At 71.6% G+C, this 57,174-nt stretch carries 50 protein-coding genes and 2 tRNA genes (2 of these 52 only partly in view); 41 read left to right on the top strand and 11 right to left on the bottom strand.

The window, feature by feature from the left end; translation table 11 throughout:
• The 3 genes from MDN94_RS01880 to MDN94_RS01870 form a co-directional block, all read left to right on the top strand.
• On the top strand, positions 1 to 582 hold the end of the coding sequence (locus MDN94_RS01880) for a glutamate-5-semialdehyde dehydrogenase (protein WP_482724253.1). It extends 711 nt beyond the left edge of the window; only the last 582 of its 1,293 coding nucleotides appear in the window; its start codon lies off the left edge, out of view; the stop codon is at positions 580 to 582.
• Between the two features lie 90 nt (positions 583 to 672).
• Positions 673 to 1,302, top strand: a complete 630-nt coding sequence (locus tag MDN94_RS01875) for an SCO2584 family spore wall biosynthesis protein (RefSeq protein ID WP_482724252.1) — start codon at positions 673 to 675, stop codon at positions 1,300 to 1,302.
• Between the two features lie 199 nt (positions 1,303 to 1,501).
• Positions 1,502 to 2,578: an SCO2583 family membrane protein gene (locus MDN94_RS01870; protein WP_482724251.1), complete on the top strand. Its 1,077-nt coding sequence runs from the start codon at positions 1,502 to 1,504 to the stop codon at positions 2,576 to 2,578.
• Here the strand turns inward: MDN94_RS01870 and MDN94_RS01865 are convergent.
• The gene (locus MDN94_RS01865; protein WP_482724250.1) at positions 2,563 to 3,657 is read right to left on the bottom strand and encodes a M48 family metallopeptidase; all 1,095 of its coding nucleotides are present in this window, start codon (positions 3,655 to 3,657) and stop codon (positions 2,563 to 2,565) included. The genes MDN94_RS01870 and MDN94_RS01865 overlap by 16 nt on opposite strands.
• Before the next feature lie 172 nt (positions 3,658 to 3,829).
• Here MDN94_RS01865 and MDN94_RS01860 point away from each other — a divergent pair, with 172 nt between their 5' ends.
• From MDN94_RS01860 to MDN94_RS01820, 9 genes are all read left to right on the top strand, one after another.
• Positions 3,830 to 4,042 carry a hypothetical protein gene (locus MDN94_RS01860; RefSeq protein ID WP_005317744.1) on the top strand — a complete coding sequence of 71 codons (213 nt, stop codon included), beginning with the start codon at positions 3,830 to 3,832 and terminating at the stop codon, positions 4,040 to 4,042.
• 38 nt (positions 4,043 to 4,080) lie between these two features.
• Complete coding sequence (nadD, locus tag MDN94_RS01855) at positions 4,081 to 4,716, top strand: nicotinate-nucleotide adenylyltransferase (RefSeq protein WP_482724249.1); 636 nt, start codon at positions 4,081 to 4,083, stop codon at positions 4,714 to 4,716.
• Between the two features lie 19 nt (positions 4,717 to 4,735).
• Positions 4,736 to 6,565 (top strand): LCP family protein, encoded by a 1,830-nt coding sequence (locus tag MDN94_RS01850; protein WP_482724248.1) that lies wholly within the window; start codon positions 4,736 to 4,738, stop codon positions 6,563 to 6,565.
• A 95-nt stretch (positions 6,566 to 6,660) separates the two neighbouring features.
• A complete protein-coding gene (gene rsfS, locus MDN94_RS01845) occupies positions 6,661 to 7,095 on the top strand; it encodes a ribosome silencing factor (protein ID WP_189467936.1) in 435 nt (144 codons plus the stop codon).
• Complete coding sequence (locus tag MDN94_RS01840; protein WP_482726972.1) at positions 7,092 to 7,772, top strand: histidine phosphatase family protein; 681 nt, start codon at positions 7,092 to 7,094, stop codon at positions 7,770 to 7,772. The genes rsfS and MDN94_RS01840 overlap by 4 nt, the downstream gene beginning before the upstream one ends.
• A 115-nt stretch (positions 7,773 to 7,887) precedes the next feature.
• A tRNA-Ala gene (locus tag MDN94_RS01835) sits at positions 7,888 to 7,960 on the top strand.
• A gap of 174 nt (positions 7,961 to 8,134) precedes the next feature.
• Positions 8,135 to 8,308 (top strand): hypothetical protein, encoded by a 174-nt coding sequence (locus MDN94_RS01830; protein WP_441262966.1) that lies wholly within the window; start codon positions 8,135 to 8,137, stop codon positions 8,306 to 8,308.
• Between the two features lie 3 nt (positions 8,309 to 8,311).
• Entirely contained in the window at positions 8,312 to 8,545 is a 234-nt protein-coding gene (locus MDN94_RS01825; RefSeq protein WP_005317760.1) for a hypothetical protein, read from the top strand.
• Between the two features lie 193 nt (positions 8,546 to 8,738).
• Positions 8,739 to 8,811, top strand: a tRNA-Ala gene (locus MDN94_RS01820).
• Between the two features lie 64 nt (positions 8,812 to 8,875).
• On the opposite strand, the gene MDN94_RS01815 is transcribed toward MDN94_RS01820, so the two are convergent.
• Both MDN94_RS01815 and MDN94_RS01810 read right to left on the bottom strand, forming a co-directional pair.
• Positions 8,876 to 10,471, bottom strand: coding sequence for an NADH-quinone oxidoreductase subunit NuoF family protein (locus MDN94_RS01815; RefSeq protein WP_189467938.1), 1,596 nt, complete (start codon positions 10,469 to 10,471; stop codon positions 8,876 to 8,878).
• Positions 10,468 to 12,069: a ferric reductase-like transmembrane domain-containing protein gene (locus tag MDN94_RS01810; protein WP_482724247.1), complete on the bottom strand. Its 1,602-nt coding sequence runs from the start codon at positions 12,067 to 12,069 to the stop codon at positions 10,468 to 10,470. The genes MDN94_RS01815 and MDN94_RS01810 overlap by 4 nt, the downstream gene beginning before the upstream one ends.
• Before the next feature lie 430 nt (positions 12,070 to 12,499).
• Between MDN94_RS01810 and leuS the strand changes: the two genes are divergently transcribed.
• The 5 genes from leuS to MDN94_RS01785 all read left to right on the top strand — a co-directional run bounded on the left by leuS (position 12,500) and on the right by MDN94_RS01785 (position 21,760).
• The gene (gene leuS, locus MDN94_RS01805) at positions 12,500 to 15,352 is read left to right on the top strand and encodes a leucine--tRNA ligase (RefSeq protein WP_482724246.1); all 2,853 of its coding nucleotides are present in this window, start codon (positions 12,500 to 12,502) and stop codon (positions 15,350 to 15,352) included.
• A 167-nt stretch (positions 15,353 to 15,519) separates the two neighbouring features.
• Complete coding sequence (locus MDN94_RS01800) at positions 15,520 to 16,281, top strand: hypothetical protein (RefSeq protein WP_482724245.1); 762 nt, start codon at positions 15,520 to 15,522, stop codon at positions 16,279 to 16,281.
• Between the two features lie 90 nt (positions 16,282 to 16,371).
• Positions 16,372 to 17,217 carry a DegV family protein gene (locus MDN94_RS01795; RefSeq protein WP_482724244.1) on the top strand — a complete coding sequence of 282 codons (846 nt, stop codon included), beginning with the start codon at positions 16,372 to 16,374 and terminating at the stop codon, positions 17,215 to 17,217.
• Positions 17,218 to 18,272: 1,055 nt separating this feature from the next.
• A complete protein-coding gene (locus MDN94_RS01790; protein ID WP_482724243.1) occupies positions 18,273 to 19,025 on the top strand; it encodes a ComEA family DNA-binding protein in 753 nt (250 codons plus the stop codon).
• On the top strand, positions 19,022 to 21,760 hold the full coding sequence (locus tag MDN94_RS01785; protein WP_482724242.1) for a ComEC/Rec2 family competence protein: 2,739 nt from the start codon (positions 19,022 to 19,024) through the stop codon (positions 21,758 to 21,760). Before MDN94_RS01790 ends, MDN94_RS01785 begins: the two co-directional genes overlap by 4 nt.
• Before the next feature lie 150 nt (positions 21,761 to 21,910).
• Here the strand turns inward: MDN94_RS01785 and MDN94_RS01780 are convergent, their stop codons facing one another.
• Positions 21,911 to 22,399 carry a pyridoxamine 5'-phosphate oxidase family protein gene (locus tag MDN94_RS01780; RefSeq protein WP_482724241.1) on the bottom strand — a complete coding sequence of 163 codons (489 nt, stop codon included), beginning with the start codon at positions 22,397 to 22,399 and terminating at the stop codon, positions 21,911 to 21,913.
• Positions 22,400 to 22,520: 121 nt separating this feature from the next.
• Here MDN94_RS01780 and MDN94_RS01775 point away from each other — a divergent pair, with 121 nt between their 5' ends.
• The 3 genes from MDN94_RS01775 (at position 22,521) to holA (ending at position 24,723) form a co-directional block, all read left to right on the top strand.
• Positions 22,521 to 23,369, top strand: a complete 849-nt coding sequence (locus tag MDN94_RS01775) for an arylamine N-acetyltransferase family protein (protein WP_482724240.1) — start codon at positions 22,521 to 22,523, stop codon at positions 23,367 to 23,369.
• Between the two features lie 79 nt (positions 23,370 to 23,448).
• Entirely contained in the window at positions 23,449 to 23,694 is a 246-nt protein-coding gene (locus MDN94_RS01770; protein WP_189467956.1) for a hypothetical protein, read from the top strand.
• Positions 23,695 to 23,739: 45 nt separating this feature from the next.
• Positions 23,740 to 24,723: a DNA polymerase III subunit delta gene (gene holA, locus MDN94_RS01765; protein WP_482724239.1), complete on the top strand. Its 984-nt coding sequence runs from the start codon at positions 23,740 to 23,742 to the stop codon at positions 24,721 to 24,723.
• A 321-nt stretch (positions 24,724 to 25,044) separates the two neighbouring features.
• On the opposite strand, the gene rpsT is transcribed toward holA, so the two are convergent.
• Complete coding sequence (gene rpsT, locus MDN94_RS01760; RefSeq protein ID WP_482724238.1) at positions 25,045 to 25,311, bottom strand: 30S ribosomal protein S20; 267 nt, start codon at positions 25,309 to 25,311, stop codon at positions 25,045 to 25,047.
• A gap of 253 nt (positions 25,312 to 25,564) precedes the next feature.
• Between rpsT and lepA the strand changes: the two genes are divergently transcribed.
• From lepA to MDN94_RS01735, 5 genes are all read left to right on the top strand, one after another.
• Positions 25,565 to 27,427 (top strand): translation elongation factor 4, encoded by a 1,863-nt coding sequence (gene lepA, locus MDN94_RS01755; protein WP_482724237.1) that lies wholly within the window; start codon positions 25,565 to 25,567, stop codon positions 27,425 to 27,427.
• 268 nt (positions 27,428 to 27,695) lie between these two features.
• On the top strand, positions 27,696 to 29,585 hold the full coding sequence (locus MDN94_RS01750) for an AMP-dependent synthetase/ligase (protein WP_482724236.1): 1,890 nt from the start codon (positions 27,696 to 27,698) through the stop codon (positions 29,583 to 29,585).
• 202 nt (positions 29,586 to 29,787) lie between these two features.
• Positions 29,788 to 31,875, top strand: coding sequence for a SpoIIE family protein phosphatase (locus MDN94_RS01745; protein WP_482726971.1), 2,088 nt, complete (start codon positions 29,788 to 29,790; stop codon positions 31,873 to 31,875).
• Between the two features lie 14 nt (positions 31,876 to 31,889).
• On the top strand, positions 31,890 to 33,122 hold the full coding sequence (gene hemW, locus MDN94_RS01740; protein ID WP_482724235.1) for a radical SAM family heme chaperone HemW: 1,233 nt from the start codon (positions 31,890 to 31,892) through the stop codon (positions 33,120 to 33,122).
• 100 nt (positions 33,123 to 33,222) lie between these two features.
• The gene (locus tag MDN94_RS01735; RefSeq protein ID WP_482724234.1) at positions 33,223 to 33,801 is read left to right on the top strand and encodes a Uma2 family endonuclease; all 579 of its coding nucleotides are present in this window, start codon (positions 33,223 to 33,225) and stop codon (positions 33,799 to 33,801) included.
• Here the strand turns inward: MDN94_RS01735 and MDN94_RS01730 are convergent.
• Entirely contained in the window at positions 33,798 to 34,604 is an 807-nt protein-coding gene (locus MDN94_RS01730) for a DUF3097 domain-containing protein (RefSeq protein WP_482724233.1), read from the bottom strand. The genes MDN94_RS01735 and MDN94_RS01730 overlap by 4 nt on opposite strands.
• 26 nt (positions 34,605 to 34,630) lie before the next feature.
• The gene (locus tag MDN94_RS01725) at positions 34,631 to 35,353 is read right to left on the bottom strand and encodes an MBL fold metallo-hydrolase (protein ID WP_482724232.1); all 723 of its coding nucleotides are present in this window, start codon (positions 35,351 to 35,353) and stop codon (positions 34,631 to 34,633) included.
• 186 nt (positions 35,354 to 35,539) lie between these two features.
• Here MDN94_RS01725 and hrcA point away from each other — a divergent pair, with 186 nt between their 5' ends.
• The 4 genes from hrcA to MDN94_RS01705 all read left to right on the top strand — a co-directional run bounded on the left by hrcA (position 35,540) and on the right by MDN94_RS01705 (position 39,989).
• Entirely contained in the window at positions 35,540 to 36,565 is a 1,026-nt protein-coding gene (gene hrcA, locus MDN94_RS01720) for a heat-inducible transcriptional repressor HrcA (RefSeq protein WP_482724231.1), read from the top strand.
• Positions 36,566 to 37,702 (top strand): molecular chaperone DnaJ, encoded by a 1,137-nt coding sequence (dnaJ, locus tag MDN94_RS01715; RefSeq protein ID WP_441262941.1) that lies wholly within the window; start codon positions 36,566 to 36,568, stop codon positions 37,700 to 37,702.
• 467 nt (positions 37,703 to 38,169) lie between these two features.
• Positions 38,170 to 39,246 (top strand): nitronate monooxygenase, encoded by a 1,077-nt coding sequence (locus MDN94_RS01710; RefSeq protein ID WP_482724230.1) that lies wholly within the window; start codon positions 38,170 to 38,172, stop codon positions 39,244 to 39,246.
• The gene (locus tag MDN94_RS01705; protein WP_482724229.1) at positions 39,246 to 39,989 is read left to right on the top strand and encodes a 16S rRNA (uracil(1498)-N(3))-methyltransferase; all 744 of its coding nucleotides are present in this window, start codon (positions 39,246 to 39,248) and stop codon (positions 39,987 to 39,989) included. Before MDN94_RS01710 ends, MDN94_RS01705 begins: the two co-directional genes overlap by 1 nt.
• Before the next feature lie 271 nt (positions 39,990 to 40,260).
• Here MDN94_RS01705 and MDN94_RS01700 read toward each other — a convergent pair whose 3' ends face one another.
• Complete coding sequence (locus MDN94_RS01700) at positions 40,261 to 40,653, bottom strand: hypothetical protein (protein ID WP_482724228.1); 393 nt, start codon at positions 40,651 to 40,653, stop codon at positions 40,261 to 40,263.
• Positions 40,654 to 40,727: 74 nt separating this feature from the next.
• Between MDN94_RS01700 and MDN94_RS01695 the strand changes: the two genes are divergently transcribed.
• The 4 genes from MDN94_RS01695 to MDN94_RS01680 all read left to right on the top strand — a co-directional run bounded on the left by MDN94_RS01695 (position 40,728) and on the right by MDN94_RS01680 (position 45,922).
• Positions 40,728 to 41,255 carry a hypothetical protein gene (locus tag MDN94_RS01695; RefSeq protein ID WP_482724227.1) on the top strand — a complete coding sequence of 176 codons (528 nt, stop codon included), beginning with the start codon at positions 40,728 to 40,730 and terminating at the stop codon, positions 41,253 to 41,255.
• Positions 41,256 to 41,301: 46 nt separating this feature from the next.
• Entirely contained in the window at positions 41,302 to 44,505 is a 3,204-nt protein-coding gene (locus MDN94_RS01690; protein WP_482724226.1) for a S41 family peptidase, read from the top strand.
• A 132-nt stretch (positions 44,506 to 44,637) separates the two neighbouring features.
• Positions 44,638 to 44,997 carry a histidine triad nucleotide-binding protein gene (locus MDN94_RS01685; protein WP_482724225.1) on the top strand — a complete coding sequence of 120 codons (360 nt, stop codon included), beginning with the start codon at positions 44,638 to 44,640 and terminating at the stop codon, positions 44,995 to 44,997.
• 16 nt (positions 44,998 to 45,013) lie between these two features.
• Positions 45,014 to 45,922 carry a ribonuclease Z gene (locus tag MDN94_RS01680; protein ID WP_482724224.1) on the top strand — a complete coding sequence of 303 codons (909 nt, stop codon included), beginning with the start codon at positions 45,014 to 45,016 and terminating at the stop codon, positions 45,920 to 45,922.
• 57 nt (positions 45,923 to 45,979) lie between these two features.
• Here the strand turns inward: MDN94_RS01680 and MDN94_RS01675 are convergent, their stop codons facing one another.
• Positions 45,980 to 47,278, bottom strand: coding sequence for a YncE family protein (locus MDN94_RS01675; protein WP_482724223.1), 1,299 nt, complete (start codon positions 47,276 to 47,278; stop codon positions 45,980 to 45,982).
• 153 nt (positions 47,279 to 47,431) lie between these two features.
• On the opposite strand from MDN94_RS01675, the gene MDN94_RS01670 reads away from it, so the two are divergent.
• Positions 47,432 to 48,097 (top strand): TetR/AcrR family transcriptional regulator, encoded by a 666-nt coding sequence (locus MDN94_RS01670; RefSeq protein WP_482724222.1) that lies wholly within the window; start codon positions 47,432 to 47,434, stop codon positions 48,095 to 48,097.
• Positions 48,098 to 48,215: 118 nt separating this feature from the next.
• Here MDN94_RS01670 and MDN94_RS01665 read toward each other — a convergent pair whose 3' ends face one another.
• Positions 48,216 to 49,514, bottom strand: coding sequence for a glucarate dehydratase family protein (locus MDN94_RS01665; RefSeq protein WP_482724221.1), 1,299 nt, complete (start codon positions 49,512 to 49,514; stop codon positions 48,216 to 48,218).
• Between the two features lie 202 nt (positions 49,515 to 49,716).
• Between MDN94_RS01665 and MDN94_RS01660 the strand changes: the two genes are divergently transcribed.
• From MDN94_RS01660 to MDN94_RS01640, 5 genes are all read left to right on the top strand, one after another.
• A complete protein-coding gene (locus tag MDN94_RS01660) occupies positions 49,717 to 50,850 on the top strand; it encodes a carbohydrate kinase family protein (protein WP_482724220.1) in 1,134 nt (377 codons plus the stop codon).
• Positions 50,851 to 51,040: 190 nt separating this feature from the next.
• The gene (locus MDN94_RS01655; RefSeq protein ID WP_441262930.1) at positions 51,041 to 52,057 is read left to right on the top strand and encodes a PhoH family protein; all 1,017 of its coding nucleotides are present in this window, start codon (positions 51,041 to 51,043) and stop codon (positions 52,055 to 52,057) included.
• Between the two features lie 12 nt (positions 52,058 to 52,069).
• The gene (gene ybeY / locus MDN94_RS01650) at positions 52,070 to 52,567 is read left to right on the top strand and encodes an rRNA maturation RNase YbeY (protein ID WP_360038459.1); all 498 of its coding nucleotides are present in this window, start codon (positions 52,070 to 52,072) and stop codon (positions 52,565 to 52,567) included.
• Positions 52,564 to 53,868 (top strand): hemolysin family protein, encoded by a 1,305-nt coding sequence (locus tag MDN94_RS01645; protein WP_482724219.1) that lies wholly within the window; start codon positions 52,564 to 52,566, stop codon positions 53,866 to 53,868. Before ybeY ends, MDN94_RS01645 begins: the two co-directional genes overlap by 4 nt.
• Positions 53,865 to 54,221: an MmcQ/YjbR family DNA-binding protein gene (locus tag MDN94_RS01640; protein ID WP_482724218.1), complete on the top strand. Its 357-nt coding sequence runs from the start codon at positions 53,865 to 53,867 to the stop codon at positions 54,219 to 54,221. The genes MDN94_RS01645 and MDN94_RS01640 overlap by 4 nt, the downstream gene beginning before the upstream one ends.
• 413 nt (positions 54,222 to 54,634) lie before the next feature.
• Here the strand turns inward: MDN94_RS01640 and MDN94_RS01635 are convergent, their stop codons facing one another.
• Positions 54,635 to 56,038, bottom strand: coding sequence for an MFS transporter (locus MDN94_RS01635; protein ID WP_482724217.1), 1,404 nt, complete (start codon positions 56,036 to 56,038; stop codon positions 54,635 to 54,637).
• A 90-nt stretch (positions 56,039 to 56,128) separates the two neighbouring features.
• Between MDN94_RS01635 and MDN94_RS01630 the strand changes: the two genes are divergently transcribed.
• Both MDN94_RS01630 and MDN94_RS01625 read left to right on the top strand, forming a co-directional pair.
• The gene (locus tag MDN94_RS01630; RefSeq protein WP_482724216.1) at positions 56,129 to 57,022 is read left to right on the top strand and encodes a helix-turn-helix transcriptional regulator; all 894 of its coding nucleotides are present in this window, start codon (positions 56,129 to 56,131) and stop codon (positions 57,020 to 57,022) included.
• A 59-nt stretch (positions 57,023 to 57,081) separates the two neighbouring features.
• Positions 57,082 to 57,174 carry the beginning of a cytidine deaminase gene (locus MDN94_RS01625; protein WP_441262926.1) on the top strand. The gene runs 261 nt beyond the window's last position, so only the first 93 of its 354 coding nucleotides appear in the window; the start codon lies at positions 57,082 to 57,084; the stop codon falls past the right edge of the window.

The raw sequence follows: 57,174 nt of genomic DNA, 5'->3' as shown, positions 1-57,174 counted from the left end.
AACTGCCACGTGTACGTGGACGCCGAGACCGACATCGACATGGCCGTCGAGATCCTGATCAACTCCAAGGCGCAGCGGCCGAGCGTCTGCAACGCCGCGGAGACCCTCCTCGTCCACAAGGACATCGCGGCCGCCTTCCTGCCGCGCGCCCTGAACGCGCTCGCGGAGGCGGGGGTGACCGTGCACGGCGACGAACGCGTCATCGAGTACGCGGACGCCACCAAGGCCACGATCGTGCCCGCGACGACGGAGGACTGGGAGACGGAGTACCTCTCCTACGACATCGCCGCCGCCGTCGTCGAGTCGCTGGAGTCGGCCGTCGCCCACATCCGTCTCTGGTCGTCCGGTCACACCGAGGCGATCGTCACCACCTCGCAGGCCGCGGCGCGGCGATTCACCCAGTTGGTGGACTCCACAACGGTCGCGGTGAACGCGTCCACCCGTTTCACCGACGGTGGTCAGTTCGGATTCGGCGCCGAGATCGGCATCTCGACGCAGAAGCTGCACGCGCGCGGTCCGATGGGGCTGCCCGAGCTGACCTCGACGAAGTACATCGTGACGGGCGACGGCCACACACGATGACCGTCAGCGGGGTGGCCCCTCGGGTCACCCGGGCGGGGAGAGTTTGCGCTCTCCCTGCCCAAACCGGGCCCCCCGGTCTACTCTGAGAACGTGCCGGACGACGTGGGGGGCAAGCCGTTTCAGGACGGCGATGACCCTGAGGGCTCTGTCGACCGCGGGGGCGCGGACGAGGACTTCGCCACCGTGGTGTTCGACGAGGACTTCGTACGGGCCGCCAAGATCCACGAACCGACCGCGGTGGAGCGGCTGCTGGCAGCCGCGGAGGCACGCGCAGAGGCGGACGCCGCCCGGTCCGGCCATCGAGGACACTCTTCCGACGACGACCTCTACGGCGGCACTCACGCCCCCGGTCACCGGCGCCGCGGTTACGACCACGACGACGAGGACGACGAGGACCTCGGCCCCGACGGTGACTGGGCCGGCCCCTACGGGCGGCACGGCGGTGCTCTGCGTCCCTATCGCGGTACCGCGCGCTGGCACCGGCCCGTGGCCTGGCTGCTGGCCCTGCTGATGGGCATCGGGATGGTCGCCCTCGCCTTCACCGCCGTGTATCGCGGAGCCTCGAACGGCAACCGGCAGGATCCGGTGCCGCAGCCCGTGCGGACGGGTGTGGACGCGCCCCCGACGGGAGCCACGGTCAGCGGGCGTGGCAACGGTCCCGTCGCGACGCCGCTCGAACGCTCCGGCCCGCGGGTCTCCACCGTGCCACCGGCCCACTGAGGTCCTCGCACTCCCTGAGGTTCTCGCGCTCCGGCGCGCGCGTTTCCTGAGGCCCGTGCGCTCCGTGAGGCTCTCGCGCCGGCCGGTGAAACGCCGCCGATACCCCCCGGGCACCCCGCGCGCAACTTGGTGAGAACGCGTCAGAACTTCTGGTGTACCAGGGCGTTTACCGTGTGCCCGCCAGACCTACCCTGAAAGTATGGCTGGGCGTGGAGACCCGCCCGAGGGGACTCCCGAGGGGCTCCCCGGCGGTGGAGATGACGAGTACGGATCGGTCGTCTTCGACGAATCGTTCATCCGTGCTGCCCGCGTCCAGGAATTCTCCGCGGTTGAGCGGATGGGCGGGGACGCGCCGGCCGTGCGCAGCCTCCCCACGTGGAACGCCGGACGGGCCCCAGGCCAGATCCTGCTGCTGCTCCTGCTCGTCGTCATCGCCTTCGGCACCGCGATCTACCTCGGTGTACGGCACCCCTACCAGCCTCCCCACGCCCGGCAGGCCGAGCCGTTGCGCGTCACCGTCGTCCCACTGGCCCCGCAGGGCCCGGTGCCGGGGGGCTCGCCCGCCGAGCTCTATGCGAGCAGCCAGGCCGATCAGTTCCGCACCGGAGCCGCGGGCATCACCATGCCGCCCATGCGCCGGACCGAGCACTTCTCGGAGACGCAGGTGATGACGGCGCTGGCGACCGTCAAGGATTACCTGGTGACGTCGTCGCTCGACCCCGACGTCCTCACCGGTGACGCCGTCCAGCCCGTGCGTACCCTGCTCCATCCGGATCAGATGGCGCAGTTCGACCGGAGCGTCGCCGCACCGGCCGCCGACGGCCGGCACGCCACCACCGGCTGGCTGGTCCGCTTCGACCCCGCGAAGGTCGCGCTGGCCGATCCGGCCGTCCGGGTGCGGGGCACGCTCACCGTCACGGAGGCGGGGAGCGGCGCCTTGGAGATCGTCTCCGACCACACCTTCGTCTACGCGCTGCGCCGGGCGGCCGTGAGCGGTCCGGGCATGGACGAGGCCTCGCTCTTCACGGTCCGCCGCGAGCTCCACTTCCACTTGGACCGGGACGACCTCGCACACCGTCGCCTGGAGGTGCGGGTCAGCAACCTCCAGGCCGGGCCGCAGGCCTGCTCGTCCGACGTGTCAGGAGCGCTTCATCCGCTGCTGTCCGGACAGCGGGCGGATTCCGACGGCCCGGCCGGCACCGACCCGTACGCGACGGGTCGGGCCACCGTGGCGCTCTGCGGGTCCCTCGCCCCGGAGGCTCAGCCCTCGCCCTGAGCGCTGCCGCCGCCCGCCCGACCGGTGCCGTTGCCGCCGGCACTCTCGCCGGCCGCGCCGCCGTTGCCCATGAACTTGTCCCGCAGCTTGCCGCCTATGTCGCCGGCCCCGCCCGCTATGTCGCCGACCAGCTTCATCAGCGGGTCCTTGCTGGTGCGCACGGTGTCGGCGTAGTGCGAGGCGGACTCGCGGAAGGAGTCGGTGACCGAGGCGTCCTTGTCCTCGGTGCGGCGGGGGTAGTGGCCGTCCATGATCCGCTGGTAGTCGCGGCTCTCCGCCCACTTCTTCAGCTCGGCGGCACGCACCGTGGTGAACGGGTGCGACCGGGGGAGCACATTGAGGATCTTGAGCACCGAGTCGCGCAGGTCGCCCGCGGACTCGTACTCCTCCGCCTGCTGCAAGAACGCGTCCACGTTCATCTCGTGCAGGTGGTTACCGCCGGCGATCTTCATCAGGCCGCGCATCGACGCCTGGAGGTCCTGGCCCACGAGCAGACCGGCGCGGTCGGCCGACAGCTCCGACTTGCGGAACCACTCGCGCAGCGCCGTGACGATCGCCATGATCGCCACATTGCCGAGCGGGATCCAGGCGACCTTCAGGGCCAGGCCGGTGAGGAAGAGGAGGACCGTGCGGTAGACGGAGTGCCCGGAGAGGGCGTGGCCGACCTCATGGCCGACGACCGCCCGCATCTCCTCCTCGTCCAGCAGCTCCACGAGCCCGGTGGTCAGGACGATGATCGGCTCGTCCAGGCCGATGCACATGGCGTTGGGACGCGGGTCCTGCGTCACGTACATCGAGGGGACCTTCTTCAGGTCCAGGATGTAGCAGGCGTCGCGCAGCATGTCGTTGAGATGCGCGAACTGGGCGTCGCTCACCCGCACCGAGTCGGAGAGGAAGAGCAGTCGCAGACTGCGCTCGGGAAGGAGCGCGCTGAGTGCCTTGAAAACGGTGTCGAAGCCGCTGAGCTTGCGCAGCGCGACGAGCGCCGAGCGGTCCGCGGGGTGTTCGTACGCCCGGGAGGAGATCTCCGGGAAGCGCTTGCGCTGCCTGCTCGGTACCTGCTCGTGGCTGTTGGTCATGGTGCCCCCTGTTGGTGCGAGTCCTCGCTCGTCCCCCTGACGGACCTCAGCCTAGGGGCTGGGGCCGCGGCACGGCGGGGCCTGTGGACAACTCCCGGGAACCCCTGTGACGGCGTCTGCGGTGGGCACAACGACTGAGTCGGCGTGAGCGTGCCCGGGAGGCCCGCATACGATGTCCGCGAAGTCTCCGACTCCCACTCCCGATCGATTGGTCCTGCTGAAGATGAGCCTCACCGGCACCGCCGCCAACCTGGTCACGCTCGCCGAGGGCGCCGAGCACGGCGGCAACCACGAAAGCCTCAGCCCGTACGTGACCGGCATCGGCGCCTTCGTCGCCCTGATGCTGCTGCTGTGGATCACCACCCGCTTCAACCGCGACCGCTGATCCCTGGCCGGCGGCCGGTGCCAGTAGGCTCTGCACGCATGGGAGAGCAGATAGTGGCCGCGGCCTCCGGCGCCGGCTCCGGTCCGGGCAGACGCCGACTCGGCGTGATGGGCGGGACGTTCGACCCGATCCACCACGGACACCTGGTGGCCGCCAGTGAGGTGGCCGCCCTCTTCCACCTCGACGAGGTGGTGTTCGTGCCGACCGGGCAGCCGTGGCAGAAGAGCCACAAGAACGTGTCGCCGGCCGAGGACCGCTATCTGATGACGGTCATCGCCACGGCGTCCAACCCGCAGTTCTCGGTGAGCCGTATCGACATCGACCGCGGCGGCACGACGTACACCATCGACACGCTGCGGGACCTGCGCTCCCTCAACGAGGACTCGGACCTGTTCTTCATCACGGGTGCCGACGCGCTCTCCCAGATCCTCGGCTGGCGGAATGCCGAGGAACTCTTCTCGCTCGCCCACTTCATCGGAGTGACCCGGCCGGGCCATGATCTGACGGACGACGGCCTGCCCGAGGGCGGAGTCTCCCTGGTGGAGGTTCCGGCGCTGGCCATCTCGTCGACCGACTGCAGGGAGAGAGTCGCCCAGGGGGACCCGGTCTGGTACCTGGTGCCGGACGGTGTGGTGCGCTACATCGACAAGCGCCAGTTGTACCGCGGCGAATGAGCCGCGGAGAGGGGCACCGTTGAACGACCAGCAGAATCCTTACGACCCGTACCACGAGCCGCAGATCATCGGCTACGACGAGTACGGGCAGCCGGTCTATCAGCAGCCCCAGCAGTACGACCCCTACGCACAGCAGCAGGGCGGCCACTCTGGGCAGCAGGACGGACGGAACCGCCAGGGCCCCGGGGCCTACGGTTCCACGCACGACTACGGCTCGGCGCAGGGCTACGCCCCCGAGCAGGGATACGGCGGCGCAGGCGCCGGCTACGGCGGCACCGGCCAGGACTACGGCCGGCCCGGGACGTCCCAAGGCTACGGATACGACCCGTACGCCCCGCAGGCGCAGGCGGGGCAGGACCAGGGCTACGACCCTTACGCGTCCGGCCAGGGCGGTTACGGGTACGACACCGGCACCCAGCCCGCCGTCGACACCACGGCGCAGTGGTTCCCGCAGCAGCAGACTCCACAGCGGCAGGTCCCACGGCAGCAGCCCCCTCAGCATCAGGAGCAGCAGCGTCCCGCTCCCGGGGCCCGGGAATCGGCCGGGTTGCCGGAGCAGCGCCGTCCGGCGGACGGGTCGGAGCGTCCGTACCAGACCGAGCAGTTCTCGTTCATCGAGGAGCCCGACGAGGACTCCGAAGACGTCATCGACTGGCTGAAGTTCACGGAGAGCCGCTCGGAGCGGCGCGAGGAGGCCAAACGCCGGGGCCGCAACCGCGTCGTCGCGCTCCTGGTCACGCTGGCCCTCGTGCTCGTCGGCGGCGTCGGCTACCTCTGGTACGCGGGCAAGCTCCCCGGCCTGTCCGGCTCCGACACGAAGAGCGAGGCGGCCGCCGGCCCGCAGAAGCGCGACGTCATCGTGGTGCACCTGCACAACACCAAGAAGAAGGGCACGTCCACCGCCCTCCTCGTCGACAACGCCACCACCGGTCAGGGCACCACCGTCCTGCTCCCGGACAACCTCTCCGTGGCGAACGACGACGGCACGGCCACCACCCTCGGCAAGTCCGTCGAGGACGACGGGTCCGCCGGTACCCGTGAGGCGATCGGCACCCTCCTGGGCGCCAAGGTCTCCGGCACCTGGCGCCTCGACACCCCGTACCTGGAGAACCTCGTCGAGCTGGTCGGCACGATCGACCTGACGACCGACACCGAGGTCCCCGGTGCGGCGAAGGGTGACGAGCCGCTGGTGAAGAAGGGCGAGAACCAGACGCTCAACGGGCGGGCGGCCGTGGCGTACGCCACCCACGTCGGGCCCGGGGAGGCCGAGGAGAAGCAGCTGCTGCGCTTCGGCCAGGTCATGCAGGCGGTGCTCAAGAAGCTCCCCGACGACCCGAAATCGGCCACGGTCATAGTGGAGACGCTGGCGCAGATCCTCGACCCGTCCCTCAATGAGCGGGACCTCGGGACGTCCCTCGCCAAGCTCGCCGAGCACGCGAAGGGCGGCGACTACAAGACCGCGCTGCTCCCCGTCCAGGAGGACGGCACGCTCAGCGACGAGGCCGCGAGCAGCGTCGTCAAGGACGTCCTCGGCGGCTCGGTCAGCGCTCCCGAGCCGGGCGACACCCTCCGTGTGGGGATCAAGAACGGCAGCGGGAAGGCCGATGCCACGGAGCAGGCCCGGGTCACCCTCATCAACGGCGGCTACAACGTCATCGACGGAGGCAAGGCGGACACGGTCGACGCGTCGCAGGTCACCTACGGCGACGACGCGCAGAAGGCGAAGGCGGAAGAGGTCGCCAAGACGCTCGGCCTGCCGGCCGGTGCGGTGAAGAAGGGCAAGACCGCCACCAACGCCGACGTCTCGGTGGTCCTCGGCCCCGATTTCTCGACCGAGGAGCCGGAGTGAGCGGGGCGAAGCGGGGGGCCTGAGCATCGCTGCGTGGGGTGTCGGCGGTCCGTGAGACCCTTGAAGGGTTCCTGACCGCCGACGAAAGCCTGCCTGTGACCGCCACGGATCGCTCCATCGAGCTCGTCAACGCCGCCGCCCAGGCGGCGGCCGACCGGCTCGCGCACGACATCATCGCGTACGACGTCAGCGATGTGCTCTCCATCACCGATGCCTTCCTCCTCGCCTCCGCGCCCAACGACCGCCAGGTCAAGTCGATCGTCGACGAGATCGAGGAGCGGCTGAACAAGCAGCTCGGCGCCAAGCCGGTGCGCCGCGAGGGCGACCGCGACGCCCGCTGGATTTTGCTCGACTACGTCGACATCGTGGTGCACGTCCAGCACACCGAGGAGCGGGTCTTCTACGCCCTCGAGCGGCTCTGGAAGGACTGCCCGGAGCTCACGCTCCCGGAGGACGCCAGGAAGACCCGCGGCAAGGCCAAGGAGCACGCCGAGCTCACCGGCGGTGACACGGAGGGGGAGCAGCGCTGAACGGCAACAGCAGCGGCGGTGGCACCGGGAGCACCCGGCGGGCGCGCGGCCGGCGCATCGTCCTGTGGCGCCACGGCCAGACCGCGTGGAACCTGGAGCGCCGTTTCCAAGGCTCCACGGACATCGAGCTGACCGAGGCCGGCGTCGCCCAGGCGCGCCGTGCCGCCCGGCTGCTCGCGTCGCTGAAGCCCGACGCGATCGTCGCCTCCGACCTGAAGCGGGCCGCGGCGACGGCGGGCGAGCTGGCCGGTGTCACCGGCATCGACATCTCCTACGACGCCGCCCTGCGCGAGACGTACGCCGGCGCCTGGCAGGGTCTGACCCACGAGGAGATCATCGAGCGCTACGGCGACCAGTACGCGGCCTGGAAGCGCGGCGAGCCCGTCCGGCGCGGCGGCGGGGAACTGGAGACCGAGGTGGCCGACCGGGCCGCTCCGGTGGTGCTCCACCACGCGGAGAAGCTCCCCGACGACGGCACGCTCGTCGTCGTCAGTCACGGCGGCACGATCCGCACGACCATCGGCCGGCTGCTCGGTCTCGAGTCCCAGCACTGGGAGAGCCTCGGCGGGCTCACGAACTGCTGCTGGTCGGTGCTGGGCGAAGGCGCGCGGGGCTGGCGCCTGCTCGAGCACAACGCCGGCACCCTGCCGGAGCCCGTCCTCGGCGACGACACCTGAGCGGGCCGGGTCCGGCGCGCACCGCCCGGCGGCGGTCCCGGACCCGGATTTCACTTTCCGGCAGGTCGCAGGCTAAAGTTCTTCTTGTTCGCAGCGCGGAGCGCGAAGAACACGCGGGGCTATAGCTCAGTTGGTAGAGCGCCTGCATGGCATGCAGGAGGTCAGGAGTTCAATTCTCCTTAGCTCCACAATCCGGATCCCGTCCCCTTCCGGGGGCGGGATTCTTCGTTCTTGTCCGGTCATGACCGCCCTCCCCGCGGTGCGTGGCCGATCTCGTACGCGAACGCCGCTGACCACCGTGCGCGGCCGTGGCAGAATCGGACGGCCGGAGGGGACACCGGCGGTACGGGAGGGAGCGCACGATGTCCGCCAGCGGCGAGGAAGCCGGGGAGGCTGCCGATGACCTGCTTGCCACGGCGGAGGCCGGTGCTCGCCTCAGCTGTCCTTCCTGTGGTTCTGTCCATGTCGCCCAGGTCCTCGGGGACAACGGCGGCGTTTCCTTCGTGTGCACGGCCTGCGGCCACAGCTGGAGCTGAGTGATGGGTGCCCACAGGCGTAAATGCGACTGGTGCGGCAGTGGTACGCCGATCGTCAGGGACATGGATCCGGTCAATCCCGAGTTCCAGTACTGGTGCGAGGAGTGCGCGCGGGCGCTGATCATAAAAGGCGACCCGATCGAGACCTACCGCGAGCTCGAAGGTGAACCGATCTACGGTCGGCTCCTGGACGAGCACTGCACCCTCAAACGCTTCTATTCGTTCGCGACGGCCTGATAGCCCCGACGCCCGACGCCCAACGTCTGACTGGATGTCGGATCCGCCCCCTTTGTCGCTCTGTCCGTGAACGGGGTGAACCAGGGCATCACGGGCGGGGCCGGAAACGATTTGGAGATGCGGCGACGAGGGCGTTAATGTTCTCTACGTCGCCGCCGCGGGGGAAACCCGGGAGCGGGGCGGCACACAGTAAGGGGCTATAGCTCAGTTGGTAGAGCGCCTGCATGGCATGCAGGAGGTCAGGAGTTCAATTCTCCTTAGCTCCACAATAGACAGTGAAGCGGGCCACCCGGATCGGGTGGCCCGCTTCACTGTTGTACGTGGCTGCCGTCAACTGCGGCCGCTGCCCAGGGCCTTGCGGTTGCTGCTGGGGAGCGCCGGACGCGCGGGCGGGGGCGTCGGGCCCGAGGAGGGCACCTGCTCGATCCGCATGGCGAGGGCGGGGCAGCGGCGGACGGCCCGCTGCGCGCGACCCCGCATGTGCATGGGTACCATCGCGTCGGCCACCGACGGGTATCCGTCGGGGTTGAGCCGGATCAGCTCCGGGATGATGTCGGCGCACAGTCCGTGGCCCTGACAGAGCGTCCAGTCGACGAAGATCTTTTCTCCGCTGGGGATCGACTCCTCGGCCTCCTCGTAACCCGGCAGCGGCAGGGGCAGCACACCCGTGGTGTCGCGCCCGCAGCCGCCGTGCAGGACGTGCGCCGCCAGGTCGTCCGTGAAGGCGGACAGCGTCGAGGCGAAGAACCGTGCCGAACCGTCGGGGTGCTTGCAGGCGCCGCGGCCCTTGACGGCCTGGGTGACCTCCCGCAGCGCCTCCAGCGCCGCCGGGCCACCGCCGTTCATCACATCGGCCAGACCGCCGGCAGCCGCGGGCAGCCCGAGCTTGCAGGGGCCGCACTGGCCGGCGGTCTCCGCGGCCAGCCAGTTGGCCACCCGCAGTGCCTCGCCCAGCGGGCAGGTCTCCGGACCGATCGGCAGGATCGCGCCCGCCCCGAGGGCGCCGCCCACGGACGCCAGCGACTCCTTGGACACGACAGCCTCGTGGACAGCGGCAGCGTCGATCCAGTTGCCGTGGTAGCCGCCCGTCAGCACGCCCTGCGGCTGCGGCGGGGCGCCCGCCAGCTGGAGCACGTACCGCAGCGGCACGCCCGTCGGCACCTCGACGACCATCGGCCGGGCGACGGCGCCGGAGATCGTGAGCATGACCGTGCCCGGTTCGGAGTCGAGGCCGGTGTGGCTGTAGCGGCGGGCGCCGATTCGCGCGGCGACGGCGAGCTGCGCGAACGTCTCCGCGTTGGACAGCAGCGTCGGAGCGCCGCCGACGCCCGTCTCCGCGGCGCGCACACGCCGGCCCGGCGGCAGTGCGGGGCCGCCGTTGACGGCCCGGATGACGGAGGACGCCTCACCGGAGACCATGCGCTCCGGGGTACGCACCACGCGGGCGCGCAGGGCCTGGCCGCGACGGTCGGAGAGGCCGCGCTCGGCGAGCGCGGCCCGCATGGAGATCTCGGTCGAGTTGCGGGTGACGGCGACGACGAGGGTCCGGGCGCCGAGCGCCTCCGCGGCGAGCAGCGCGCCGTCGAGGATGAGATGCGGCGCGCGGTTGAGCAGCACCGTGTCCTTGCGGCAGGCGGGCTCGCCCTCGCTGCCGTTGACGACCACCACCGGCCGTATGCCGCGCCGGATGGCGGACTTGGCGACGGCCCGCAGCTTCTTGCCGAAGGGGAAGCCCGCGCCGCCGCGACCGGTGAGTGATATGTCCTCCGCCAGCTGTGCGAGCCGCTCGCCGCTCACGGGCTCGAGCGGCCCGTGCACCTTCAGATGCATGGGGAGGTCGAGGCGGTCGACGAGGTCGAAACCCTGCGTCAGCTGGGGGAGGCCGACGACGCGGACCTCCGGGACGTCGGGGAGGGGCGCGTTCACGGTCGTTCTCCTGCTGGTGCGTGCCAGGGCTCTCCGGCCGGGGGCGGGAAGAGGGGGCCGGGCAGTGGCGCCGTCTCGTCGTACGCAGGGACGTTTCCGTTGTCGTACGCGGACCGGTCGCCGTACGGGGCTGCTGGTGCGGGATCGGTCAGGGCTGTGTCGTAGGAGGCCGGCGGCGGGTAGCCGCCGGTGGTGTCGTAAGCGGGCGCGTAACCGGCCGCGGCGTCCTGGGCGGGAAAGCCGCCGGTGTCGTACGAGGGGACGCTGCCCGTGTCGTACGAGGTGGGCGCGTCGAACGGGGCGGTGGCGACGTACGGCGTCTGCGGCGTGTCGTACGAGGGCGGGGCGTCGAAGAGCGGTGGGGGAGGGGTGTCGTAGAGGGGCAGGGCCGGGTCGGGGCGTACCGACTGCGCCGGGGGAGGCGGCGAGGGCGTCGGCCAGCTGCCCGTCCGCGGCTCCGTCTCCGACACCACGGGTATCTCCTCCGTCATCGGTATCCGCTCGGCGAGCGGGACCGACGGCTCGCCCGCAAGCGAGACCGCGCGGTAGGCGGCGGACATGCCGGTGCGGCGGCCGCCGGTCGGCCCGCCGCTGTCCGGCACGAACGCCGGTTCCTCCTCGGAAGGGCGCGGGGCCTCGTAGAGCTGCGGCGACGGGGCGGCGAGCCTTGGAGGCTGGGCGCGCGCCTGGCCGAGGGGCGGCTGGAAGTCCTGTTCGTACGGGCGCTGCGACGGCACGCCGTTCATTGCGCCGGTCATGCGGTCCACGCGGTCCATGCGGTCCATGCCTGCGGGTACGGTCGGGCGGCCCGTCCCGTTCATCCCGCTCACGCCCGGAAGCGGGGCCGTGGCGAGATCACGCTGCGCCTGCTCGTCCGCGGCGGCCGGCCCGCCGGCTCCGGCGGCACCGGTCAGAGACATGATCTTGGCGGCGATCCGGCGCTGGACCGGAGGCGGCAACATACGCACGGAGACCGCCGTAGCGACTCCCAGGAGGGCCAGGCAGTACATGGTCACGACCCACGTCGCGGCGGGCCGACCGGTATAGAGGCCGTGGACCAGGGCGAAGCACCAGGCCGGGTAGGCCAGCATGTGCAGCGGCCGCCAGCGGCCGGCGACCTTGATGTTGCCGGCCAGCGCACTGCGGAGCGCGCCGGTCGTACCGGCCACCACCATCAGGAACCCGGCCAGCGAACCGAAACCGATGAGCGCGTCCGTACCGGTGACGCCCAGACCGAACGGGATCATCGCGCCGAGCAGCGACACGTGTCCCAGCGACACCTTCACCGTTGCGTGAAGCAGCAGGAACCCGAGCGAGGCGATGGCGGTCGCCCGGTGGATGCCCTGCGCGAGCAGTCGGTGGCGGGGCGAGAGCAGCAGACGGTCGGTGGCGATGAGGCCCCAGGCGACGGAGGCGGTCAAGGACACCAGGGAGAGGACCCCGGTGGTGAAGTCGAGCGCGGCGCGGAAACTGTCGCTTCCTCCGACGGCGAGCAGGGGTAGGAGCACCAACGCGGCCGCGGAGATACCGCCTTGCACCTGGCGGCTGAGTCCGCGGCCCGGACCGGGCGACAAACGCATCTTGAGACGAGGGTTCATGGGGCGACTCCGAATGGTGCGGGAAAGCTGTCCCGTTGACGCACTCTAGGTCGACCCATACCAACCAGTACGAGGTTTCAAGGTTTATCGAGGTGAAGTGAGCACAACTGACTCGGGGGTTGCCCCGGATAGGGTCGATACGCGGAGTAACCTGGACGCCTTGATCGCCGGAGTCGGCCGGAATCCGTCGTTCACGGCTCCCGGGGGCCCGGAACGGACACTCATGCGGGCGGTTCCCCCGCTGCGGTACCCTGACGCCATGCGTGCCGTACGCCTTCTGCTTAGCGAGCCGCGCTGATCAGTCCCGACGGATGAGAAATCCGGTCGGAATCGGCGCGGCGTCCCCTCCTGTGCGAGGGGATTTTTCATTTCCCCTGGTACGTGAATCGGCTGGCAGTCGGCAGAGACGATCGATGGAGCTTCAAGGATCATGAGCGAGATGAACTCGGCTGCGGAGACAGCAGCCCCGCATCGTTATACGGCTGCCATGGCGGCCGACATCGAGGCACGCTGGCAGGACTTCTGGGACGCGGAGGGCACCTATCAGGCGCCCAACCCGAGCGGGGACCTGGCGGGCGACCCCGCACAGGTGGCCAGGCCCAAGAAGTTCGTCATGGACATGTTCCCGTACCCGTCTGGTGCCGGGCTGCACGTCGGCCACCCCCTGGGGTACATCGCCACCGACGTCTTCGCCCGCCACCAGCGCATGACCGGGCACAACGTCCTGCACACGCTGGGCTTCGACGCCTTCGGCCTGCCGGCGGAGCAGTACGCCGTGCAGACCGGCACGCACCCGCGCGTGTCGACCGAGGCGAACATGGAGAACATGAAGGCGCAGCTGCGCCGGCTGGGCCTGGGCCACGACAACCGCCGATCCTTCGCGACGATCGACCCGGACTACTACAAGTGGACCCAGTGGATCTTCGTTCAGATCTTCAACTCCTGGTACGACGAGAAGGCCGACAAGGCCCGCCCGATCGACGAGCTGGTGGCCCAGTTCGAGAGCGGCGCCCGTGAGGTGCCCGGAGGCCGGGCATGGAACGAGCTGAGCTCCCTGGAGCGCGCCGACGTCCTGGGCGGCTACCGCCTGGCCTACGCCTCGGACGCACCGGTCAACTGGTGCCCGGGTCTGGGCACCGTGCTGGCCAACGAGGAGGTCACCGCCGACGGCCGCTCCGAGCGCGGGAACTTCCCCGTCTTCAAGGCCAAGCTGCGTCAGTGGAACATGCGCATCACCGCCTACGCCGACCGGCTGCTGAACGACCTGGACGCGCTGGACTGGCCCGAGGCCATCAAGCTGCAGCAGCGCAACTGGATCGGCCGCTCCGAGGGTGCCCGCGTCGACTTCGCCGTCGACAGCCACGACGGCGCGCGGATCACGGTCTTCACCACCCGCCCCGACACCCTGTTCGGCGCCACCTACATGGTCCTGGCCCCCGAGCACGGCCTGATCGACTCCATCGTCCCGGCCGAGTGGCCGCAGGGCGTGAAGGAAGAGTGGACCGGCGGCGCCGCGACCCCTGCCGAGGCCGTCGCCGCCTACCGCAAGCAGGCCCAGACCAAGAGTGACGTCGAGCGCCAGACCGAGCACAAGGACAAGACCGGTGTGTTCACCGGCTCGTACGCCGTGAACCCGGTCACTGGAGAGCGGATCCCCGTCTTCGTCGCCGACTACGTCCTGATGGGCTACGGAACCGGCGCCATCATGGCCGTCCCCGGACAGGACGAGCGCGACTGGGAGTTCGCCGAGGCCTTCGGGCTGCCCATCGTCCGCACGGTGCAGCCGCCTGAGGGCTGGGAGGGTGAGGCGTTCACCGGAGCGGGCCCCGCCATCAACTCCGCCAACGACGAGATCTCCCTGAACGGCCTGGACGTCGCGGAGGCCAAGGCGAAGATCACGGCCTGGCTGACCGACAAGGGCATCGGCGAGGGCACGGTCAACTTCCGGCTGCGCGACTGGCTGTTCAGCAGGCAGCGCTACTGGGGCGAGCCCTTCCCCATCGTCTACGACGAGGACGGTGTCGCGCACGCGCTGCCCGAGTCGATGCTGCCCCTGGAACTGCCGGAGGTCGACGACTACTCGCCGCGCACCTTCGACCCCGACGACGCGGACACCCAGCCCGAGACGCCGCTGTCCCGCAACGAGGACTGGGTCGACGTCGAGCTGGATCTGGGCGACGGACCCAAGCGCTACCGTCGCGAGACCAACACCATGCCCAACTGGGCGGGTTCGTGCTGGTACGAGCTGCGCTACCTGGACCCGCACAACAGTGAGCAGCTGGTCGCGCCCGACATCGAGCAGTACTGGATGGGGCCCCGCGAGGGGCAGCCGCACGGTGGTGTCGACCTGTACGTCGGCGGCGCGGAGCACGCCGTGCTGCACCTGCTGTACGCGCGCTTCTGGTCCAAGGTGCTCTTCGACCTGGGGCACGTCTCCTCGGTCGAGCCGTTCCACAAGCTGTACAACCAAGGCATGATCCAGGCGTACGTCTACCGTGACGAGCGCGGCTTCCCGGTGACGGCCACCGAGGTCGAGGAGCGCGACGGGAAGTTCTTCCACGAGGGCCGGCCGGTCAAGCGCGAGCTGGGCAAGATGGGCAAGTCCCTGAAGAACGCCGTCACTCCGGACGAGATCTGCGCCGAGTACGGTGCCGACACGCTGCGCCTGTACGAGATGGCGATGGGCCCCCTGGACGTCTCCCGGCCGTGGGACACCCGCGCCGTCATCGGCCAGTACCGGCTGCTGCAACGGCTGTGGCGCAACGTCGTCGACGAGGCGACCGGCGAGGTCACCGTCGTCGAGGGCGAGCCGGACGAGGCCACGCTGCGCGCCCTGCACAAGGCCGTCGACGGAGTCTCCCAGGACATGTCGGCGATGCGTTTCAACACCGCCATCGCCAAGATCACCGAGCTGAACAACCACCTGACGAAGACGGGCGGCCCCGTGTCGCGCTCGGTGGCGGAGCGCCTGGTGCTGCTGATCGCCCCGCTGGCACCGCACATCGCGGAGGAGCTGTGGCGCAGGCTGGGCCACCCCGACTCGGTCGTCCACCAGGACTTCCCGGTCGCCGACCCGGCGTACGTCGTGGACGAGACGGTGACCTGCGTCGTGCAGATCAAGGGCAAGGTCAAGGCCCGACTGGAGGTCTCCCCGTCCATCACGGACGAGGAGCTGGAGGCACTGGCCCTGGGCGACGCGGCGGTCGTCGGCGCCCTGGGCGGCGCAGGAATCCGCAAGGTGATCGTGCGGGCGCCGAAGCTGGTCAACATCGTGCCCGCGTGACCAGGGGCGGGTTCGTGCCCGTGTAACAGGGGCCGGATCGCCCCTGGGCGACGGGTGACGGGCCGCCGGGGGTTTCCCCTACGGGCAGGTTGGGGGTTCCGAAGGAACCTACGGCCTGCCCGTTCCGTTTACCGTGGAAGGACCACAACCGACGCCGGAGGGCGCACATGGAAGCCGCGATCACGATCCTGGCGCTGCTCTTCTTCGCCTTCGTCGCACTTGGGGTGTACGTGGGTGTGAAAGCCGTGAAGGCCGCCAAGCGCGGCGTCGAGCGCACCGTCACCCAGGCACGGCGCACGGTCGAGGACACCGCGCTGCGCGCCAAGAGCTACGGGCAGACCGGCGTGACCGGCGAGCTGGCCCAGCTGCGGCTGAAGCTCCGCACGTCGATGAGGGCGACGCAGGAGGCGCTGAACGCCGGCGCGGCCGAGGACGCCTCCCTCTCCGAGTCGCTGGCCCTCTTCCGGCGGCTCAGCGCGCACGGGCACGAACTGGACGAGGAACTCAGGCGTCTCGAGCGCGAGCCCGACCGTGCCACGGTGGCCGCACTGATGCCGGGCCTGCGCGAGCGTACGGAGCGGATCACCCACTCCGCCGACTCGCTGCGCTGGGCGGCGCGTGACCGTGCCCAGAAGTTCGCCGAGGACGATCTCGACGTGCTGAGCTCGCAGATCGACATGGAGGCGGGCGCGCTGCGGCACTGGTCCGCGACCGACGTCGGTGGGACCACCGATCCCGCGGCATGGCCAGAGGCGCCGGAGTCCGGACGTCCGGCGTCGGCACGGCCGGAGCCGGGGGGCCGCACACGGCCCGAGCGGTCCGAGCAGGAGGACCAGACGCCCGGCAGGCCACAGGCGATCACCGCGCCGGACCCGCGTCAGACCACCTACCCGTGGCAGAAGACCGCCCGCCCGGAAACCACGAACTGACGCCTGCCGCGGCGGCCCGACCACTCCTGCACACGGCGTGTGGACAGGTCGGGCTGCCGTACGGCGCCGCCTGCGGGTAACCTCCCGCTCATGTCCCGCCATGTCGCGATCGTCACCGATTCAACGGCCTACCTGCCGCCACCGGCGATGGAACGGCACGGCATCACGGCGGTGCCGCTGACCGTCGTGCTCGGCGACCAGGCTCTGGAGGAAGGCACCGAGATCTCGGCCCGCTCGCTCGCCACCGCCCTGCAGAAACGGCGTTCGGTCACCACGTCCCGGCCCAGCCCCGAAACGTTCGCGCAGGCCTACCGCGAAGCCGCGGCCACCGGAGCCAGTGGAATCGTCTCGTTGCACCTCTCCTCCGAACTGTCCGGGACCCACGACGCGGCGGTACTGGCAGCCAAGGATGCACCGGTTCCGGTCAAGGTCGTCGACACCGGGATGATCGCCATGGCGCTCGGCTTCTGCGCTCTCGCTGCGGCCGAGGCGTCGGAGGCGGGCGGTTCGCTGGACGAAGTGGTGGCCGCGGCGGAGAAGCGGGCGGCGGACACCGCCGCGTATTTCTATGTCGACACACTCGACTACCTGCGCCGCGGTGGGCGGATCGGAGCGGCGCAGGCACTGCTCGGCTCGGCCCTTGCCGTGAAACCGCTGCTACAGCTGGTCGACGGCCGTATCGACATGCTGGAGCGGGTGCGGACCGCGTCGCGGGCGATCGCACGACTGGAGGAGATCGCCGCCGAGCGGGCCGGAACGGCCCCGGTCGACATCGCGGTGCACCACCTGGCGGCGCCGGAGCGGGCCGCCGCACTCGCGGACCGGCTGCGGAACCGGGTGCCGGGGCTGGCCGACCTGCATGTGAGCGAGGTCGGCGCGGTGATCGGGGCACACACCGGGCCGGGACTGCTGGGCGTGGTGGTCTCGCCGCGCTGAGGGGGCGGTGGTGGCGCAAGCGGGGTAGTGGGGTGGTGGCGCCCGGCGCGGGGGGCGGGTCGGTCGCCGTGCTGGGGATTGGTCGCCGTGCTGGAAAGTTGGTCGTCGGTCCAGGGTGGTCGGTCGGTGTGCCGGGGGTTGGTCGCCCGGGGACGTGGGTCGACGTGCCGGGTGGTGGGTTCCATCACTCGTGAGAGTGGCCGAGTTATCCACAATGAGACGCTTTTCCCCTGGAATTGGGCTTGGTCTGCGGGTTCGGGCGAATGTGCCTACCGTCCTGTGACATGGCTCTTCGATCACGTTCCGCAACCAGTGGCCCGGGCCGCGCCCCGGCCTCCGACCGCCGCGCACGCTCCCGTGGCCATGGCCGCGGTCGTGGCCTCGGCCGACCGCCCGTCCTGACCGGGCACGGGGTCCGGTCAGGGGTGGCGCAGGCCGGCAGCGGGGGTGTGCTTGCCGGTGCCGGTGCCGGGGGTGGTGGTGCCGGGGGCTTGGCGCCGGGTGGCTTACGGCCTTCTCGTCTGCGAGGCGGGCGCGCACCGACCGAAGAGGCCGCCGCCCTGCGGCAGCGTGCGGACGCCTTGTTCACGGCCACGGTGGTTCCGCCCGGCGTGGCCGGCGTGCTTCCTGGAGTTTCGCGCGGCATTTCGCCCACGCCTCCGGTAGCGCGCCCGCCCCGGCGTCGGATGACGTACCTCGCGTCGCACTCGCCGCCGCATTTGCCGGCGCCCGTGTCCTCGGGTCCGGTTACGCGTCCGCCCTCCCGCCCGGGGCCGGGGGGACGGCGGGTCGGCGCGGGGACGGGCCCCGGACGCGGCGGCCACAAGGGGCGGGTGCGGTCGACCCGGGCCGGGCAACCGGAGCCGGCCGCCTGGGAGACGGGGCCGCGGGCCGGCGGCCACGAAGGTGCAGAGGCCGAAAGAGCGGCCCCGGCAGGAGCCGCCCCTCCCGGAACCGACGGCGGCGCACCCGTCCGGGACATCCGGCGGGGTGACGCACGTGTGACGGGTGCCGACGCGGACGTACCCGTTACCCGCACCGACCGGGAAGCATCTGTGACTCGCACCGGCCGGCTCGTGGCTGAGGTCGGGGCAGGGCCGTCCCGTTTCGGGCTCGCGATCCGGGACCGGCTGCCCACCTGGGTGCAGGTGCGATGTGGGCTCGAGCCGAAGACCCTCGCGGCGCTCGCCGTGGTCCTGGTGGCGGCGGCCGTGTTCGCGGCGCAGCACTTCTGGGTGGGCCGGCCGCAGGCGGTACGGGCGCCGGAGCTGATCCAGCAGGGCTCGGCCCAGTCGCAGTCCGGGGCAGGGTCCGCCGCAGGACCGGCGGACGAGCCGTCACCTTCGCCGGGCCTGCCGCCTGTCGACCCGCAGCAGGCGGCCCCGATCGTGGTCGACGTGAGCGGCAAGGTGCGGCGGCCCGGAGTGCTCGAACTACCTGCGGGATCACGGGTGGCCGACGCGCTCGAGGCGGCAGGAGGCGTGAAGCCGGGCACCGATCTGACCGGGCTCAACCGGGCTCGGGTGCTGAGCGACGGCGAGCAGGTCGTCGTGGGCGCGCCCGCGCCGCCCGCCACGGGCAGTCCCGGTGCGGGCCCTGCCGCGGGAGTCGCCGCAGGCCCGATCAGCCTCAACTCTGCGACAACGGAGCAGCTGGAGACGCTGCCGGGGGTGGGCCCCGTGCTGGCGCAGCACATCATCGACCACCGGATGCAGAACGGCGGCTTCAGGTCGGTCGACGAGCTGCGTGACGTCAACGGGATCGGCGACCGCCGGTTCGAGGACCTGCGGAACCTGGTGCGGCCATGACCGCCGTCCCGGTCCACGCCGACACGGGCCATCGGCCGGCCGCGTCGTGTTCTCCTCCGGAAGGACCGACCGATTTGCGGCTCGTCCCACCCGCGCTGGCGGCCTGGGCGGCGTCGGCTCTCGCGCTGGGGGCTCCGGGCCGGTGGACGGCGGCCGGCGTGGCCGCCTGCCTCACCGCCGCGGCACTGCTGCCGTTGCGGGCTGCGGTGTCACGGTGGAGGGGCCGCGGGGACCCGGCGTGTGCGGCGGCGCCACGGCGCAGAGGCCGGCAGGACACGACCTGGTTCCCGGCGTCCCCGCCCGGGGGCAACCCGGTGGCGGCAGGGGTGGCCGTGCCACGGCGCGGGGCCGACGACGCGGCAGGGGTTGCGCACGGGCGCGGCGACACGGCAGGGGGTGCGGCGTCATGGGGCGGGGGCCGCCCGGACTCGGCGCCGGGCCCCGGCGGCAGGACGGCCGCACCAGCCCTCTCGGCCCGTTCGCCGCGGTGGCCAAGTGGCGCCACCGCCCTCGCCGGCGTGTTGCTGTGCGCGGCGGCGGGCGCTGCCTCAGCCGGGCTGCACGGCGCGGACCTCCGCCGTGGGCCGCTGCCCGCCCTGGCCGACCGGCAGGCGCGGGTCATGGTCGAGTTGACCGTCACCTCCGATCCGCGTCCCACCCGTTCCAAGGCCGCCGGCGACCCCGCGGCCCCGGCGGCGCTGCTGCTGAACGCCGAGGCGACGCGGGTGACCGTGCCCGGCGGAGCCGTCACGGAGACCCGTACCCCTGTGCTGCTGATCGCGTCCCCCGGCGAAGCGCACACGGCCTGGCAGCGCCTCTTGCCCTCCACCCGGCTGAGGGTGGGCGGACGACTGGTGAAACCGCTCCGCGATGACGATCCGTTCGCGGCCGTGTTACGGGCAGACGGCGGCCCTCCGCCGGTCATCCGCCCGCCGACCGGCCTGCAGCGCACAGCGGGTGGCCTGCGCGCCGGACTGCGCGAGGCCACGAACGGCTTGGCGCCGGACGCCCGCGCTCTGCTGCCGGGGTTGGTGGTCGGGGACACCTCCCGCATCCCCGCCGACCTCCATGACGCCTTCGAAGCGACGGACCTGACCCACTTGTTGGCCGTGTCGGGCAGCAACCTCACCATCGTGCTGATCCTGCTGATCGGTCCACCGGGTACGGCCCTGCTGGCCGAGCGGCGGGGCCTGGCACCCCGGTTGGGCATCACCCTGCGCGGCACGGCGCTGCTCGGAGGTGCGCTCACGCTCGCGTTCGTGGTCGTGTGCAGGCCGGAGCCGAGTGTGCTGCGGGCAGCGGCCTGCGGACTCGTCACCCTGCTCGCCATCGGGACCGGCAGGCGCAGGTCCCTCGTACCGGCGCTGGCCGCCGCCGCTCTACTGCTCGTGCTCTACGACCCATGGCTGGCGCGGAGTTACGGCTTCCTGCTCTCCGTACTCGCCACCGGCGCCCTCCTCACCATCGGCCCGCGCTGGAGCGAGGCTCTCCAACGGCGGCGGGTACCGGCCCGGCTCGCCGAGGCGCTCGCCGCGACGGCGGCGGCGCAGGCGGTGTGCGCACCGGTCGTGGCAGTGTTCGCGGCCAGAGTCAGCCTGGTCGCGATTCCCTGCAACCTCGTCGCCGAGCTCGCCGTCGCTCCCGCGACGATCCTGGGTTTCGCCGCACTGGCCACTGCACCCGTGGCCATACCGGTCGCCGAGTTGCTGGCGCGTGTGGCCGGCTGGCCGGCGGGCTGGATCGGGTCCGTGGCCCGCTCGGGAGCGGCTCTGCCCGGTGCTGGGGCCGACTGGCCGGGCGGCTGGTGCGGCGGCCTGCTGCTCGCCGGGCTGACCGTGGTGCTGATCCTCGTGGCCCGCCGGCTGACACGACACCCTTGGGCGGTGGCGCTGTGCGCGCTCCTGCTCGTGCTCGCCGTGGTCCGCCCGGCCCCGCTGAGCGCGAAACTGACCGGATGGCCCCCGCCAGGCTGGGTGTTGGTGATGTGCGACGTGGGGCAAGGGGATGCCATGGTGCTCGCGGCCGGTGACGGCGCCGCGGTGGTCGTGGACGCGGGACCCGACCCCGGTCTCACCGACCGCTGCCTGAGCGAGCTCGGCGTCACAGAGGTGCCGATGGTTCTGGTGACCCATTTTCACGCCGACCACGTGGCCGGTCTCGAGGGAGTGCTCCGCGGCAGGGCGGTGGGCGCCGTCCAGACGACGGCGTTCGAAGAACCGCGCTGGCAAGCGACGTTCGTCCGGCGTACGGCAGCGGCGGCCGGGGTGCCGGTGGTCCACGCGATACCGGGGGAGCGGCGCAGGGCGGGGCGGCTCAGCTGGCAGGTCCTGTGGCCCGACCTGTCCCGCGGCGCGGCACCGGAAGGCCCGAACGACGCCAGTGTCGCGCTGCTCGTCCGGGCCGCGGGCGGGCTTTCCATGCTGCTCCTCGGGGACCTCGAACCGCCGTCCCAGCAACGGTTGATACGAGCGCACCCGGCGCTTCCGGCTGTCGATGTACTCAAGGTCGCCCACCACGGCTCCGCGTACCAGGAGCCTGCTCTGCTGGCGGGAGCCCGGCCCCGACTGGCGCTCATTTCCTGCGGGAGGGACAACAAGTACGGACACCCCGCGCCCCGCACGGTCGCGGCGTTGCGGTCACGGGGTGCGCTGGTGATGCGTACGGACCAGGACGGTGCGATCGCGGTGACGGGGGCCGGCGCGGACCTGAGGGCGGTGGCACGGGGCGCCGGATGAACCTGTCCGCCGAGCGCCTGCGGGACGGCCCGGCCTGCCGGGACGGCCTGTGGGCCGAGCGCCTGCCGGGACGGCCCGTGGGCGGGTACCCGTCGGCCCCAGCCTGTCGGGCGAGGACCGGCCCGACAGGCCGGGCCGTCAGTCCCGTCGTCAGTCCGTCGGCCCGGCCGTCGGCAGGGCCCGTCGATCCAGCCAGCGACCGTCGTTCATGATCAGCCGGTCCTTCAGTTCGTTCACCTCGCGCCATGCCTTCACCACATGGGGGGTGATCCGCAGATACACCCAGGAGGGCCGGTCCCGCGGGTCCCAGAGCAGCTTCGCGGCGAAGGCGTCGGCCGACTCGGTCGCCAGTTGTGAGCCCTCGACGACCTCGGCGGTCCCCTCGATGTGCACGACGTCGCGGGTATGGCCGAGGGTCACGACGACCTCGCCCCGAGGCGCCAGGTTGCGGGCGGTGGGATTGGTGCGCCGGGTGCACATCAGCAGTGTGGTGCCGTCCCAGGCGAACGAGAGGGGCATCAGGCAAGGCTGCCCGTCCGGGGACGCCGTCGCGACCCACGAGTCCTTGTCGTCCGCCAGCCGGGCGAGGGTGTCCCGCCGGCGTTCCTCCCGGCTGCGTGCCTGCTCCTGGGTCGTCATGGCGGCAAGCTACGCGGTGTCCGGGCCGCGCCGCGTCGGACTGCGGGAGGAGCCGTCTCCGCCTTCCGGACCAGGACCAGCGGCCCTGGCGGCGCGGCGGAGCGCGCAGCAGACTGCGTTCATGAACACGCGCCCGCCGACCCCGCACGCCACGCCCCCGCCCGACCTCTCGCCACGGGACACCGACTCACGGGGCACCGGCGCCTACCTCGCTCGCATCGGATGCGCACGGCCGGAGCGGGCCGACGCCGCAGCGCTGCGGGAACTCCAGCTGCGGCACTTGCTGTCCGTGCCGTTCGAGAATCTGTCGATCCATCTCGGTGAGCCGCTGGTCCTGGCGGACGGCCCGCTCTTCGACAAGGTGGTCGGCGCTCGCCGCGGTGGTTTCTGCTACGAACTCAACGGCGCGTTCGCCGTGCTGCTGCGCAGCCTCGGCTTCGGCGTGACCCTTCTCCAGGCCCGGGTCTTCGGCGACGGTGGACGCCTCGGCATCCCCTACGACCACATGGCGCTGCGGGTGGAGACGGCGGACGGCAGCGGCCCCTGGCTGGCCGACGTCGGCTTCGGCGACCACAGCCATCACCCCCTGCTCCTCGCGGAGCGGGGTGAACAGGACGATCCGGCGGGGACGTTCCGTATCGCGGAAGCGGCCGACGGTGACCTCGATGTGATCCGGGACGGCAAGCGGCAGTTCCGTCTCGACACCAGGCCGCGTGAGCTGCCGGACTTCGAGGCGGGCGCCTGGTGGCACCGCACTTCACCGCTCTCCCACTTCACCAGATCGCTGGTGTGCTCCCTCCTCACGGAGGACGGCCGGATCACGCTGACCGGCCGCAAGCTCGTCACGACCGTGGCCGGTGAGCGGCACGAGCGGATGCTGGGCAGCGACGACGAGGTGCTCGGCGCCTACCGTGAACACTTCGGCTTGGAGCTCGACCGGGTTCCGGAGGTCCGGCCCGCGGCGTCCTGAGGCCGGGCGCCGAGGTGGTCGCCGAACCGGTCGCCGGGCATGGTGCCGACGTGGCCACGGGCCCCGGCACAATATGCCGGTGAGCGATGTGAGACATGTGCTGGTGCTGCCCGACCGCGACGCCGCGGAGGAGGTGGCGGAGACGATCGGCGAGAGCTTCCCCGTGACGGAGGAGCCCCAGCTCGTGCGGGACGCACTGGCGGGCGAGGACGACGCGGAGGACGCCCAGTGGCTGGTCGTCGTCGAGGACCCGGAGGGCGCGATGGACGCCGCCGCGCTCGACGCGTTCGTGGCCGCCTGGGACGGTTGGCGCGAGGCGCACTGACCGTTCGCCCGGGGCTGTCGGTGGGGCGTGGGATGCTGGAGCGCGATGGCCATCAAGAACTCGACCGACGATCCGCTCGCCCCCGTGACTCTCGCCGTGGGCCAGGAGGATCTGCTTCTCGACCGTGCCGTTCAACAGGTGGTGGCGGCGGCGCGGTCCGCCGACGCCGACACGGACGTACGGGACCTCACCGCCGATCAGCTCCTGCCCGGCACGCTCGCCGAGCTGACCAGCCCGTCGCTCTTCGCCGAGCGCAAGGTGGTGATCGTGCGCAACGCGCAGGATCTCTCCGCCGACACGGTTAAGGACGTCAAGGCGTATCTCGGCGCCCCCGCCGAGGAGATCACCCTGGTGCTGCTGCATCCCGGTGGGGCCAAGGGCAAGGGCCTGCTGGACGCGGCGCGTAAGGCCGGGGCGCGGGAGGTCGCCTGCCCCAGGACGACCAAGCCCGCCGAGCGGTTGAACTTCGTGCGGTCCGAGTTCCGTGCGCTGGGCAGGTCCGCGACCCCCGAGGCGTGCCAGGCCCTCGTCGACTCCATCGGGAGCGACCTGCGGGAGCTCGCCTCTGCGGTGTCGCAGCTGACGGCGGACGTCGAGGGCACCGTCGACGAGGCCGTCGTGGGCCGTTACTACACGGGCCGCGCCGAGGCGTCGAGCTTCAACGTCGCCGACCGGGCCGTGGAGGGCCGGGCGGCGGAGGCGCTGGAGGCGTTGCGCTGGTCGCTGTCGACGGGCGTCGCGCCCGTGCTGATCACGAGCGCGCTCGCGCAGGGCGTGCGGGCGATCGGCAAGCTGTCCTCCGCGCGCGGCGGCCGGCCGGCCGATCTGGCGCGTGAGCTGGGCATGCCGCCGTGGAAGATCGACCGTGTCCGCCAGCAGATGCGCGGCTGGACCCCCGACGGTGTGGCGATGGCCCTCCGCGCGGTGGCCGAGGCGGACGCCGGGGTCAAGGGCGGCGGCGACGACGCGGAGTACGCGTTGGAGAAGGCGGTCGTGACGATCGCGACGGCGGCGCGCTCACGCCGCTGAACCGGTCCCGACGTCCTGGCGTGACGCCCGCCAGGAAAGGCGCCCGTCCCTGTAGGAGCCCCTATGGGGCCAGGCCTCCCCCTTGGGGGAGGCGCTCCTGTCGGGTCAGGGGCCGAGCATGCCCGGATCACACCGGCCCGGATCACACCACGGCGAAGGCCCCGGTCCGCCGTCCTGGGGAAGGACAGCGGCCCGGGGCCTTCGTGTGAAGCTCGGTGCGCCGCACCCGCGTGGCGAACGCAGGCCGCGTGCGGCGCGGGGGTGCCGACCGGGAGCGGAGGAGAGGGCCCGCTTGATCCCTGCCGGCGATCACTCAGTAGCTCAGCCCTGGAGGGAGCCAACCTTGGCAGCCAGCGCCGACTTCTTGTTGGCGGCGGCGTTCTTGTGGATGACGCCCTTCGAGACGGCCTTGTCGAGCTGACGGGAGGCGGCACGGGTAGCCGCGGTCGCCGACTCGACGTCGCCGGTGGCGACAGCCTCACGGGCCTTGCGGATCGCGGTCTTGAGCGAGGACTTGACGGCCTTGTTGCGCAGGCGCGCCTTCTCGTTCGTCTTGTTCCGCTTGATCTGGGACTTGATGTTCGCCACGAAAGAGCCTTTTCAGGTTCGATGATCTCTGAGGTTGCGTCCCTCCCCCGTGACCCTGCGGGTACGGAAGGCGCCTCCGGAGAGGAAACGAGACACAGCTGCTCAGGCTACCAGTCGCCCCGCGCACGGCCCAAACCCGGCACAGTCGCCGACCCGTGGGACCATGGAGCCTACGTATCGATCCGACAAAGAGCCGAGCCGAGCCCGAGCCGAGCTCACCGACCCGGCGTCTGCCAAAGAATCAGGACCCTGCGTGCCCGCGACTCCTATCCACGTGCCCGAGCCGAGCCGTACCGACCCGGCTCTGATCCGCAACTTCTGCATCATCGCGCACATCGACCACGGCAAGTCGACCCTTGCCGACCGGATGCTCCAGCTGACGGGTGTGGTCGAGCAGCGGCAGATGCGCGCCCAGTACCTCGACCGGATGGACATCGAGCGCGAGCGCGGCATCACGATCAAGTCCCAGGCGGTCCGTCTGCCCTGGGCCCCCACTGAGGGAGAGGGGCAGGGGAAGACCCACATCCTCAACATGATCGACACCCCGGGGCACGTCGACTTCACGTACGAGGTGTCCCGGTCCCTGGCCGCGTGTGAGGGCACGATCCTGCTCGTCGACGCGGCCCAGGGCATCGAGGCGCAGACCCTGGCCAACCTGTACCTGGCGATGGAGAACGACCTCGCGATCGTTCCGGTGCTCAACAAGATCGACCTGCCGGCGGCCCAGCCCGAGAAGTTCGCCGAGGAGCTGGCGAACCTGGTCGGCTGCGACCCGACCGACGTGCTCAGGGTCTCCGCCAAGACGGGTCTCGGAGTCGAGGCGCTGCTCGACCGGGTGGTCCGGGAAGTGCCGCCCCCGGTCGGTGTCGCCGACGCGCCCGCCCGCGCGATGATCTTCGACTCGGTCTACGACTCCTACCGCGGTGTCGTCACGTACGTCCGTGTCATCGACGGCCAGCTCAACAAGCGTGAGCGGATCCGGATGATGTCGACCGGCGCCACGCACGAGCTGCTGGAGATCGGCACCAACTCGCCGGAGATGCTGGCGGCCGACGGCCTCGGTGTCGGTGAGGTGGGTTACCTCATCACCGGTGTGAAGGACGTCCGCCAGTCCAAGGTCGGTGACACGATCACCACCCTGCACAAGGGAGCCACGGAGGCCCTCGGCGGCTACAAGGACCCGAAGCCGATGGTGTTCTCCGGCCTGTATCCGCTGGACGGCTCCGACTATCCCGAGCTGCGTGACGCCCTCGACAAGCTCCAGCTCAACGACGCCGCGCTGGTCTACGAGCCGGAGACGTCGGCGGCGCTGGGCTTCGGCTTCCGTGTGGGCTTCCTCGGCCTGCTGCACCTGGACGTGATCCGTGAGCGCCTCGAGCGCGAGTTCGGGCTCGACCTGATCGCCACCGCACCGAACGTGGTCTACCGCGTGACGATGGAGGACGGCACCGAGCACACCGTCACCAACCCGAGCGAGTTCCCCGAGGGGAAGATCGCCGACGTCCACGAGCCGGTCGTGCGGGCGACGATCCTCGCGCCCAGCGAGTTCATCGGCTCGATCATGGAGCTGTGCCAGACCCGCCGCGGCACCCTCCTCGGCATGGACTACCTCTCCGAGGACCGGGTCGAGATCCGGTACACCCTGCCGCTCGCGGAGATCGTCTTCGACTTCTTCGACCAGCTGAAGTCCAAGACCCGCGGCTACGCCTCCCTGGACTACGAGCCCACCGGCGAGCAGGCCTCCAGCCTGGTCAAGGTCGACATCCTGCTGCACGGCGACAAGGTGGACGCCTTTTCGGCGATCACCCACAAGGACGCGGCCTACGCGTACGGCGTGCGGCTCGTCGCCAAGCTGCGGGAGCTGATCCCCAGGCAGGCGTTCGAGGTGCCGATCCAGGCGGCCATCGGCTCCCGGGTCATCGCCCGTGAAACCATCCGCGCCATCCGCAAGGACGTCCTCGCCAAGTGCTACGGCGGTGACATCTCCCGTAAGCGGAAGCTGCTCGAGAAGCAGAAGGAAGGCAAGAAGCGGATGAAGATGGTCGGTTCCGTGGAGGTCCCGCAGGAGGCCTTCATCGCGGTGCTGTCCAGCGACGAGGGTGGCAAGAAGAAGTAGCTGTCGCGCGTCGCCCCGGCCCGTGAAGCGCCCGTCCCGTTCGGGGACGGGCGCTTTCGGCCGTCCGGAACCGTCGCGGAATACAGGTGCCTTATGCATCGATCCGTTCCGCCAACCGGTGGACCTGCGCTCCGTTCGTTATCAAGCGGCAGCCCGCAGACACTTACGCGCCGGTCCTGCGGGCTTTACCCTGAGCACGGCTCGATGGTTACTCGCCAGTTAAACAACCAGCCAGTTGTGCAGTGTTGCCGCAGGCCCGGAGGACGTCGTGAGCGAAACCCAGACCCTGATCGAGAACCGGCCGCCTTCGGTGGCGACCCTCTTCACCGAGCGCGTGGCAGCCACGCCGGACGGCGAGGCATACCGGTATCCCGTGCCCCCCGCCTCGGGCTCGGGCCCCGACGACTGGAAGTCCCTGAGCTGGGGCCAGGCCGCCGAGCGGGTCTACGCCGTCGCGGCCGGACTGATCGACCTGGGCGTGAACGCGGAGGAGCGGGTCGCGCTCGCCTCCTCCACCCGGGTCGAGTGGATCCTCGCCGACCTCGGCGTGATGTGCGCGGGCGGCGCCACCACCACGATCTACCCCTCCACCAACGCCGAGGAGTCGGCGTACATCCTCGCCGACTCCTCGAGCCGGGTGCTGATCGCCGAGGACGCCGCCCAGCTGGCCAAGGCGCGGGAGAAGCGCACCGAGCTGCCCGAGCTGAAGCACGTCGTCGTCATCGACCCGGCCGGCGTCGAGCCGGACAGCTCCGAGCCGGAGGGCTGGGTCCTCACCCTGGCCGACCTCGAGGCGCGCGGCGGGAAGTACCTCGCCAAGAACCCGGACGCGGTCAAGGAGCGGGTCGCGGCGATCACCGCGGACCAGCTGGCGACGCTCATCTACACCTCGGGCACCACGGGCCGCCCCAAGGGTGTGCGCCTGCCGCACGACAACTGGTCCTACATGGCGAAGGCCATCGCCGCGACCGGCCTGGTCACCAAGGACGACGTGCAGTACCTCTGGCTGCCGCTCGCCCACGTCTTCGGCAAGGTGCTGACCTCGGGACAGATCGAGGTCGGCCATGTCACGGCGGTCGACGGCCGCGTCGACAAGATCATCGAGAACCTTCCGGTCGTCCAGCCGACCTACATGGCGGCCGTTCCCCGCATCTTCGAGAAGGTCTACAACGGGGTCGCGGCCAAGGCGCGCGCCGGCGGCGGCGCCAAGTACAAGATCTTCCAGTGGGCTGCGGGAGTCGCCCGCGAGTACGCGAAGGTCACGCAGGACAACTTCCGCCGCACCGGTAACGCGACAGCCCCCTTCGGCCTGAACGCCAAGCACAAGGTCGCCGACGCGCTCGTCTATTCCAAGCTGCGCGAGGCGTTCGGTGGACGGCTGCGCGCCGCCGTCTCCGGTTCCGCCGCGCTCGCCCCCGACATCGGCTACTTCTTCTCCGGCGCCGGCATCCACATCCTCGAGGGCTACGGTCTGACGGAGTCGAGCGCCGCCTCCTTCGTCAACCCGGGCGAGGCCTACCGCACCGGCACGGTCGGCAAGCCGCTGCCCGGCTGCGAGGTGCGCATCGCCGACGACGGCGAGATCCTGCTCCGCGGCCCCGGGATCATGGAGGGCTACCACAACCTGCCCGAGAAGACCGCCGAGGTCCTCGAGGCCGACGGCTGGTTCCACACCGGCGACATCGGCGAGCTGTCCGCCGACGGCTATCTGCGGATCACGGACCGCAAGAAGGACCTGATCAAGACGTCCGGCGGCAAGTACATCGCGCCCGCCGAGGTCGAGGGCCAGTTCAAGGCGGTGTGCCCGTTCGTGTCCAACATCCTGGTGCACGGCGCGGACCGTAACTTCTGCACCGCGCTGATCGCCCTGGACGAGCCGACGATCCTCGGCTGGGCCGAGGAGAACGGCCTGGGCGGCAAGAGCTACGCCGAGGTCGTCGCCTCCCCGCAGGCCGAGCAGCTCATCGAGGGCTATGTGAAGCGCCTCAACGAGGGGCTCCAGCGCTGGCAGACCATCAAGAAGTTCCGGCTGCTCCCGCGTGACCTGGACATCGAGCACGGCGAACTGACGCCCAGCCTGAAGCTGAAGCGTCCGGTCGTGGAGCGCGAGTACAAGGACCTGATCGAGGACATGTACGCCGGTTCCCGCGAGGCGTGACCCCGCACGCACAGCGGCGGAACGGAGCCGGACCGACGGCCGTTCCGCCGCATGCGTGTGTGCTCTTTACGCCTTCCTGCCGGTTTCCTTCCCCCTAGTTCGGTGACTCGGTGCTTATGAGCCCCCTCGGTCTGTCACTCTGTCGGTGTCATAAGCGGCGCACGCCAGCACCGACCAGGAGCCGCAGGTGGGGTCCATTCCGATGCAGCGCGAGACCGGCAACTCTTCGACTCCCGTGTGGCCGGCACGGTTCGACCCCAGGCTGGTCGCGCACACCAGCCTGCCCGGCAACCTCCTGGCCCCGGCCGCGGCACGCCGTTTCGTGCGCGACGCCGTCGACGGGTGGACGGGTCTCGGTCTCCTCGCCGGCGGCTCCTGCGCCGACCGGCTGGCCGACGACGCGGCTGTCGTCGTCAGCGAGCTCGTCACCAACGCCGTCGTGCACGCTGGCACCGCGGCGGAACTGCTCTGCCGGTTCGAGGACTCCACGCACGAGGAACCGGCCGCGCTGGTGGTCGAGGTCTCCGACCACCATCCCGCCAGCGCCGTCACCGGCGGGCCGTACAGCGCCGACGAGTCAGGGACCGCGGACTACGGCCGTGGCCTTCAGCTCGTCGCCTCGCTCGCGGAACGCTGGGGCATCACCTTCCATGCCGCGCTGAAGACCGTCTGGGCCCGCCTGCCGCTCGACGGCCGTGACGTCCGCCCGCCCGCCGCCGCGTACGCGGCACCGCCCGCCCGCCGGGGCACGGACGGGACGGAGACGTCCGTGCCGGGACGCGGGCGTGACGACCTGGAGTGGGTGAGCCGCGGTGCGCCCGCGTTCCTCGCCGAGGCGTCCGACCTGCTCGCCGGGCAACTGGACGAGGACATGGTCGCCGCGCTGGCGGGCCAGCTGCTGGTGCCGCGGCTCGCCGACCGGTGCGCGATCTGGCTGGACGGCGGAACGAAGGCGCACGGACACGGGGCCGGGGGAGGAGGGGCCCGGGCGAGGCTCGTCGGGGTGTGGCACAGCGACGAGGCACGTGTCGGGCCGCTGCGGGAGGCCCTGGGCGAGGAGCCGCCGCTGCTCCCTCTCGTCTCGGACGGCGGACCGGTCCCGGTGGCCTGGCCGGACGGGACCCGCGGCGAGCACCCCGCGTCCCCTTACGGCGGCGCGGTGACGCACGACGCCCCTCGCACGTGGGGGACCGCCGGGGCGCCGCACCCGCCCATGCCCGGCGCCGACACTCCCTTCCCGGGCGTGGCCGGGCCGCCCGCCGTCACCGGCACCCAGGAGCCGACGGGCCCCCTTCCCGCCGACGATGAACCGGCCACCGCCCTGGCGTACCGCCTCGGAGTCGGCGGCCACCGTCTCGGCGTGCTGCTCGTCGCGCAGAACGGCCCGGCGGGTGTCCCCGCCGAAGTGGCGGCCCTCATCGAGGACTTCGCCCGACGGGTCGCCCTGGCCGTCAGCGCCGCCCGCCGGTACACCCGGCAGGCCACCATCAGCCGCGTTCTCCAGCGCGGCCTGCTGCCCAGCAGGGTGGGACAGATCCCGGGCGTCGAAACGTTCCTGGTCTACGAGCCCAGTGACGACGGTGTCGCCGGCGGCGACTTCTACGACGTCTTCCCCGCCGGGTCCGGCGGCCGCTGGTGCTTCATGCTCGGCGACGTCCAGGGCAGCGGGCCGGAGGCCGCCGTCGTCACCGGTCTCGCCAGGCCCTGGCTGCGGCTCCTCGCCCGCGAGGGCTACGAGGTCGGCCAGGTCCTCGACCGGCTCAACGGCCTCCTCCTCGACGACGCCATGGAGGCGGCGGAGGCGGCGGCCCTGATCGTCACCGGCGGGCACGGGCCCGGCCTCCCGGACGGGCAGCACGCGCGCTTCCTGTCGCTGCTGTACGGCCAGGTCGTGCCGTCACCGTCCGGCGACGGCGGCGCCCGCTGCACTCTGGCGAGCGCCGGGCACCCGCTGCCCCTGCTGCTGCGGCCCGACGGCACCGTACGGGCCCTCGCCGAGCCGCAGGTGCTGCTCGGGGTCGTCGACGACGTCGCGTACCAGAGCCACACGTTCGACCTGGATCCCGGTGACACGCTGCTGTGCGTCACCGACGGGGTGACCGAGCGGCGCTCGGGATCGCGGATGTTCGACGACGAGGACGGTCTCGCGGCCGTGCTGTCCGGATGCGCCGGGCTCACGGCGCAGGGCGTCGCCGAACGGATCAGGGCCGCGGTGCACGCGTTCGCGCCGACGCCGCCCGGGGACGATCTCGCGCTGCTGGTGCTCCAGGCGGGGCGACCTGCCGGGTGACGGACAATGGGGGCATGCCTTCCGTACTGCCTGACGGCGAGCCCATGCCCGAGGACGGCGCGCTGCCCGCGTCCGCCCTCCACGGCGCCGAAGCCCGGCCGCTGGCCTTCTACCTGCACGTGCCGTACTGCGCGACGCGCTGCGGCTACTGCGACTTCAACACGTACACGGCCACCGAGCTGCGCGGCTCGGGAGGAGTGCTCGCCTCCCGCGACAACTACGCAGAGACCCTGGCGGACGAGGTCCGCCTGGCCCGCAAGGTCCTCGGCGACGACCCGCGGCCGGTGCGGACGGTGTTCGTCGGCGGGGGCACTCCGACACTGCTGGCCGCCGATGATCTCGTACGGATGCTGGACGTGGTGCGTCAGGAGTTCTCTCTCGCCGACGACGCGGAGATCACGACGGAGGCGAACCCGGAATCCGTCGACCCCGCCTATCTGGCGGCCCTGCGGGAGGGTGGCTTCAACCGCGTCTCCTTCGGTATGCAGAGCGCACGGCAGCACGTGCTCAAGGTGCTCGACCGCACGCACACCCCCGGCCGGCCGGAGGCGTGCGTCGCCGAGGCGCGGGCCGCGGGCTTCGACCATGTGAACCTGGACCTGATCTACGGCACCCCCGGCGAGAGCGACGACGACTGGCGGGCCTCGCTGGAGGCCGCTGTGGGCGCGGGACCGGACCATGTGTCGGCGTACGCGCTGATCGTGGAGGAGGGCACACAGCTCGCGCGCCGCATCCGCCGCGGTGAGGTGCCCATGACCGACGACGACGTCCACGCCGACCGCTATCTGATCGCGGACGAGATGCTCCGCGCGTCCGGCTACGACTGGTACGAGGTGTCCAACTGGGCAACCTCGGCAAAAGGCCGCTGTCTGCACAACGAGCTGTACTGGCGCGGTGCCGACTGGTGGGGCGCCGGCCCGGGGGCGCACAGCCACGTCGGCGGCGTGCGCTGGTGGAACGTAAAGCACCCGGGCGCGTACGCGGCAGCCCTGGCGGAGGGCCGTTCGCCCGGCGCGGGCCGCGAGCTCCTCCCCGAGGAGGACCGCCGCGTGGAGCGCATCCTGCTGGAGCTGCGGCTGCGTGAGGGCGTACCGCTGGACCTCCTGCGCGAGGCGGGCCTCGCGGCGGCCGCCCGTTCCCTGGCCGACGGGCTGCTGGAGCCCGGCCCGTACGAGGCCGGTCGCGCGGTGCTGACCCTGCGGGGACGGCTGCTGGCGGACGCGGTGGTGCGGGACCTGGTGGACTGATCACCCGCCGGAGCGAATCCCTGCAGAAGGACCGTTCGACTACCTACGGTGTCCCTAGCCTGCTGCTCGAAGAATGCGGCGGACGACGAGGGCCACGGAGATGACCGCTGTGGATGACCGGCCTGTTGCATCGATTGCCGACCTCTACGAGAACCTGCATGTTCCCGAGGGGTTCAAGGCGGAGCTCTTGCGGGGGGAGATCGTCATGATGGCAGGGCCCGACTGGGTCCACAACATGATCGTTCTGCAGGTACAGAAGCAGATTCTCCGCCTTGAGCGCTGGTATCCGCTCCAGACCCAGGACCTTGCCATCCCCGGCGAGTCGAGTGAGCCCCAGCCGGACCTCGTGGTGCATGAAGAGGGGGCTTTCGAAGGCCCCGGCCGCCTCGTTCCCGCGCCTGCCGTCACGTTGGTCATGGAGGTGGTCTCCAAGACCAGCGCCGACCGCGACTACCGGCTCAAGCCCTCGATGTACGCGGCCGGGCAGGTGGACGCCTACCTGATCGTCGACCCGTTCGCGGCCCGCTGCGTCCTTCTTACGGAACCCACAGGTTCGGGCGAGGCAGCCCGGTACCAGGTGGAGCGCACCGTCAAGTTCGGTGACCCGCTGCCTGTGGACGTGCTCGACCTGACGCTCGACACGTCCCGGTTCCGGACCCTGCCGGTCTCTCCCCGCTAGTCGGACACCGTCACGAAGTCGATCAGCTCCTCGACCCGCCCCAGCAGCGCAGGCTCCAGGTCCTTGTACGAGCGGACCTTGGAGAGGATGTGCTGCCAGGCCGCGCCCGTGTTCTCCGGCCAGCCGAGGGCGCGGCAGACGCCCGTCTTCCAGTCCTGTCCGCGCGGCACCGTGGGCCACGCCGGGATCCCCACGGAAGAGGGCTTCACCGCCTCCCACACGTCGATGTACGGGTGGCCCACCACCAGCACGTGCGGGTCCGTGACCGAGGCCGCGAGACGGGACTCCTTGGAGCCCTCGACCAAGTGGTCCACCAGGACGCCGAGACGGGCGTCAGGACCGGGGGAGAAGTCCGCCACGATCGACGGCAGGTCGTCGACGCCTTCCAGGTACTCGACCACCACGCCCTCGATGCGCAGGTCGTCGCCCCACACCCGCTCCACGAGTTCCGCGTCGTGGCGGCCCTCCACATAGATGCGGCCCGCGCGGGCGACCCGGGCCCGGGCACCGGGAACGGCGAGAGAGCCGGAGGCCGTTCGGGACGGACGGGACGGGCCCGCCGGGGTCGGACGGACCAGCGTGACGACCTTGCCCTCCAGCAGGAAGCCCCGCGGCTCGAGCGGGAACACGCGGTGCTTGCCGAAGCGGTCCTCCAGGGTGACCGTGCCCGCCTCGCAGCGGATCACCGCGCCGCAGAAGCCGGTCGACACCTCCTCCACCACCAGCTCGGGGTCGGCCGGGACCTCCGGCACGGGCTTCGACCGCTTCCACGGCGGCGTGAGATCAGGGCTGTAGCTGCGCATTCGCACGACGATACGGCCGCACGCCGCTACGACACGCCGAAACGCGCCGCCAGTTCGTCGCGCTGGGCCCGTACGAACGCCGCGTCGACCACCGCGCCGTGCCCGGGGACGTACAGGGCGTCCTCGCCGCCGAGCGCCAGCAGTCTGTCGAGGGCGGCGGGCCACCGCGGACCGACGGCGTCCGTGCCGGCCTGGGGCTCCCCGGACTCCTCCACCAGGTCTCCGCAGAACACCACCTCCCGTTCCGCGGGCACCAGCAGCGCCAGATCGTGGCCCGAGTGGCCGGGGCCCACGTTCGCCAGCAGCACCTGGCGCCCTCCCAGGTCGAGCGTCCACTCCCCGGACACCGCATGCTGCGGCGCCACCACCATGTCCGCGGCCTCCGCCGCGTCCTCGGGCGCGACCCCGTGCCGGATCGCGGTGTCGCGGATCTCGTCCCGCTCCCGGCGCAGCAGCGTGTCCATGCCCACAGCCCCGTACACCTCCGCCCCCGAGAAGGCGGCCGTGCCCAGCACATGGTCGAAATGGGGATGGCTGAGTGCGATGTGCGTCACGCGGCGCCCGCCCGTCAGCGCCTGCGCCTGGGCGCGCAGCTCGGCGCCCTCACGGAGCGTGGAGCCCGTGTCGTACAGCAGCACCCCGTCCTCGCCCGCGACCAGGCCGACGGTCGCGTCCCATCCCGGGAGGCGGCGGCGGCCGACTCCCTCGGCCAGCCGTTCCCAGCCGAAGTCTTCCCAACTGACGTCCATACGGCGACGCTATCCGCATCACATCCGCATCGACCTGCGCGGGCCGCACGAGCGCGTGTCCGACCGCACGGTCGGCCGCCCTTGCTACCTGTGTACCCCGCAGCCGTACACTGGCCGGGGGAATGCTGGCACTCGGGCGCACCGAGTGCCAGGACACACAGAGGAACCACAGCTGGAGGTGCGCGAATGCTCAGCGAACGCAGGCTCGAGGTGCTGCGCGCCATCGTCCAGGACTACGTCGGCACCGAGGAGCCTGTCGGCTCCAAGGCCCTCACCGAGCGTCACAACCTTGGCGTCTCCCCGGCCACCGTCCGCAACGACATGGCCGTGCTGGAGGAGGAGGGCTTCATCGCCCAGCCCCACACCAGCGCCGGACGGATCCCCACGGACAAGGGATACCGGCTGTTCGTCGACCGGCTGGCCGGCGTCAAGCCGCTGTCGTCGCCGGAGCGCCGCGCCATCCAGAACTTCCTGGACGGGGCGGTCGACCTCGACGACGTCGTGGGACGTACGGTGCGGCTGCTGGCGCAGCTGACCCGGCAGGTCGCCGTCGTGCAGTACCCGTCGCTGACCCGGTCCACGGTCCGGCACGTGGAGCTCCTCTCCCTCGCGCCCGCCCGCCTGATGCTCGTGCTGATCACGGACACGGGCCGGGTCGAGCAGCGCATGATCGACTGCCCCGCCCCGTTCGGCGACGCCTCACTCGCGGACCTGCGGGCCCGGCTCAACAGCCGGGTCGTGGGGCGCCGCTTCGCGGACGTCCCGCAGCTGGTGCAGGATCTTCCCGATTCCTTCGAGCACGAGGACCGCGGCACCGTCTCCACGGTGCTCTCCACACTGCTCGAGACCCTGGTCGAGGAGACCGAGGAGCGGCTCGTGATCGGCGGCACCGCCAATCTGACCCGCTTCGGACACGATTTCCCGCTGACCATCCGGCCCGTGCTGGAGGCGCTCGAGGAGCATGTGGTGCTCCTCAAGCTGCTCGGCGAGGCGAATGAGTCGGGCGGTATGGGCATGACCGTACGTATCGGTCACGAGAACGCCCATGAAGGCCTCAACTCCACGTCCGTGGTCTCGGTCGGCTACGGTTCGGGCGACGAGGCAGTAGCGAAACTCGGCGTGGTCGGACCGACCCGCATGGACTACCCCGGAACGATGGGAGCGGTACGCGCAGTGGCACGTTACGTCGGACAGATCCTGGCGGAGTCGTAAGTGGCCACGGACTATTACGCCGTACTCGGCGTACGCCGCGACGCATCGCAGGACGAGATCAAGAAGGCCTTCCGCCGCCTCGCGCGCGAACTCCACCCGGACGTGAATCCGGATCCGAAGACGCAGGAGCGCTTCAAGGAGATCAACGCCGCGTACGAGGTGCTCTCGGACCCGCAGAAGAAGCAGGTCTACGATCTCGGCGGCGACCCGCTGTCGCAGGCAGGAGGCGGCGGCGCCGGGGGCTTCGGCGCGGGCGGCTTCGGCAACTTCTCCGACATCATGGACGCGTTCTTCGGCACGGCGTCGCAGCGCGGACCGCGCTCGCGCACCCGCCGCGGCCAGGACGCGATGATCCGGCTGGAGATCGAGCTCAACGAAGCGGCCTTCGGCACCACGAAGGACATCCAGGTCGACACGGCCGTCGTCTGCACGACCTGCTCCGGCGAGGGCGCGGCACCCGGCACATCGGCGCAGACCTGCGACATGTGCCGAGGGCGCGGTGAGGTCTCGCAGGTGACACGGTCCTTCCTGGGCCAGGTCATGACGTCGAGGCCCTGCCCGCAGTGCCAGGGCTTCGGCACGGTCGTGCCGACCCCGTGCCCGGAGTGCGCCGGCGACGGCCGCGTCCGGTCGCGGCGGACGCTGACGGTGAAGATCCCGGCCGGTGTCGACAACGGCACCCGGATCCAGCTCGCGGGCGAGGGCGAGGTCGGCCCCGGCGGCGGCCCCGCCGGTGACCTGTACGTCGAGATCCACGAGGTCGCCCACCCCGTCTTCCAGCGGCGCGGCGACGACCTGCACTGCACGGTGACGATCCCCATGACCGCGGCGGCGCTGGGCACGAAGTGCCCGCTCGAGACGCTCGACGGCGTGGAGGAGGTCGACATCCGACCGGGCACGCAGTCCGGCCAGTCGATCCCGCTGCACGGCCGCGGCATCACGCACCTGCGCGGCGGCGGCCGGGGAGACCTGATCGTGCATGTCGAGGTGACGACGCCGACGAAGCTGGACCCGGAGCAGGAGCGACTGCTGAGGGACCTGGCGAAGCTGCGGGGCGAGGAGCGGCCGCTGGGCCAGTTCCAGCCGGGCCAGCAGGGGTTGTTCTCGCGGCTGAAGGACGCGTTCAACGGGCGTTAGCCGGTGGCGGGGCGACGCGGCCGCTGCGCGGGCCGTTTCCCCTGCCCTCCCCCTGCGGCCCGGCGGCGCCCGGCGGCCGTGGGGGACCACCCCCACTTCCCGAACCGGGGCAGGCCCCGGAGCCCGTACGCCCTGCGGGCGGCGTACCGTGCTTCGCGCGGTGCCCTCAATCTCCCCCTGCGGCCCGGCGGCCGTGTGAAGTGCCCCCGGGCGGGCTGAAGTTGCCAGGCGACCCCAGCCCCGCCGGCTTTTGAGGCGCGAGGGTGCGGTGGGGGTCCCCACGCCGCCAGGCGTAGGGGGAGGAGCCCCCGAACACCGCCCGGAGCCCGGTGCCGCGTCCGGGCGGAGCACGGATTCGGGAAGCGGGCCCCACGGCCGCCGGGCCGTAGAGGGTGAACACGCCCCGCACGGGCGCTACGCGGAATGGGGGATTCGGACCCGTCGCGGGGACGTGGCACGATGCCTGCATGTCGTCATCCGCGCTGGTCGGCCTCTGCCGTCATCCGATCGTGCAGGCTCCCATGGCCGGCGGTGCTTCCTGTCCGCAGCTGGTCGCCGCCGTGTCGGAGACCGGTGCGTTGGGCTTTTTGGCCGCCGGGTACAAGACGGCGGACGGGATGTACGAAGAGGTCAAGCAGGTCCGCGGGCTGACCGCGCGGCCCTTCGGCGTCAACCTGTTCATGCCGCAGCCCGGCAACGCCGACCCCGCCGCCCTGGGCGTCTACCGGGACCAGCTCGCCGGTGAGTCCGCCTGGTACGAGACGCCGCTCGGTGATCCGGACAGGGGACGGGACGACGGCTACGACGCGAAGCTCGCGATCCTGCTCGACGACCCCGTCCCGGTCGTGTCGTTCACCTTCGGCTGTCCCTCGCGCAGCGTCATCGAGTCGTTCAGCAAGGCGGGCACCTTCACGATCGTGACCGTCACCACGCCGGAGGAGGCGCAGGCGGCCCAGTGGGCAGGTGCCGACGCGGTGTGCGTGCAGGGTGTCGAGGCCGGCGGCCATCAGGGCACGCACCGGGACGACCCCGCGACCGACGGGTCCGGTTACGGACTGCTCACGCTTCTCGCACTGGTGAAGGAGACCGTACAGATGCCTGTCATCGCCGCCGGCGGACTGATGCGCGGCAGTCAGATCGCCGCGGTCCTGGCGGCCGGGGCGGACGCCGCCCAGCTCGGTACCGCGTTCCTGGTGTGCCCCGAGTCGGGGGCGCACCAGGTGCACAAACAGGCCATGACCAACCCGCTGTTCGTACGCACCGAGCTGACCCGGGCCTTCTCCGGGCGGCCCGCGCGGGGCCTCGTGAACAGGTTCATGCGGGAGCACGGGCCGTACGCGCCGGCCGCGTACCCCGAGGTGCACCATCTGACGAGCGGGCTGCGCAAGGCCGCCGCGAAGGCGGGCGACGCGCAGGGCATGTCGCTGTGGGCGGGACAGGGGCACCGGCTGGCGCGTGAGATGCCCGCCGCCCAGCTTGTGGGGGTGCTCGCCTCCGAGGCGGACTCCGCACGGGCCGCGCTGTCGCTCGGCGGTGGTGTGTGATGACCGCTCCCGTCTTCCTCGTCGAATCGCTCGCAGGCGTCGCGCCCGGCGCGGCCGTCGTCCTGGACGGCCCGGAAGGGCGGCACGCCGTCTCGGTGCGCCGGCTCCAGCCGGGCGAGGACATCGTCCTCACGGACGGCGGCGGCCGCGGAGCGGCGGGCTCCGTCGTCTCCACGGAGGGCAAGGACCGTCTGACGGTGGAGGTGCGCGAGTGTCCCGAGGAGCCGCAGCCGACGCCCCGCATCACCGTCGTGCAGGCGCTGCCCAAGGGTGACCGCGGCGAACTCGCCGTGGAGACCATGACCGAGACCGGCGTGGACGCGGTCGTGCCGTGGTCGGCGGCGCGCTGCATCACCCAGTGGAAGGGCGAACGCGGCGCGAAGTCGCTCGCCAAGTGGCGGGCGACGGCCCGTGAGGCGGGCAAGCAGTCGCGCAGGCTCCGCTTCCCGGAGGTCGCGGAGCCGGCAACGACCAAGCAGGTCGCGGCACTTCTGGCGGACGCGGACTTCGCCGCGGTGCTCCACGAGGAGGGCGCCATGCCGCTCGCCACGGCAAAGCTCCCCACGGAGGGCTCCATCGTGCTCGTGGTCGGCCCCGAGGGCGGGGTGTCCCCGCAGGAACTCGGCCTGTTCGCGGAGGCGGGCGCCGGGCCGTACCGGCTGGGGCGCAGCGTGCTGCGTACGTCCACGGCCGGCACGGCGGCGACGGCGCTCCTGCTGGGCCGCACCGGCCGCTGGTCCTGAACGGGGCGCGGCCCGAGGCCCAGCCGCGATGGGGGTCCCGGGGCTCAGCCCCGTAGGGCTGCTTGTCGGCCCGACCGGCCGGAACGGGCGGTCCGTCGAATCCCCCCGCCGGCAGGGGTCGCCCGAGACCCGGCCGGCGGGGGCGGTCCCAGGGGCAGTCGGCCGGAAGACGCGGTCCGGTGACTCAACGGGCCGGCAGGGGCGGCGGTCCGAGGACTCAGCCCGCCGGTAGGGGCGGTGGCCAACAGGCCGGCAGGCGCCGTCCGGAGCCTCAGCCCGCCGGTCCCGCCGGGACGTCGGCGGCCACCGCGTCGAACAGCGGCCACCCGTCGGTCTCGACCGTCGTCGTCGTTCCCGGCAGGAGACCGCGGGCCGTTGCCGCGTCGAGGAACCGCCGTGCCACGCCCGGCTCGTAGAGATTCAGCCACGTCCCGCCGGAGACCACGGCACCCGCCTCGAAGTATCCGCCGGACACGACCCGGCCGGGACCTTCCCGGAAGACGACCGCCACCCGCCGCTGCGTCCCCTCGCGCCGCAGCCACAGCGTTGTACGGCAGTCACGGGTTCCGGCGCCGTCCCGGGTGTGCCGGTGTCTCACCGACCACATGTACACGTTGTCCGCGTCCACGACGAGGCGGCGGGCGCGCCGGAGCTTCCTGGCCATGGCCCGACCGTACGGGCCCCACCATGGCCGCAACCACTCTTTTACCGGCGGGGCGGTGCTGGCACTCTGGCTTCATGCCCGCCCGGACCAGAGCACGGCGCGCCTTGGCCGCGATCGCCGTCGCAGCAGCGGCAGTTCCCGCCCTCGTGGCCTGTGAGCCCACCGCAGGAGGGCTGAACACCGGTGCCGTGGCCGTCACCACCGACCTGACCGCGACCAGCACGCTCGAGCGGCTCGAGTTCGAGGTCGCCTGGCTCAGCTGCACGGCGAAGGCCGACATCCCTGTCACCGCCTCGCCGGGTTCGACCGCCTCGCCCGGTACCGGTCCGGGACGTGCCACCGTGGACTGCCAGGGTGAGACCGGATCCGGTCAGGACATCACCGTCACCGGCAAGGTGACCGAGGAACGCGGCGGGAAGTGTGTCCGCGGCGATCTGACCGCCAGGATCGAGAAGAAGATCGTCTTTCAGGCGACCATGCTCGGCGACTGCAGCGCCGCACCGAGCAGTGCGCCGGCCGCTGAACCTCCCGCTCCCGGAGGGCCGTACCCGACCGTCACGGTCACCGTCACCGAAACGGTGACCGCTCTTCCGGGCAAGTGATCCAAAAACCGCACCCCTGAGGCTCCCACCTGCCTAGGGTGACGGTGTGACGCACCCTGCCTACCTCCGGTATCCGCATCTGCACGGCGAGTTGATCGCCTTCACCGCCGAGGACGACGTCTGGGTCGCGCCGCTCGACGGCGGCCGGGCGTGGCGCGTGAGCGCCGACAACATGCCCGTGAACCACCCCAGGATCTCACCCGACGGCACCCGTATCGCCTGGTCCTCGTACCGGGACGGCACGCCGGAGGTCCACCTGGCATCTGTCGAAGGCGGCCCTTCCGACCGGCTCACCCACTGGGGCAGCCACAGGACCTCCGTACGGGGCTGGACCCCCGACGGCAGGGTCCTGGCGCTCACCACGCACGGGCAGGCGTCGCTGCGCCGCACCTGGGCGCACGCGGTGCCGCTCGACGGCGGCCCCGCCGGCGTCCTCCCGTACGGGCCCGTCGGCGGCGTCGCGTACGGCCCGCGCACCCTGCTGCTGTCGGCCACCATGGGGCGTGAGGCCGCGGCCTGGAAGCGCTACCGCGGCGGCACGGCGGGCAAGTTGTGGATCGAGGGGGAGACCGAGGGCGAGTTCGTACGCCTCCACGAGGACCTCGACGGGAACGTCGAGTACCCCCTGTGGGTGGGCGAGCGGGTCGCGTTCCTCTCCGACCACGAGGGCGTCGGCGCCCTCTACTCGTCCCTGCCGGACGGCTCGGACCTGCGCCGCCACACCGGCGTCGACGGCTTCTACGCCCGCCACGCGGCGACCGACGGCACTCGTGTCGCCTACACCTGCGCCGGCGAACTGTGGCTGCTCGACGGCCTGGACGGTGAGCAGCCGCGCCGTCTGGACATCCGGCTCGGCGGCCAGCGCACCGATCTCCAGCCACGGCCGATCGACGCAGGCCACCACCTCGGCGCCGCGGACCCGGACCACACCGGCCGCGGCAGCGCCGTGGAGATCCGCGGCGGCATCCACTGGGTCACCCACCGCGGAGGACCCGCGCGTTCGCTCGCCGTCGAACCGGGCGTACGGGCGAGGCTGCCGCGTACGTTCGGTGTCGACGGCGAGCAGTACGTCGTGTGGGTGACCGACGCGGAGGGCGACGACGCGCTCGAGTTCGCGCCCGCCACCGGTACCGCCCCCGGCGCCACTCCGCGCAGGCTCGCCGCGGGCCGGCTCGGCCGGGTGCTGTCACTCGCCGTCGCCCCCGACGGCAGCCGTGCCGCCGTCGCCTCGCACGACGGACGGGTACTCCTCGTGGAACGTGAGACGGGCGAGGTCCGTGAGGTGGACCGCAGCGAGCACGGCGACGCCGACGGCCTCGTCTTCTCGCCCGACTCGGCATGGCTCGCCTGGTCGCACCCCGGCCCGAGCCCGCTGCGGCAGATCAAACTCGCCAACACCGGTGATCTGAGCGTCTCCGAGGCGACGCCGCTGCGGTTCGCCGACTTCCAGCCGGCGTTCACCCTGGACGGCAAGCACCTCGCGTTCCTCTCGGAGCGGGCCTTCGACCCCGTCTACGACGCGCACGTCTTCGACCTCGCCTTCGTCGGTGGCTGCCGGCCGCACCTGATCACCCTGGCGGCCACCACGCCCTCGCCCTTCGGTCCGCAGCGGCACGGGCGGCCCTTCGAAGCGGACAAGGACGGCTCGTCGGAGACGGACGACGGATCGGCGCCCACCACCCGGATCGACCTCGACGGGCTCGCCGACCGCATCGTGCCGTTCCCGGTCGAGGCCGCCAGCTACTCCACCCTGCGCGCGGCCAAGGACGGACTGCTGTGGCTGCGCCACCCGCTGCGCGGCGTCCTCGGCGCAGGCCGCGCCACCGCCGACGACCCGGGGCCGCGGACCACCCTGGAGCGGTACGACCTCGGGCAGCAGCGGGTCGAGGAACTCGCCTCCGACGCCTCCTACTTCCGAGTCAGCGGCGACGGCAAGCGGCTGCTGCTGTACACCGGCGACAAGCTCAAGGTCGTTCCCAGCGACCGCGAGGCCTCGCACGACGGCGGGGACAACGACAGCGCCGCGAGCGTCACCGTCGACCTGTCCCGGGTGCGCCGCACCGTCGAACCGGCCGCCGAATGGCGGCAGATGTACGACGAGGCCGGGCGGCTCATGCGGGACCACTTCTGGAGGCCCGACCTCGGCGGTGTCGACTGGGCGGGCGTCCTCGAGCGCTACCGGCCCGTCCTCGATCGCGTCGCGACCCACGACGACCTCGTCGACCTGCTGTGGGAGGTGCAGGGTGAACTCGGCACGTCACACGCGTACGTCGTCCCGCACGGCGACCACGGCGACGCCTCCACCCGGCAGGGACTGCTCGGCGCGGACATCTCCCGCACCGAGGAAGGCACTTGGCGAATCGATCGCATCCTGCCCTCCGAGTCCTCCGACCCCCACGCGCACTCGCCGCTGGCCGCGCCCGGCGTCGCCCTGCGCGCCGGTGACACGCTCCTCGCCGTGGACGGCCGGCCCGTCGACCCGGTCAGGGGCCCCGGGCCGCTGCTCGTCGGCGCGGCCGGCAAAGCCGTCGAACTGACCGTCTCACCGGCGGGCGGCGGCGACCCCCGGCACGCCGTGGTCGTCCCCCTCGCCGACGAGGAACCCCTGCGGTACCACGCGTGGGTCGCCGACCGGCGCGCCTACGTGCACGAGAAGTCCGGTGGCCGCCTGGGCTATCTGCACGTGCCCGACATGCAGGCCCCCGGCTGGGCGCAGATCCACCGCGACCTGCGGGTCGAGGTGGCGAAGGACGGCCTGGTCGTGGACGTGCGGGAGAACCGCGGAGGGCACACCTCGCAGCTTGTCGTCGAGAAGCTGGCCCGCCGCATCGTGGGCTGGGACCTGCCGCGCGGAATGCAGCCGTCCAGCTACCCGCTGGACGCGCCGCGGGGCCCGGTCGTCGCCGTGGCCAACGAGTTCTCCGGCTCCGACGGCGACATCGTCAACGCGGCGATCAAGGCGCTGGGCATCGGCCCGGTGGTCGGCACGCGCACCTGGGGTGGCGTCGTGGGCATCGACAGCCGCTACTCCCTCGTGGACGGCACGCTGGTCACCCAGCCGAAGTACGCCTTCTGGCTGGAGGGTTACGGCTGGGATGTGGAGAACCGCGGCGTCGACCCGGACGTCGAGGTCGTCCCCGCCCCGCAGGACCACGCGGCGGGACGCGACCCGCAACTGGACGAGGCGGTGCGTCTGGCGCTGGAGGCACTCGCGTCGACCCCGGCGAAGCAGCCGCCGTCCCTTCCCTAGCCGCTGCCGGGCCCCGGTCCGCCCTCCCGGCCCCTTGGCCGGAGACGGGCGGGCCGCGCCCGGGCCGAGCCGGAGGCGGCCGGGCCGATAGCATGCCGACGGAAGTGGTCGAGCTCGAGGGAGGACCGGGGAATGGCCGGAGAACCGCAGGCGGACTGTCTGTTCTGCAAGATCGTCTCAGGGGAGGTGCCCGCCACGGTCGTGCGTGAGACGGAGACCACCCTGGCCTTCCGCGACATAAACCCCCAGGCCCCCACGCACGTCCTCGTCATCCCCAAGGCGCACTACGCGGACGCCGCCTCCCTCGCCGCCGGCGCGCCCCAGCTGGCCGCCGACGTGCTGCACGAGGCCGGGCAGGTCGCCGCCGACGAGAAGGCGGACCGGAGCGGCTACCGGGTCGTCTTCAACACCGGGTCCGGCGCCGGGCAGACCGTCTTCCACGCCCACGCGCACGTCCTCGGAGGCCGCGGCCTCGAGTGGCCCCCCGGCTAGACCGGAGGACCGCTCAGTGTCCGTACGCGAACTCGTGGTGCTGGGTACCGCCAGCCAGGTCCCGACCCGGCACCGCAATCACAACGGCTATCTCCTGCGCTGGGACGGCGAGGGAATCCTCTTCGATCCCGGGGAGGGCACCCAGCGGCAGATGCTGCGCGCCGGGGTGTCCGCGCACGACATCAACCGGATCTGTGTCACGCACTTCCACGGTGACCACTCCCTCGGTGTCTCCGGTGTGATCCAGCGGATCAATCTCGACCAGGTGCCGCACCCGGTGTCCGCGCACTACCCGGCGAGCGGGCAGCGGTTCTTCGACCGGCTGCGGTACGCGACGGCGTACCGCGAGACGGTGGAGCTGAAGGAGGTCCCGGTCGCCGCCGATGGCGTCGTCGCGCGGACCGGCGGGTACACGCTCCACGCGCACCGGCTGTCGCACCCCGTCGAGTCGTACGGCTACCGGCTCGTCGAGCCGGACGGCCGTCGGATGCTGCCCGAGAAGCTGGCCGCGCACGGTATCAAGGGCCCGGACGTGGGCCGGCTCCAGCGGGACGGCGAGCTCGGCGGCGTCACGCTCGACGACGTGAGCGAGGTGCGCCGGGGTCAGCGGTTCGCGTTCGTGATGGACACCCGGCTCTGCGACGGCGTACATGTGCTCGCAGAGGGCTGCGACATGCTCGTCATCGAGTCGACCTTCCTCGACGAGGACGGCCGGCTGGCCGCCGAGCACGGCCATCTGACCGCGGGTCAGGCAGGTGCCGTCGCGCACCGGGGCGGCGTGCGCCACCTCGTGCTGACGCACTTCTCGCAGCGCTACACCGACGCCGCCGCCGAGTTCGAGCGGCAGGCCAGGGCGGCGGGTTTCGACGGCGAGGTGACCGTCGCCAGGGACCTGTGGCGCATTCCGGTGCCCAAGCGGTCCTGAGGCGACGGTCCCTCGCGGCGGTCCGCGGCGCGGTTCCCGTTTCGGCGCGGGGCCGGTTCAGCGGGTGGCGGGGCCTGTCCAGCCGGCCGGCACATGGGCGACGCGCACCCGCTGCGGGTGGTCCCCGACGGCGACGGAGGCGACCTTCTTACCGGTGGCGAAGTCGATCGCGGTGACGGAGTCGGAGCCGCTCTCGGAGATGACGCAGGACTTGCCGTCGCCGCTGACGGTTGCCCAGTAAGGCTTGGAGGCGGGCACGGGCGTGCTCTCCCGCAGGGTCGCCCGGTCGACGACGGTGGCGTAGTCGTCCATCGTGCCCGCGACGCACAGCTTGTCGCCGCTGGGGCTCATGGACATGCCGTGGTGGCGTGAGTCGTTGACCCAGGTCGTGCGGTCCTCACTGGTCGCCGGGTTCTTCGGCAGGGTCTTGACCCTGCTGACGCGGTCCGTGGCCACGTCGTACTCGACGAAGCCGTTGAAGAACGACACCTGGAAGTAGAGCGTGGACTCGTCGGGGGTGAGGGCGACGGGCCGGAGGGAGTCGGAGAGGTCCTTGCGGCCGAACGCGTCGAGCCGCTCCCGCATGTCGATGACCTTCACCTGCTGGTAGGTCCGCGTGTCGACGACGGTGATGCGCCGGTCGCCCTTGGTCCAGTCGAGCCAGGGGGCGTCGAGCGCGGTGTTGACCTCGCCGATGGACATGTTCCAAAGGCGCCTGCCGCCGTCGGTGAAGACGTTCTCGTGCGGCTTGTCGCCGGTCTTGAACGACCCGGTCTGCTCGCCGGTCACGATGTCGAGGACGTGCACGGTGTTGGACGTCGAGGCGGAGACGGCGACGCGCGTGCCGTCGGGGGAGACGGCCATATGGTCGGAGCGGAAGCCGGAGACGGGGAACCGCCAGTTGATCTTCCCGGTGGCGAGGTCGATCGAGACGACGTCGGCGAAGCTGGGGCGGGAGACGACCATGGCGGTCCCGTCCGGGGTCGAGTACATGTCGTCGACGAACTGGTCGTGCCCCTCCCCGGGGCCCTGGCGGATGCCGAGGAAGAAGGCCAGCTTCAGCGGGTCGAGGTAGATCTCCCGCAGACGCTCCTCCTTGTCGGGGATCACGTTGACGCGGCCGATCCTCCCGAAGTCGCCCCGGGCCTCGATGACATCGGCGGTGCCGTCCCAGTTGTTGCCGACGAACATCACCTCCCGCAGTCCCGCGGCCTGCTCGCCCGCCGGGCCGGTGACGCGCGCCGGTCCTGAAGTGAGCGCCGCCGGAGCCGCGTTCGCAGTCACCGAACCGGTGGCGGCCAGGGCCAGGGCTGCGACGGCCGCACCCACGGCCCGCCTGGTGCTGGACAGAGACATCGTCGTTCCTTCCATGAAGGGCGGCCCCATGTCGCGGGCGCAGTCTGAAAACGCATCCGTTCAGATTGGGCTACTGGAAAGTAACGAGCGGTGGCAGGCTTCACAAGACCCCGGACACGCGAAAATGGGTCCGCGACGACGAGGGAGGTGCCAGTGGCGGGCAGGGTCAGACAGCCCACCGGCCGTTACGGAGGCAGGTCGGCGGAGGAGCGCCGGGCGGAGCGGCGCAGCCGGTTCCTCGACGCCGGCCTCCAGCTGTTCGGCGACACGCCCGGCTACCGTGCGACGACCGTGGCGGCGCTGAGCGACGCGGCGGGCCTGTCCACCCGTCAGTTCTACGAGGAGTTCCGCAGCCTCGAGGACGTGCTCGCGGCGCTGCACCTCCAGGTCAACGACTGGGCGGAGGAGGCGGCGCTCGCCGCGCTCGCGGAGGCCGCCGACCTGCCGCTGGCGGAGCGGGCGACGGCCGTCTTTCGCGCGTACGCAGCGAACGTGACGGGCGATCCCCGGCGTATCCGGATCACGTTCCTCGAGATCGTCGGGGTCGGCCCGCAGATGGAGCGGCAGCGGCTGGCGCGCCGGTCCCGGTGGGTGGAATTCATCTGCGCGCAGGCCGCGACGGCGGTGGAACGCGGGGAGGCGGATCCGCGCGACTACCGGGTGGCGGCGGCCGCGTTCATCGGCAGCGTCAACGGGCTGCTGCACGACTGGACGGTCGGGTGGGTGGACGCGACGCTCGACGACCTCGTCGACGAACTGGTCCGGATGCTGCTGGGGATCCTGCGTCCGGCCGTGCCGTGGCGGGCGGGGGCTCCGTAGCATTCCGGCGGCGCCGCGGGGCGGTGACTCCGTGGCGTCCGGCCATGGCGTGGCGCGGGTGCGTAGCGGCCCCCTGCCCGGTGGCGGACCGGCCGTCGGGCAGCGGGCCGGCCCGCATTCACCAGCGCGGCACCGGTGGTGCGGTCCACCCCGGCTCCGCCGCCCGCATCGCCGCCGCGTCGTCCCGATCACGCATGGAGCCGTCGTCGTCCAGCCAGCGCCTGTGCAGCCGGGCCAGCCGCTCCTGGTCCAGTTCGACGCCCAGTCCGGGCAGGTCGCTCACAGTCAGGCGGCCGTCCCGGAAGGTGAGCCGCTCGGTGACGACGTCCTCGGTCTGCCACGGGTAGTGGCTGTCGCAGGCGTGGTCCAGGTTCGGCACGACCGCCGCGACATGCGTCATCGCGGCGAGGCTGATGCCGAGATGGGTGTTGGAGTGCATCGACAGCCCCACGCCGAACGTCCGGCAGACGGCGGCCAGTTCCCGGGTCGCCTGGAGCCCGCCCCAGTAGTGGTGGTCGGAGAGGACCACCTGTACGGCGCCGCGGGCGAAGGCCTCGGGGATCTCGGCGAAGGTGGTCACGCACATGTTCGTCGCGAGGGGCACGTCGGTGCCCGCGGCCACCTCCGCCATCCGGGCCGTGCCGCCGGCCGGGTCCTCCAGATACTGCAGGACGCCACCGAGCTCCTTCGCGACCTTGAGCGACGTCTCCACCGACCAGGCGCCGTTGGGATCGAGCCGCAGATGCTGCCCCGGGAAGGCCTCGGCGAGCGCCCGGACCGCCGCGATCTCCTGCTCCGGTTCGAAGACGCCGCCCTTGAGCTTGAAGGACGTGAAACCGTGCTCGCGGGCGAAGCGCCGGGCCTGGGCGACGATACCGGCCGGGTCGAGCGCGGCGCCCCAATCGTCCGGCTCGCCCGCACCGTTCGGGTGCCGGGCCCAGCGGTAGAACAGGTAGCCGCTGTAGTCGACGGCGTCCCTGACCTTGCCGCCCAGGAGAGCGTGAACGGGCAGCCTCAACGTCCTGCCGAGTGCGTCGAGGCACGCCACCTCGAAGCCGGACACCACCGACAGGCGCAGCTTGGCCGTGGTCTGTACGCCGCGCAGCCCCCCGACGTCCACGGCGTCCGCGCCGGTCGCCTCCGGCGAGTCGCCGCAGACGCGCTCCGCCAGCCGGTGCAGGGTGTTGAGGTCAAAGACGGCGTGGCCGGGCAGCGCGTCGGCCAGCGGGGCGGCCAGGTCGAGGTACTTGGTGTCGCCGTAGGTCTCGCCGATACCCGTCACACCGCCGGCCGTCACGACCTCGACGATCAGCCGCGGGGTGTACGGCTGGTGCACACCCTGGGTGTTCAGCAGGGGAGGGTCGGCGACCAGGATCGGGGTGAGCCGTACCTCGCTGACGGTCAGGTCCTGCCCCATGCTGTCTCCCCAGGGATCGCGTACAGAGCCCGTGCATGTATGAGAACAAAGGTTAGGTATGCGAACGTCGGAGCGTCAATGGTGCGTACTCCGCCGGTGAAGCGGACCAAGCGCCCGCACGGCCGCGGCACTTCCTTCCGGCCGACTGTCGGTGCCGTCGGGCAGACTGGCTGGAACTGCACCACTTATGGGAGCGCGCACGGTGACCATTCGCAGCGGAGAGCAACTGCCCAGGACGACCTGCCGGAGCGATGTCGCGGGCACCTGCCTCGATCCCCTCGCGGGCCTTCGTGCGCCCGGCGACCCGGACTGCGACGTCTACCTCACCGGCAGCGTCTTCCTCGACATCATCTTCACCGGCCTCGACTCCGCCCCGGTACGCGGCACCGAGTCATGGGCCCGCGGGATGGGATCCAGCCCCGGCGGCGTCGCGAACATGGCCACCGCCCTCGCCCGCCTCGGGCTGCGCACGTCCCTCGCCGCGGCCTTCGGCGACGACCACTACGGCGAGTACTGCTGGGACGCCCTCGAGCAGGGGGAGGGCATCGATCTGGGGCTCTCGCGCACCGTGCCCGGCTGGCACTCCCCGGTCACGGTCTCCATGGCCTACGAGGGCGAACGGACCATGGTGACCCACGGCCACGAGGCCCCGCCCTCCGAGTCGGCCCCCGACTGCCCGCCCCCCGCCCGCGCCGCGGTCGCCTCCCTCACGCCGGGCACCCGCGCGGACTGGATCGCCCAGGCCGCCCGCAAGGGCACCCGCGTCTTCGCCGACGTCGGCTGGGACGAGTCCGGCCGCTGGGACCCGGACGACCTCGCCGACCTGGAGCACTGCGAGGCGTTCCTGCCCAATGCGGCGGAAGCGATGCGCTACACCCGCACCGACTGCCCGCGCGCCGCCGCCCGCGCCCTCACCGACCGGGTGCCGCTCGCCGTCGTCACACTCGGCGCCGAAGGGGCGTACGCGGTCGACGGCGCCACCGGCGAGAGCGCCGAGGTCCCGGCCCTGAGCGTGGAGGCCCTGGACCCGACGGGCGCGGGCGACGTGTTCGTGGCCGGATTCGTCACCGGCACGCTGGCGGGCTGGCCGCTCGCGGACCGACTCGCGTTCGCCGGCCTGACCGCCGCCCTGTCCGTGCAGGAGTTCGGCGGCTCCCTCTCCGCGCCCGGCTGGTCCGAGGTCGCCGCCTGGTGGCAGCAGGTGCGGGCCACGTCGGGCCAGGACCATGCGGCCCTGAGCCGCTACGGCTTCCTGGAGCGGCTGCTGCCCGCCCCCGCCAGGCCCTGGCCGCTGCGCCGCGCGGTCCCGACGATCGGCTTCGGGCGCTCTGCCTGACGCGCCACTCCGTGCCCGCTCCGCCGTGGAAAGGGCCCTGCGGGCCCGCCGGCGACGGAGAGTGGCCCGGAGCGGGTCCTGTAAAAGCCTTCGGCCTTGTCAGCAGCGCGTCGTACCCTTGGTGTTCCAGAGGTTGTCGAGCAGCGAGAACCCTGCAACGGGAGGTATGTGCAGGCCACAGAGCCGGCCCATGACTCAGACACCGACAGACCAGACCCCCGCGCCGGGCCAGGCGCGAGCCCACTTCACCGTCCCGGCCAAGCACCCGATGGTGACGGTCCTGGGCTCGGGTGACGCCCTGCTGCGCGTGATCGAGAAGGCCTTCCCGGCGGCCGACATCCATGTCCGGGGCAACCAGGTCAGCGCGGTCGGCGACGCGCGGGAAGTCGCTCTGATCCAGCGCCTGTTCGACGAGATGATGCTCGTGCTCCGCACCGGGCAGCCGATGACGGAGGACGCAGTGGAACGCTCGATCGCCATGCTCAGAGCGGCCGAAGAGGGCGTGGGCGGGACGGAGACCCCGGCAGAGGTCCTCACCCAGAACATCGTCTCGAGCCGCGGCCGCACCATCCGCCCGAAGACGCTGAACCAGAAGCACTACGTCGACGCGATCGACAAGCACACGATCGTGTTCGGCATCGGCCCCGCCGGTACCGGCAAGACGTATCTCGCCATGGCCAAGGCCGTCCAGGCACTGCAGTCCAAGCAGGTCAACCGCATCATCCTGACCCGCCCCGCGGTCGAGGCCGGCGAGCGTCTCGGATTCCTCCCCGGCACGCTGTACGAGAAGATCGACCCGTACCTGCGGCCGCTGTACGACGCACTGCACGACATGCTCGACCCCGACTCCATCCCCCGCCTGATGGCGGCGGGCACGATCGAGGTCGCGCCCCTGGCGTACATGCGCGGACGTACGCTCAACGACGCGTTCATCATCCTGGACGAGGCGCAGAACACGAACCCCGAGCAGATGAAGATGTTCCTCACCAGGCTCGGCTTCGATTCGAAGATCGTGATCACCGGCGACGTCACCCAGATCGACCTTCCCGGCGGGACGAAGAGCGGCCTGCGCCAGGTGCAGGACATCCTGGACGGCGTCCCGGACGTCCACTTCTCACGGCTCACGTCGCAGGATGTCGTACGGCACAAGCTGGTCGGCCGTATCGTCGACGCGTACGAGAAGTACGACGGCCAAAACGGGAAGTAGTCAACGCGCACCATGTCGATCGACGTCAACAACGAGTCCGGAACCGAGGTCGACGAGCAGGCGATCCTCGACATCGCCCGCTACGCCCTCGCGCGGATGCGTATCCACCCGCTCTCCGAGCTCTCGGTGATCGTCGTGGACGCCGAAGCCATGGAGCAGTTGCACATCCAGTGGATGGACCTGCCGGGTCCGACCGATGTGATGTCCTTCCCGATGGACGAGCTCCGTCCGCCGTCCAAGGACGACGAGGAACCCCCGCAGGGTCTCCTCGGCGACATCGTGCTCTGCCCCGAGGTGGCGAAGAAGCAGGGCGAAGAGGCGCCGACGCAGCACTCCATGGACGAGGAGCTCCAGCTCCTGACCGTCCACGGGGTGCTGCACCTGCTCGGCTACGACCACGAGGAGCCGGACGAGAAGGCCGAGATGTTCGGTCTCCAGGCCGCGATCGTCGACGGCTGGCGGACGGAGAAGGGCCACACCGGCCCCTCTCCTGCGCCGACCGTCTCATGAGCGGCCAACTGATCGCCGGCGCTGTCGCGCTGGTCGTCGTGGCCTGGCTGGCCGCATGCGCGGAAGCGGGCCTCGCCCGCGTCTCCAGCTTCCGCGCGGCCGAGGCCGTCCGATCCGGCCGCCGCGGAGCGGACAAGCTCGAACAGGTCACCGCGGACCCCACCCGCTATCTCAACGTCGCCCTGCTGGTGCGGGTGGCGTGCGAGATGGCGGCCGGGGTGCTCGTCACCTACGTGTGCATCGAGGAGTTCGCGGAGACCTGGGCGGCACTGCTCGTCGCCATCGCCGTGATGGTGCTCGTGAGCTATGTCGCCGTCGGCGTCTCCCCACGCACCATCGGCCGCCAGCACCCCCTCAACACGGCCACCGTCGCGGCGTACGTGCTGCTGCCGCTGGCCCGCGTGATGGGTCCCGTACCGCAGCTGCTGATCCTCATCGGCAACGCCCTGACCCCCGGAAAGGGCTTCCGCAAGGGGCCGTTCGCGTCGGAGGCCGAACTGCGGGCGATGGTCGACCTGGCGGAGCAGGAGTCTCTGATCGAGGACGACGAGCGCCGCATGGTGCACTCCGTCTTCGAACTCGGCGACACCCTGGTACGCGAGGTGATGGTGCCACGCACCGACCTCGTCTCCATCGAGCGCTACAAGACCGTCCGCCAGGCGCTGACGCTGGCGCTGCGTTCCGGCTTCTCCCGCATCCCCGTCACCGGGGAGAACGAGGACGACATCGTCGGTGTCGTGTACCTCAAGGACCTGGCCCGCAAGACACACGTCAACCGCGACGCGGAGGCGGACGTCGTCTCCACGACGATGCGCCCGGCGGTGTTCGTGCCCGACACCAAGAACGCCGGCGACCTGCTCCGCGAGATGCAGCAGAAGCGCAACCACGTCGCCGTCGTCATCGACGAGTACGGCGGCACGGCGGGCATCGTCACCATCGAGGACATCCTCGAGGAGATCGTCGGTGAGATCACCGACGAGTACGACCGCGAGCTGCCGCCCGTCGAGGAGCTCGGCGACGGCTGCTTCCGCGTCACCGCCCGCCTCGACATCGGCGACCTCGGCGAGCTGTACGGCCTCGGGGCCGACGAGCTGGACGACGAGGACGTGGAGACGGTCGGCGGCCTGTTGGCCAAGGCGCTCGGCCGGGTCCCGATCGCCGGCGCCAAGGCGGTCGTGGACCTGCCGGACGGCCGTGCCCTGCGGCTCACCGCGGAGTCCCCCGCCGGCCGCCGGAACAAGATCGTCACGGTGCTCTCCGAGCCGGTGGAACAGGTGACCGAGGAGCGGATGACCGGATGAAGGCACAGCAGCTGAGGGCGTTCTGCCTCGGGTTCAACGCCGCGGTGGAGGAGTTCCCCTTCGGGCCGGAGACGTCCGTCTTCAAGGTGCTGGGCAAGATGTTCGCCCTCAGCGCGCTGGACTCCGCACCGCTCACGGTCAACCTCAAGTGCGACCCGGACCTCGCGGTCCGGCTGCGCGCGGACCACCCGGGCGTGATCGTGCCCGGCTGGCACATGAACAAGCGCCACTGGAACACGGTGACGGTGGGCCGCCTGCCGGACCGGTTGGTCCGGGAGCTGGTGGAGGACTCGTACGACCTGGTGGTGGCGGGGCTGCCACGGGCGGAACGCTTGCGGCTGGACCGGGGGTAGCGGGTCCGCCGCGCGGGGCCGTTCCCTCCCGCCCGTTCCCGCTGTACCGATGTGCGGCTCCGCCGCGTGGCGGGGGCAGGCCCGGGCCCCGACCCGCCCGTGCTCCGCGCGGTGCGCGCAGATCCAGGACCCCGTACCGCCCGTGCTCCGCGCGGTGCCCTCAAGCTCCCCCTGCGGCCCGGATGCCGTGGGAGGTTGCCCCAGGCGGGCTGGATTCGCTCCGCGAAAGCAGCCCCGCCGGCAACTCGGGCCCCGCAGGCGTTTGCGGCGCGGGGGTCCGGGGGCAGAGCCCCCGAACACCGCGCCGGGTCCGGGCGGAGCCCGGTTTCGGCAAGTGGGGGTCCCCCCACGGCCGCCAGGCCGTAAAGGGAGGGGAGGGGAGGAGCCCGCCGCAGGCGCCGCCCGCGGACGCGTCACCCCCGCCTCATGCCCCGCAGCGCCACCCCCACCACCACCGCCGTGCCCAGCACAACCACCGCGTCGATCGCCAGCACCACCCGGATGCCCTCGAACAGCGACTCCCGCGTCGTCGCCAGGACGCCCAGCAGCGGGATGCCCACTGTGATGCCCACCTGCTGCGTCGTCGTGACCAGGCCCGTCGCCAGGCCCTGTTCGCCGTCCGGCACGCCGGACGTCACGGTCAGGCCGTAGGAGATGATCGCCCCCAGGTGGCACATGCTCGCCAGCGAGACGCCCACCGTCGCGAGCAGCGCGCCCGACTGGGTGCCGAGGCCCAGCAGGGCGGCGACGAAGAGGCCCTGGCCGGCGAGGGAGAACACCAGGACGCGGGGCGCGCCGAAGCGTCCGATGATCCTCGGGGCGAGCGTGCCGGCCGCCACGGACAGGACGCCCTGCACACCGAAGACCAGGCCGGTGACGTAGGCCGGGAGGCCCAGGGTCTCCTGGAGGTACAGCGTGAGGACGAACACGACCGTGCTCATCATCGAGAAGGTGACGAGGCCGCCGAGGTTGCCGAACGCCACCGTCCGCCGGCGCAGCATGGGCAGCGAAACCAGCGGCGCCGGGCTGCGGGTCTCCACGACCGCGAAGGCGGTCAGCAGCCCGACGCCCGCGACGAGCGTGACGATCACGTCCGCTCCGCCGAAGCCGCGGTCGGCCGCCGTGGACAGGGCGTAGATGAGGGCGAGGAGACCACCGGTGACGGTGACCGCGCCGGGCACGTCGAGCCTCGGCCGCAGCGGTGTACGGGACTCGGTCAGCACGCGGGGCGCGAGCGGCAGCACTACCAGGGTGAACAGGGCCAGCAGGCCCATGGTCGAGCGCCATCCCAGGGTGTCCGTCATGACCCCGCCGAGGAGCATACCGACGGTGAAGCCGAGCGACAGCAGCGTCCCGCTGATGCCCAGTGCCCGTTCGCGCCGCGGCCCTTCGGGAAACGTGGTCGTGATCAGCGACATGCCGGTGGGCACGATGACGGCCGCGCCGAGTCCCTGGAGCGCCCGGCCGGCGAGGAACGACGCGGGGTCCCAGGCGAACGTCGCGAGCAGTGACGCCGCGCCGAAGACGGCCAGCCCGGTGAGGAACAGCCTGCGCCGGCCGTAGAGGTCGGCGATGCGGCCGAAGAGCAGCAGGAAGCCGCCGGACGGCAGGGCGAAAGCGGTGACCGCCCACTGGAGCGAGGACGGGCCGAGCCCGAGGTCCCGGCCCAGTTCGGGCAGGGCGACGTTCAGCACGGAGAAGTCGAGGGCGACCATGAACTGAGCGGCGCACAGCACGAACAGGACGAGCCGTGCCCGCCGGTCGAGCCGGGGAGGCGCCGTGCCCGCGGGGGAGGGAAGTGTGGTGTCGGTAGCCATACATGGGACCCTCCGGCGGTCCGGCCGGCCGTGGGGAGCGGGAACTTATCCTGTTGGCCGCACCACCAGGCATACGGACAGGGGGAGTACGTGGCCACGTCGACGGGGCACGACGCGACGAAGGCGCACCGGCTGCGCGAGTTGCGGGAGTTCTTGATGAGCCGGCGCGCACGGATCACGCCGGCGGAGGCGGGCCTGCCGGACGGCGGCGCCCGCCGCCGTACGCCGGGTCTGCGCCGGGAGGAGGTCGCCGTCCTCGCGGGCGTCGGCGTCTCCTGGTACCAGTGGCTGGAGCAGGGGCGTGACATCACCGTCTCGCCGCAGGTCCTGGACTCGGTGGGCAGGGTGCTCCGGCTGAGCAGCGCCGAGCGCCGCCATCTGTATGTCCTCGCGGGGCTCAACCCGCCGGCGCCCGAGACCGATCCGGGCGACCGCGACATGTGTGCCGGGCTGCGGCGGCTGATCGACGCGTGGATGCCGTATCCGGCGCACATCATGGACGGTTACTGGAACACCGTGATGTACAACGACGCGGCGGCCGCGGTCCTCGGGATGAGGCCCGGCATCGTGCAGAACTGTCTGATCGCATACTTCACGGACCCCGTCTACCGCGCCCGCAGCTCCGGTTGGGCACAGAACGCGCCGCAGGTCGTCGCCCAGTTCCGTGCCGCGTGCTCCGAGGGGCCGGACGACGAGGGGTTCCGCACGGTGGTCGCGCAGGCCAAGGCGGCGAGCCCCGAGTTCGCCGAGCTGTGGGAGCGGCGGGACGTGGCGCCCGGCGGGCAGATCCGCAAGGAGATGGAGCATCCGCTCGTGGGCCGACTGGTCGTGGAATCGACCCAGTTGAGGGTGCCGGCCCGGCCGGACCTGGTGATCGTGATGCACACTCCGGTGCCCGACGCGGCGACGGACACGGCGGCGAAGCTCCAGTGGTTGGCGAGCCCCGAGGGCCGTCGCGGCTCGATGTATCCCGTCGCGGGCTGAGGCGGGAACTCCATACATCCCGCGGCGGGCCGACTCCGGGGCCGATCTATGCTCTGGGCATGACGCAGAGCTCCGACCTCGGCCCCGAGGACCGCAAGATCATCACGCTGGCGCGCAGCGCCCGGGCGCGTAACGGTGTGCCCGAGGGCGCG

This window comes from Streptomyces sp. WAC00040, assembly GCF_056835925.1.
This window is presented reverse-complemented; position numbering and strand designations above follow the sequence as displayed.

Excerpts from the sequence above, each read along its gene's own strand:
- MDN94_RS01870 (WP_482724251.1), top strand. The coding sequence starts at position 1,502 with ATGGCTGGGCGTGGAGACCCGCCCGAGGGGACTCCCGAGGGGCTCCCC.
- MDN94_RS01865 (WP_482724250.1), bottom strand. The coding sequence starts at position 3,657 with ATGACCAACAGCCACGAGCAGGTACCGAGCAGGCAGCGCAAGCGCTTC.
- MDN94_RS01860 (WP_005317744.1), top strand. The coding sequence starts at position 3,830 with ATGTCCGCGAAGTCTCCGACTCCCACTCCCGATCGATTGGTCCTGCTG.
- nadD (WP_482724249.1), top strand. The coding sequence starts at position 4,081 with ATGGGAGAGCAGATAGTGGCCGCGGCCTCCGGCGCCGGCTCCGGTCCG.
- MDN94_RS01830 (WP_441262966.1), top strand. The coding sequence starts at position 8,135 with ATGTCCGCCAGCGGCGAGGAAGCCGGGGAGGCTGCCGATGACCTGCTT.
- MDN94_RS01825 (WP_005317760.1), top strand. The coding sequence starts at position 8,312 with ATGGGTGCCCACAGGCGTAAATGCGACTGGTGCGGCAGTGGTACGCCG.
- MDN94_RS01810 (WP_482724247.1), bottom strand. The coding sequence starts at position 12,069 with ATGAACCCTCGTCTCAAGATGCGTTTGTCGCCCGGTCCGGGCCGCGGA.
- leuS (WP_482724246.1), top strand. The coding sequence starts at position 12,500 with ATGAGCGAGATGAACTCGGCTGCGGAGACAGCAGCCCCGCATCGTTAT.
- MDN94_RS01800 (WP_482724245.1), top strand. The coding sequence starts at position 15,520 with ATGGAAGCCGCGATCACGATCCTGGCGCTGCTCTTCTTCGCCTTCGTC.
- MDN94_RS01795 (WP_482724244.1), top strand. The coding sequence starts at position 16,372 with ATGTCCCGCCATGTCGCGATCGTCACCGATTCAACGGCCTACCTGCCG.
- MDN94_RS01785 (WP_482724242.1), top strand. The coding sequence starts at position 19,022 with ATGACCGCCGTCCCGGTCCACGCCGACACGGGCCATCGGCCGGCCGCG.
- MDN94_RS01780 (WP_482724241.1), bottom strand. The coding sequence starts at position 22,399 with ATGACGACCCAGGAGCAGGCACGCAGCCGGGAGGAACGCCGGCGGGAC.
- MDN94_RS01775 (WP_482724240.1), top strand. The coding sequence starts at position 22,521 with ATGAACACGCGCCCGCCGACCCCGCACGCCACGCCCCCGCCCGACCTC.
- holA (WP_482724239.1), top strand. The coding sequence starts at position 23,740 with ATGGCCATCAAGAACTCGACCGACGATCCGCTCGCCCCCGTGACTCTC.
- MDN94_RS01745 (WP_482726971.1), top strand. The coding sequence starts at position 29,788 with ATGCAGCGCGAGACCGGCAACTCTTCGACTCCCGTGTGGCCGGCACGG.
- hemW (WP_482724235.1), top strand. The coding sequence starts at position 31,890 with ATGCCTTCCGTACTGCCTGACGGCGAGCCCATGCCCGAGGACGGCGCG.
- MDN94_RS01735 (WP_482724234.1), top strand. The coding sequence starts at position 33,223 with ATGACCGCTGTGGATGACCGGCCTGTTGCATCGATTGCCGACCTCTAC.
- MDN94_RS01730 (WP_482724233.1), bottom strand. The coding sequence starts at position 34,604 with ATGCGCAGCTACAGCCCTGATCTCACGCCGCCGTGGAAGCGGTCGAAG.
- MDN94_RS01725 (WP_482724232.1), bottom strand. The coding sequence starts at position 35,353 with ATGGACGTCAGTTGGGAAGACTTCGGCTGGGAACGGCTGGCCGAGGGA.
- hrcA (WP_482724231.1), top strand. The coding sequence starts at position 35,540 with ATGCTCAGCGAACGCAGGCTCGAGGTGCTGCGCGCCATCGTCCAGGAC.
- MDN94_RS01710 (WP_482724230.1), top strand. The coding sequence starts at position 38,170 with ATGTCGTCATCCGCGCTGGTCGGCCTCTGCCGTCATCCGATCGTGCAG.
- MDN94_RS01705 (WP_482724229.1), top strand. The coding sequence starts at position 39,246 with ATGACCGCTCCCGTCTTCCTCGTCGAATCGCTCGCAGGCGTCGCGCCC.
- MDN94_RS01700 (WP_482724228.1), bottom strand. The coding sequence starts at position 40,653 with ATGGCCAGGAAGCTCCGGCGCGCCCGCCGCCTCGTCGTGGACGCGGAC.
- MDN94_RS01695 (WP_482724227.1), top strand. The coding sequence starts at position 40,728 with ATGCCCGCCCGGACCAGAGCACGGCGCGCCTTGGCCGCGATCGCCGTC.
- MDN94_RS01685 (WP_482724225.1), top strand. The coding sequence starts at position 44,638 with ATGGCCGGAGAACCGCAGGCGGACTGTCTGTTCTGCAAGATCGTCTCA.
- MDN94_RS01675 (WP_482724223.1), bottom strand. The coding sequence starts at position 47,278 with ATGTCTCTGTCCAGCACCAGGCGGGCCGTGGGTGCGGCCGTCGCAGCC.
- MDN94_RS01665 (WP_482724221.1), bottom strand. The coding sequence starts at position 49,514 with ATGGGGCAGGACCTGACCGTCAGCGAGGTACGGCTCACCCCGATCCTG.
- MDN94_RS01655 (WP_441262930.1), top strand. The coding sequence starts at position 51,041 with ATGACTCAGACACCGACAGACCAGACCCCCGCGCCGGGCCAGGCGCGA.
- ybeY (WP_360038459.1), top strand. The coding sequence starts at position 52,070 with ATGTCGATCGACGTCAACAACGAGTCCGGAACCGAGGTCGACGAGCAG.
- MDN94_RS01645 (WP_482724219.1), top strand. The coding sequence starts at position 52,564 with ATGAGCGGCCAACTGATCGCCGGCGCTGTCGCGCTGGTCGTCGTGGCC.
- MDN94_RS01640 (WP_482724218.1), top strand. The coding sequence starts at position 53,865 with ATGAAGGCACAGCAGCTGAGGGCGTTCTGCCTCGGGTTCAACGCCGCG.
- MDN94_RS01635 (WP_482724217.1), bottom strand. The coding sequence starts at position 56,038 with ATGGCTACCGACACCACACTTCCCTCCCCCGCGGGCACGGCGCCTCCC.